40 protein-coding genes (1 of these 40 cut by a window edge) are annotated in these 43,304 nt (G+C 40.1%); 21 read left to right on the top strand and 19 right to left on the bottom strand.

The genetic code is table 11. The annotated features are described in order from the left end of the window. Positions 1–624: the 5' portion of a Fe-S cluster assembly ATPase SufC gene (sufC, locus tag RM049_RS08150; RefSeq protein WP_322703824.1), read on the bottom strand. 168 nt of this gene lie to the left of the window's left edge; 624 of the gene's 792 nt are visible here — the first part of the coding sequence; its start codon is at positions 622–624; its stop codon lies beyond the left edge, outside the window. Positions 625–716: 92 nt separating this feature from the next. Next, positions 717–2,156 carry a Fe-S cluster assembly protein SufB gene (sufB, locus tag RM049_RS08155; RefSeq protein ID WP_322703825.1) on the bottom strand — a complete coding sequence of 480 codons (1,440 nt, stop codon included), beginning with the start codon at positions 2,154–2,156 and terminating at the stop codon, positions 717–719. Between the two features lie 410 nt (positions 2,157–2,566). On the opposite strand from sufB, the gene sufR reads away from it, so the two are divergent. Together sufR and RM049_RS08165 are read left to right on the top strand one after the other, a co-directional pair. Further along, complete coding sequence (gene sufR / locus RM049_RS08160) at positions 2,567–3,250, top strand: iron-sulfur cluster biosynthesis transcriptional regulator SufR (RefSeq protein WP_322703826.1); 684 nt, start codon at positions 2,567–2,569, stop codon at positions 3,248–3,250. Positions 3,251–3,337: 87 nt separating this feature from the next. Next, the gene (locus RM049_RS08165; protein WP_322672636.1) at positions 3,338–3,598 is read left to right on the top strand and encodes a hypothetical protein; all 261 of its coding nucleotides are present in this window, start codon (positions 3,338–3,340) and stop codon (positions 3,596–3,598) included. Positions 3,599–3,828: 230 nt separating this feature from the next. On the opposite strand, the gene RM049_RS08170 is transcribed toward RM049_RS08165, so the two are convergent. Continuing rightward, entirely contained in the window at positions 3,829–4,461 is a 633-nt protein-coding gene (locus tag RM049_RS08170; RefSeq protein WP_322672637.1) for a hypothetical protein, read from the bottom strand. Between the two features lie 357 nt (positions 4,462–4,818). Further along, positions 4,819–5,145 carry a YbjQ family protein gene (locus RM049_RS08175; protein ID WP_196528493.1) on the bottom strand — a complete coding sequence of 109 codons (327 nt, stop codon included), beginning with the start codon at positions 5,143–5,145 and terminating at the stop codon, positions 4,819–4,821. A 649-nt stretch (positions 5,146–5,794) separates the two neighbouring features. Here RM049_RS08175 and RM049_RS08180 point away from each other — a divergent pair. Further along, positions 5,795–6,475 carry a tetratricopeptide repeat protein gene (locus RM049_RS08180; protein WP_322703827.1) on the top strand — a complete coding sequence of 227 codons (681 nt, stop codon included), beginning with the start codon at positions 5,795–5,797 and terminating at the stop codon, positions 6,473–6,475. A gap of 2 nt (positions 6,476–6,477) precedes the next feature. On the opposite strand, the gene RM049_RS08185 is transcribed toward RM049_RS08180, so the two are convergent. Then, positions 6,478–7,380, bottom strand: coding sequence for an ABC transporter ATP-binding protein (locus RM049_RS08185; RefSeq protein WP_322691665.1), 903 nt, complete (start codon positions 7,378–7,380; stop codon positions 6,478–6,480). Between the two features lie 265 nt (positions 7,381–7,645). On the opposite strand from RM049_RS08185, the gene RM049_RS08190 reads away from it, so the two are divergent. From RM049_RS08190 to RM049_RS08200, 3 genes are all read left to right on the top strand, one after another. Beyond that, positions 7,646–9,247, top strand: a complete 1,602-nt coding sequence (locus tag RM049_RS08190) for an alkaline phosphatase (RefSeq protein WP_322703828.1) — start codon at positions 7,646–7,648, stop codon at positions 9,245–9,247. Between the two features lie 190 nt (positions 9,248–9,437). Further along, positions 9,438–10,679 (top strand): AAA family ATPase, encoded by a 1,242-nt coding sequence (locus RM049_RS08195; RefSeq protein WP_322703829.1) that lies wholly within the window; start codon positions 9,438–9,440, stop codon positions 10,677–10,679. 8 nt (positions 10,680–10,687) lie between these two features. Beyond that, on the top strand, positions 10,688–11,212 hold the full coding sequence (locus tag RM049_RS08200; RefSeq protein WP_322703830.1) for a hypothetical protein: 525 nt from the start codon (positions 10,688–10,690) through the stop codon (positions 11,210–11,212). A 147-nt stretch (positions 11,213–11,359) separates the two neighbouring features. On the opposite strand, the gene RM049_RS08205 is transcribed toward RM049_RS08200, so the two are convergent. Beyond that, positions 11,360–11,959: a hypothetical protein gene (locus tag RM049_RS08205; protein WP_322703852.1), complete on the bottom strand. Its 600-nt coding sequence runs from the start codon at positions 11,957–11,959 to the stop codon at positions 11,360–11,362. A 234-nt stretch (positions 11,960–12,193) separates the two neighbouring features. Here RM049_RS08205 and dacB point away from each other — a divergent pair, with 234 nt between their 5' ends. Next, complete coding sequence (gene dacB / locus RM049_RS08210; protein WP_322703831.1) at positions 12,194–13,663, top strand: D-alanyl-D-alanine carboxypeptidase/D-alanyl-D-alanine-endopeptidase; 1,470 nt, start codon at positions 12,194–12,196, stop codon at positions 13,661–13,663. Between the two features lie 29 nt (positions 13,664–13,692). Further along, positions 13,693–14,592, top strand: coding sequence for an LD-carboxypeptidase (locus tag RM049_RS08215; protein WP_322703832.1), 900 nt, complete (start codon positions 13,693–13,695; stop codon positions 14,590–14,592). Between the two features lie 7 nt (positions 14,593–14,599). Here RM049_RS08215 and RM049_RS08220 read toward each other — a convergent pair whose 3' ends face one another. Beyond that, on the bottom strand, positions 14,600–14,827 hold the full coding sequence (locus RM049_RS08220; RefSeq protein ID WP_322703833.1) for a hypothetical protein: 228 nt from the start codon (positions 14,825–14,827) through the stop codon (positions 14,600–14,602). 566 nt (positions 14,828–15,393) lie between these two features. On the opposite strand from RM049_RS08220, the gene RM049_RS08225 reads away from it, so the two are divergent. From RM049_RS08225 to RM049_RS08235, 3 genes are all read left to right on the top strand, one after another. Continuing rightward, the gene (locus tag RM049_RS08225; protein WP_322703834.1) at positions 15,394–16,053 is read left to right on the top strand and encodes a glycosyltransferase family A protein; all 660 of its coding nucleotides are present in this window, start codon (positions 15,394–15,396) and stop codon (positions 16,051–16,053) included. A 73-nt stretch (positions 16,054–16,126) separates the two neighbouring features. Beyond that, positions 16,127–17,272: a glycosyltransferase gene (locus RM049_RS08230; protein ID WP_322703835.1), complete on the top strand. Its 1,146-nt coding sequence runs from the start codon at positions 16,127–16,129 to the stop codon at positions 17,270–17,272. Between the two features lie 52 nt (positions 17,273–17,324). Further along, on the top strand, positions 17,325–18,644 hold the full coding sequence (locus tag RM049_RS08235) for an ABC transporter substrate-binding protein (protein WP_322703836.1): 1,320 nt from the start codon (positions 17,325–17,327) through the stop codon (positions 18,642–18,644). A gap of 106 nt (positions 18,645–18,750) precedes the next feature. Here the strand turns inward: RM049_RS08235 and RM049_RS08240 are convergent, their stop codons facing one another. Together RM049_RS08240 and RM049_RS08245 are read right to left on the bottom strand one after the other, a co-directional pair. After that, positions 18,751–19,374, bottom strand: a complete 624-nt coding sequence (locus RM049_RS08240) for a hypothetical protein (protein ID WP_322703837.1) — start codon at positions 19,372–19,374, stop codon at positions 18,751–18,753. A 33-nt stretch (positions 19,375–19,407) separates the two neighbouring features. Next, entirely contained in the window at positions 19,408–20,145 is a 738-nt protein-coding gene (locus RM049_RS08245; protein ID WP_322672652.1) for a hypothetical protein, read from the bottom strand. A gap of 807 nt (positions 20,146–20,952) precedes the next feature. Between RM049_RS08245 and RM049_RS08250 the strand changes: the two genes are divergently transcribed. The 3 genes from RM049_RS08250 to RM049_RS08260 all read left to right on the top strand — a co-directional run bounded on the left by RM049_RS08250 (position 20,953) and on the right by RM049_RS08260 (position 24,185). Continuing rightward, positions 20,953–21,636 carry a PEP-CTERM sorting domain-containing protein gene (locus RM049_RS08250; protein ID WP_322699307.1) on the top strand — a complete coding sequence of 228 codons (684 nt, stop codon included), beginning with the start codon at positions 20,953–20,955 and terminating at the stop codon, positions 21,634–21,636. Positions 21,637–21,967: 331 nt separating this feature from the next. Next, a complete protein-coding gene (gene hemE / locus RM049_RS08255; RefSeq protein WP_322703838.1) occupies positions 21,968–23,029 on the top strand; it encodes a uroporphyrinogen decarboxylase in 1,062 nt (353 codons plus the stop codon). Positions 23,030–23,231: 202 nt separating this feature from the next. Further along, positions 23,232–24,185, top strand: coding sequence for an NAD(P)-dependent oxidoreductase (locus RM049_RS08260; RefSeq protein WP_322685231.1), 954 nt, complete (start codon positions 23,232–23,234; stop codon positions 24,183–24,185). A gap of 8 nt (positions 24,186–24,193) precedes the next feature. Here the strand turns inward: RM049_RS08260 and RM049_RS08265 are convergent, their stop codons facing one another. Then, positions 24,194–24,907 carry a hypothetical protein gene (locus RM049_RS08265; RefSeq protein WP_322672656.1) on the bottom strand — a complete coding sequence of 238 codons (714 nt, stop codon included), beginning with the start codon at positions 24,905–24,907 and terminating at the stop codon, positions 24,194–24,196. Positions 24,908–25,235: 328 nt separating this feature from the next. Between RM049_RS08265 and RM049_RS08270 the strand changes: the two genes are divergently transcribed. The 3 genes from RM049_RS08270 (at position 25,236) to RM049_RS08280 (ending at position 27,698) form a co-directional block, all read left to right on the top strand. Beyond that, entirely contained in the window at positions 25,236–26,834 is a 1,599-nt protein-coding gene (locus RM049_RS08270; protein ID WP_322703839.1) for a B12-binding domain-containing radical SAM protein, read from the top strand. Between the two features lie 104 nt (positions 26,835–26,938). Next, entirely contained in the window at positions 26,939–27,283 is a 345-nt protein-coding gene (locus RM049_RS08275) for a hypothetical protein (protein ID WP_322703840.1), read from the top strand. 82 nt (positions 27,284–27,365) lie between these two features. Continuing rightward, positions 27,366–27,698 (top strand): hypothetical protein, encoded by a 333-nt coding sequence (locus RM049_RS08280; RefSeq protein ID WP_322703841.1) that lies wholly within the window; start codon positions 27,366–27,368, stop codon positions 27,696–27,698. A gap of 74 nt (positions 27,699–27,772) precedes the next feature. Here RM049_RS08280 and RM049_RS08285 read toward each other — a convergent pair whose 3' ends face one another. From RM049_RS08285 to RM049_RS08310, 6 genes are all read right to left on the bottom strand, one after another. Continuing rightward, on the bottom strand, positions 27,773–28,615 hold the full coding sequence (locus RM049_RS08285; RefSeq protein ID WP_322703842.1) for a 2-isopropylmalate synthase: 843 nt from the start codon (positions 28,613–28,615) through the stop codon (positions 27,773–27,775). Positions 28,616–28,654: 39 nt separating this feature from the next. Beyond that, on the bottom strand, positions 28,655–28,894 hold the full coding sequence (locus tag RM049_RS08290; RefSeq protein WP_322703843.1) for a type II toxin-antitoxin system RelE/ParE family toxin: 240 nt from the start codon (positions 28,892–28,894) through the stop codon (positions 28,655–28,657). Positions 28,895–28,899: 5 nt separating this feature from the next. Further along, entirely contained in the window at positions 28,900–30,960 is a 2,061-nt protein-coding gene (locus RM049_RS08295) for a ribonuclease R family protein (protein WP_322703844.1), read from the bottom strand. Positions 30,961–31,105: 145 nt separating this feature from the next. Next, a complete protein-coding gene (gene rpsR / locus RM049_RS08300; protein WP_012411240.1) occupies positions 31,106–31,321 on the bottom strand; it encodes a 30S ribosomal protein S18 in 216 nt (71 codons plus the stop codon). Between the two features lie 2 nt (positions 31,322–31,323). Beyond that, positions 31,324–31,518, bottom strand: a complete 195-nt coding sequence (gene rpmG, locus RM049_RS08305; RefSeq protein WP_094351774.1) for a 50S ribosomal protein L33 — start codon at positions 31,516–31,518, stop codon at positions 31,324–31,326. A gap of 43 nt (positions 31,519–31,561) precedes the next feature. Continuing rightward, complete coding sequence (locus RM049_RS08310) at positions 31,562–32,119, bottom strand: RDD family protein (RefSeq protein WP_322703845.1); 558 nt, start codon at positions 32,117–32,119, stop codon at positions 31,562–31,564. 308 nt (positions 32,120–32,427) lie between these two features. Between RM049_RS08310 and RM049_RS08315 the strand changes: the two genes are divergently transcribed. Next, positions 32,428–33,069 (top strand): PEP-CTERM sorting domain-containing protein, encoded by a 642-nt coding sequence (locus RM049_RS08315; protein WP_322703846.1) that lies wholly within the window; start codon positions 32,428–32,430, stop codon positions 33,067–33,069. A gap of 37 nt (positions 33,070–33,106) precedes the next feature. Next, the gene (gene glp, locus RM049_RS08320) at positions 33,107–34,372 is read left to right on the top strand and encodes a gephyrin-like molybdotransferase Glp (protein ID WP_322703847.1); all 1,266 of its coding nucleotides are present in this window, start codon (positions 33,107–33,109) and stop codon (positions 34,370–34,372) included. A gap of 234 nt (positions 34,373–34,606) precedes the next feature. On the opposite strand, the gene RM049_RS08325 is transcribed toward glp, so the two are convergent. Both RM049_RS08325 and RM049_RS08330 read right to left on the bottom strand, forming a co-directional pair. Then, complete coding sequence (locus RM049_RS08325; protein ID WP_322703848.1) at positions 34,607–35,839, bottom strand: cysteine desulfurase-like protein; 1,233 nt, start codon at positions 35,837–35,839, stop codon at positions 34,607–34,609. A 261-nt stretch (positions 35,840–36,100) separates the two neighbouring features. Further along, entirely contained in the window at positions 36,101–36,241 is a 141-nt protein-coding gene (locus RM049_RS08330) for a hypothetical protein (RefSeq protein WP_322703849.1), read from the bottom strand. A gap of 95 nt (positions 36,242–36,336) precedes the next feature. Between RM049_RS08330 and RM049_RS08335 the strand changes: the two genes are divergently transcribed. Next, complete coding sequence (locus RM049_RS08335) at positions 36,337–36,558, top strand: DUF4327 family protein (RefSeq protein WP_322691507.1); 222 nt, start codon at positions 36,337–36,339, stop codon at positions 36,556–36,558. 711 nt (positions 36,559–37,269) lie between these two features. Here the strand turns inward: RM049_RS08335 and RM049_RS08340 are convergent. After that, on the bottom strand, positions 37,270–37,530 hold the full coding sequence (locus tag RM049_RS08340; RefSeq protein ID WP_322691508.1) for a hypothetical protein: 261 nt from the start codon (positions 37,528–37,530) through the stop codon (positions 37,270–37,272). Between the two features lie 1,137 nt (positions 37,531–38,667). On the opposite strand from RM049_RS08340, the gene RM049_RS08345 reads away from it, so the two are divergent. After that, complete coding sequence (locus tag RM049_RS08345) at positions 38,668–42,567, top strand: PAS domain S-box protein (RefSeq protein WP_322703850.1); 3,900 nt, start codon at positions 38,668–38,670, stop codon at positions 42,565–42,567. Positions 42,568–43,304: the final 737 nt, after the last annotated feature.

The raw sequence follows: 43,304 nt of genomic DNA on the forward strand, positions 1-43,304 counted from the left end.
CAAAATTGTCGAATTTTCTGGACTTGCCAGTTGATTTACCCCATTCGCCACAATTCTGAGCGCGTCAATATCCAAACCCGAATCAGTTTCATCCAAAATTCCCAACTTTGGTTCTAGTAGCGCCATTTGCAGAATTTCATTCCGCTTTTTCTCACCACCAGAAAACCCTTCATTCAAACTCCGACTGAGAAAACTGGAATTCATCTTCACTACATCCAGCTTTTCCTCAATCAAATCGTCAAAATCAAAAGCGTCTATTTCCTCTAAACCTTGCGCCTTGCGACGAGAATTATACGCCACCCGCAAGAAATCCAAATTGCTCACACCCGGAATTTCTAACGGATACTGAAACGCCAAAAACACACCACTTCTAGCGCGTTCCTCCGGTTCCAACTCCAGTAAATTTTGTCCCTGAAAAATCACCTCACCGCCAGTCACCTCATACGCCGGATGCCCAGCCAACACCTTAGAAAAAGTACTCTTACCAGAACCATTCGGCCCCATGATCGCATGAATTTCACCCGATCGCACCTCCAGATTCACACCCTTCAAAATTGGTGTCCCATCAACATTAGCCGTCAGATTCCGTACCGACAGCACAACTTCACTATTTTCAATAATCATCTTCTCTCCCTTCTCTGCGCCTCTGCGGTTCGTTACTCTTCCAAAAGATAAACACAGAACGCCGATGTCCCTGTGTTTATCCTTGCTTCCATTTATCCAACACTGCCTTCCAACTTCAAACTCAACAACTTATCAGCTTCCACAGCAAACTCCATCGGTAGCTGATTAAAAACATCCTTACAGAAGCCGCTAACCATCATCGAAATGGCATCTTCTGAAGAAATACCCCGTTGAGCAAAGTAAAATAACTGATCTTCCCCAATCTTGGAAGTAGAAGCTTCATGCTCCACCTTCGCAGTATTATTTTGCACCTGGATATAAGGGAAAGTGTTGGCATGGGCATTATCCCCAATCAGCATTGAGTCGCACTGGGAATAATTTCTCGCTCCTTTAGCAGTCGGATTGACTTTCACTAAACCCCGGTAGCTATTACTAGAATTACCTGCGGAGATTCCTTTAGAAATAATTGTACTGCGGGTATTCTTACCTACGTGAATCATCTTTGTACCCGTATCGGCTTGCTGCATATTATTTGTCAGCGCCACGGAGTAAAACTCACCCACAGAGTTATCACCCACCAAAACACAGCTAGGATATTTCCAAGTAATTGCCGAACCTGTTTCTACTTGAGTCCAGGAAATCTTGGAATTTACGCCCTGACACAAACCGCGCTTGGTGACAAAGTTGTAAATACCGCCTTTACCGTTAGCATCGCCAGCGTACCAGTTTTGCACAGTGGAGTATTTAATTTCGGCGTTGTCGAGGGCGACGAGTTCCACAACTGCGGCGTGCAACTGGTTGCTGTCATACATCGGTGCGGTGCAACCTTCGAGGTAAGAAACATAACTACCTTCTTCGGCGACAATCAAAGTCCGCTCAAATTGTCCCGTGTCACCAGAGTTGATGCGGAAGTAGGTAGACAGTTCCATTGGGCATTTTACGCCTTTAGGAATATAGACAAAAGAACCATCGCTAAATACGGCGGCGTTCAAGGCGGCAAAATAATTGTCAGCTATAGGAACAACGCTACCCAAATATTTTTTGATCAGTTCTGGGTGTTCTTGCAAAGCTTCCGAAAACGAACAGAAAATAACGCCATCTTCCGCTAGCTTTTCTTTAAATGTAGTAGCGACAGAGACACTATCGAAAATTGCATCAACGGCGACATTTGCCAGCCGCTTCTGTTCAGATAGGGAAATGCCTAACTTCTCAAAGGTTTCTAAAAGGGTTGGATCGACTTCATCCAAACTGTTGAGCTTTTCTTTCTTGCGTTTTGGCGCTGAGTAATAAATGATATCCTGATAATTTATTGGCGGGTACTTGACATTCGGCCAAGTTGGTTCCGTCATTTTTTGCCACTGGCGATAAGCTCTGAGGCGAAAGTCCAGCATGAACTGCGGCTCGTTCTTCTTAGAGGAGATCAAGCGGATAACGTCCTCGTCTAGTCCACGCGGAATAGTGTCGGCCTCAATGTCCGTGACAAAGCCGTACTTGTAGGGTTGGTTGACTAAGGTTTTGACAGTGGCACTCATCAGTAATAATCTCTCGTGTTCGGAACTTGAATCTCTCTATAAGGATGGGAGACGGTTTTCTTTAGCCGATTCCCATCTACCGTTACGGAATGGTTACACGGCTGCTAGAATAGTGGTGGAGAGTAAAACAACAGCTATGTTGTTTAATCTATCTTCATTTTACGCTAAATTAACAACAACAATGTTGTCAAAGTCAAACAATTTTGGATTTTAGATTTGCAATTTGGGATTGAAAGAGACCACAAAGGTGCTTGGCTCAAGGATTTTAGATTGACGATCGCGTAGCGGGCTATATACCAGAAAACTTTTTTAATCCAAAATCCAAAATCCAAAATCCAAAATCGGCACGGTCAAATTTTCAAAGAAATTAATTTTTGGGGCGTTCGCTGAACGTCTCGCACCACATGAAGATGGCGACTACCCACCAGTCCTCAACCAAGCAAGATATCCTAGAGTATCTGCACAAACACGAAAAAGCAACGGCTTTGGAGCTAGCTGAAGTTTTAGACGTTACCCCTCAAGCTATTCGTCGCCATCTCAAAGATTTGGAGACGGAGGAGCTAGTTTTGTATTCGACATCAGTGCAGACGGCGGGGATGGGGCGTCCGCAGCATCTTTATGAGCTGAGTCGTCAAGGACGCGATCGCTTGCATCGAACAATGAGCGATCGCTTTGGTGATGCAAGCGGAAATTTTGCGGTTTCGTTGCTAGACACCTTAGCCGAAACGGTAGGACACGACCAATTTAAATCGATTTTAGAGAAACAGTGGCAGCGCAAAGCTAAAGAATACCGCGATCGCGTCGGTAACGGTTCACTGCGAGAACGTGTAGCCAACTTAGTAGAGTTGAGAAAAGCAGAAGGCTTCATGGCGGAGTATCACCCTGTTGATGTGAATGACTCCTTTGAGAGCGATCGCTTTATCTTAATGGAGCATAACTGCGCCATTTCTAACGTTGCCGAGTCTTTTCCTAGCATCTGTGGTCACGAATTAGAAATGTTTGCAGCCGTCTTACCAGATTGTAACGTAGAGCGCACCCACTGGATTATTGATGGCGAACATCGTTGTGGTTATTTAGTACAAATTCGTCATTAGTCATTAGTCCTTTGTCATTTGTCATTTGTCATTTTTTTAATAACTAATACCTAACTAACTTTGAGATAGCATTTCATTTTTTCATTTATGGATGTATCACCACAGCAACCATCAACACAATTTTTAACCCTGGAAGAGTCAGCAAAAGTAGATGCAGCGTTGTTGTCTTCCCCAGAAAAGTTTTTAACAAGATTGACAATTTCATCACTAAAGCTTTTGAAGCATATTGCCCAAGAGTACGGTGTTGCTATTGAAGATTTGACAGCGCAGCAAGTAATTGCCTGGTTTGAAAAAGATGGAAAAATTCGTCGCGAGCAGGGAATTGAAGGTTCATATCTAAAATGGTGAACTGTGGTAGTAAAGTTTGCATTTTATGTTCAGTGAAGAAAATTGTAGGTTGGGTAGAACGAAGTAAAACTCAACAAAGTTGAGGAAATGTTGGGTTTCGTTCCTCAATCCAACCTACGTATAAGTTGAGTTTTAGGTTTAACAACTGTATTGTGCTATAAAAAAAAGCACCTTTTTAAAGGTGCTTTTTTTTATAAATAACATTTGATTTTTCAAACAATTATTTAAGTTTAAGTATTGTAAGTGTTAGTCCGAGGACTACGAGCGCCAGTTACGGCTCCAATCATTGAGGCTATTAAACCCAACAAAGAACCAAACACAAACCACCACAATCCCGAACGTAAATTAGCTGCCGTTTCACGAGCTTGTTGGGCACTTATGTTTGCTTGTGGTACATTAACACCACCTTGCTGTTGTACCTGGTTTATGACTTCTCCTGCGTTAGAAGCAGCAACACCAAAAGCACCAGATACTCCACTTGCTAAAAGCCATGAGCTAACTGCCAAAGTCGTTGCCCAAAGAATTGCACCGTTCAGAAGCGCTGTATTGCGGTTCATGGGCCCACAAGCACGGGCTGTAACCCAACCACCAGTAAATAGGGAAATTAGTAAAGCGATAGTTGACCAAAGCCCCGCATTACCCGCAGCGTTAGGGGCAATTGTTCTGGGCGCACCTGAACCTTCAACTGTGCCTGCTGCAAACGCACCAATGATAGCGCTCAAAATTAATTGGGTAGCTAAGGAAACCAACAAACCAGAGATAATCGGCCCCCAGCGAACAAGATCGTGATATTCGGCTACTCGGCCCGCTACCGCAGGCTCAGTATGAATAGCGTCATTACCTGTCCGATTTACGTATGACATAGCTTATGTTCTCCAGTGCTGTTTCAGCAAAGTTGCTGCTTAGGTATATTCATGTTTATGCTTAAAATTAAATAACTAAACTAGCTGTTTTAATCTCTATCGATAGAAAGATTTAATAGGTGTATCTTTAGTGAGAAAAATAGATTTGCTTTCACAATTTTTAATATAATTTAGTAATTATTTATGCATTAAGAATTTTTTCTAAATTTTCAAATAAAAATTATTAACTTAAAATGCAAATATTAGCTAGCTATCATCTATTAGATAGCTATCATAGAGCAGCTTTAGCTATGTATGAACTAGACTTAATCTAATTAAAACTTTGTAATGATTGTCAAAAATAAAAATCATCAAAAACTAACGCATCCTCACAGCAGTGCCTGTGGCAGTAATCAGCAAAAGCACTCCTGACTGGTCAATATTTATTGTGCCGGTATCAATTTCAATCCCGATTACAGCATTTGCTCCTAAACGTTGTGCGCGTTGTTCTAATTCTTCTAGTGCCTTGCGTTGACCCTGCTCAAATAAACGCTCGTAGCTACCAGTGCGTCCACCGATAATATCTCGAATACCAGCCAAAAAATCCCGCAAGAAATTGCTACCGTAGACGACTTCTGCTGTCACAATGCCTAAATATGATTCAATCACGGCTCCTTGAATGACATCAGTGGTAGTTATAATCATAAATTAACCTCCTATATGGGATCTATCTTAATATTTATTATTAAAGTATTTTGAGAAATACTTTAATAATTGTAACTATTCTTACAGAAGACAAGTGTGATAAACATCCTCTCATACAATTTTAGATTGCACTTTGGGGTTAGTGTTGTCCTAAACAGGTTAATCCTACATTTGACAGTTTAAATTTATCTTATCTTTGAATGACCAAAAAAGGATGTAAATGCCTAAATTAAAACTTCTCAAAGGGTAGTATCAAGGATTAAAAATGCCAGAAAATTGGATACAGAGTCAGCAAGCTTTTAAATGAAATAAAAATAGGAATAAATGTCAAAGCCTATAAGCTTGCTGTATCAGAATTTAGGATTAAGTCAAATTCCTGGTGAGTTGTTCTGGGTAACACGTATAACTACTGATTAAAAAATGTGTAGTTTTGCTATAGTACTGGTTTATATGTAGGGTATCTTCACCTGCTTTCGATCGCTTACACTTCATCCTTCAGTAAAAACTCTGTTATGTAGTGCTAAATGTAAACGAAAAGAAAATGAACTATTAACATCTGAATCACTACGAATAAATACAGTTTTCAAAAACCCATATTTTTGTTTTAATGTACAAGAAAAAAGTCCTCTAAAATTTCAGGAAATTTACTGTGTACAAACCAACATCATTCGTGTTTAGTGTGGTGTTACTAGGATGTTTTGCTTTCACCATACCTTCAGTAGCTCAAGCTCAGGTATTAGTGGCGCAAGCCAAAAACCCAGAATTAAAGCAATTACTGGAGGAAGGACGGAGGTTAGTCAATGCTGGGGATTATGGTGGTGCGATCGCTGTTTATCAGCAAGCAGCTAGTTTAGATCCTAAGAATGCTAAAATCCATTCAGGTATTGGGTATTTATACGCTCAACAGGGAAATTACCAGGCAGCATTAGCAGCTTATCGTAAAGCGATTGGTATCAACCCTAATAATAGTGATTTTTACTACGCTGTGGGTTACATCAAAGCCAATTTGGGCGACACGCGTGGGGCAAAGGAAGGTTATCGTCGTGCCATACAACTGAACCGTAACAACGTCAACGCCTATTTAGGATTGGCTGTAACCCAATCGCGTATGGGAGACTATAATGCTGCTACCTGGGCATACCAACAAGCAATCGACTTGGATAAAAACAACGCCCAGACTTATGAGTTGATGGGTTCGATGTATAAACAGCGACGACAAGCCAAACAAGCAAACAGCTTGCTTCAGAAAGCCCGTGACTTGTACAAACGACGCAATGACTCAGATGGCGTAGAAAGGGTAGAAGCCATGCTGCGGCAGTTAGGAGGATGAGGTTAATCTAACTGGCGTCCCGTTAATTCCACAAAAATATCTTCTAGATTAGAGGGACGCACCATCATTCCAGTTTTATCTGGCTGTTCATTCAAATAGATATTTGCTGCTTCCAAGGATGGGAAAAACAGATATTCCCAATTACGAACGCTATCACTTCCGACATTAGATACACCTAATTGTTTCATCACCAAACCTTCACCGTGAGCAAAACGCAGTTGTTGTAAAGTTCCCAAAGAAATCAGCTTACCGCTATCCATAATACCGATGCGTCCTGGCTTGGTAGAACCAAAGGCATCGCATAAAAATTCGACCTCATCCATATAATGGGTCGTCAGTAGCATCGTCATTCCTTGTTTATTTAAATCCCGAATGATTTCCCAGAGGCGTCGCCTAGTCTGGGGGTCTAGTCCTACCGTTGGTTCATCTAAAAACAAAATTTGCGGTTGATGCAATAAAGCTCTCGCAATCTGCAACCGTCGTTTCATACCCCCAGACAGGGTTTTTACCAAATCATTACGTTTTTCTGCTAGCTCAACATACTCTAGCCATTGATTAATCAATTTTTGTCGCTGCGGGTTACTAATGTGATGTAGTCTCCCGTGCAGTTCCATATTTTCCCAGACGGTTAAATCGTTATCCACACTGACTTGTTGCAAGACAACGCCAATACTCTGTTTTGCCAACGTTGCTTGGCGTGTCACATCATATCCACCTACTTCTATCCGTCCTTGGGACGGTTTCGTGAGTGTAGTCAGCATCCGAATTGTGGTTGATTTACCCGCACCGTTCGGGCCAAGTAAAGCAAATATCTCCCCCGCTTCAATTTGGAATGATAGGTCATTGACTACAGGTACATTGTTGTAAAACTTGTAGACATTTTCTAAAAAGACAGCAGCAGTCACGTCGCTTCGCTCCGAATTAAAAATTAAAAATTAAAAATTAAAAATTAACCAACTCATAAATAAATTTAGTTGCTCTGTATCCTTTTCTGTTCGGTCATGGATAAACTTGCTCGCACCAGTTCATAATCAAGACTACCATTCTGATTACATCAAACTAAATATATTTTATTAACCCTTAGATAACTCAATCTTTACTTGTTGACATAACAAGGTGTGATAAACACTTATCCTGTAATACTTTAGTTTAAGGTTGCTGTTATTTAGTATGGAATGTCATCACCCATTGAAGCTAAATCGGCGTCAGTTTTTGCTACATTCAGCTATCACTGCTGGTGGAATTATTTCCACAAACTTTGTCGCTAAATCACCAGTTTTTGGCGAAGCACCTGCAATTATCACCTCTGATAGAATGCGTCCTGGCATACCTTATGGTGTAGCTAGCGGAGATATATCTAACGATAGCATCGTGATTTGGAGTCGGAGCGATCGCCCCGCCAAAATGATTGTAGAATATTCTACCAGCGAATCTTTTCGCAACGTGCAGCGAGTTGTGGGGCCCAATGCTTTAAAAAATAGCGACTTTACAGCACGACTTTATCTGAAGAATCTACCACCAGACCAAAAATTATTTTATCGGGTGATTTTCCAAGATTTAGATTATCAACGGACTTGCAGCGCTCCTTTTTATGGTACTTTCCGAACACCCCCCAAATCTGGACGAGATATATTCTTTGTTTGGGGTGGCGACACCGCCGGTCAAGGATGGGGAATTAATCCTGAGTTTGGTGGAATGAAAATTTACGAAACTATGCGCCAACTTCATCCCGACTTTTTCATTCATTCTGGCGATAATATTTATGCTGATGGCCCCATCCAATCAGAAGTAACTTTAGACGACGGCACTATTTGGAAAAACATCACGACACCAGAAAAATCAAAAGTAGCAGAAACTCTCACAGAATATCGTGGTAACTATATCTACAATTTGCTAGATAAAAATATCAAGCGTTTCAATGCTGAAGTTCCCATATTGGCACAGTGGGACGACCACGAAACAAGAAACAATTGGTATCCTGGGCAAATTATCCTCAACGATGACCGTTATACAGTTAAGGATGTTAACTTACTAGCTCAAAGGGCAAGACAAGCATTTTTAGAATATCTGCCTATTGGATATGAAAGCAATAATCCAGATAAAGCGAAAATTTATCGCTCTTTCAACTATGGCCCATTATTAGACATTTTCATGCTGGATGAGCGCACCTACCGGGGGCCAAATTCCCCCAATAATCAGCCAGTACCAAGTAAAAAAACAGACTTTTTGAGCAAAACCCAAGTGGAATGGTTGAAAAGGCAACTGCTGTCATCAAAAGCAACATGGAAAGTGATTGCTAGTGATATGCCTTTGGGACTGATAGTTAAAGACGGTAGCACTGATTTTGAAGCTTGGGCTAATGGAGATGGCCCAGCTTTAGGAAGAGAATTAGAACTTGCCGATTTACTACGATTTATCAAAAACAAGAATATCCAGAATGTTGTTTGGTTAACTGCTGATGTACATTACGCAGCAGCTCACTATTACAACCCCGCCAAAGCAAAGTTTAGTGACTTTAAGCCTTTTTGGGAGTTTGTCGCCGGGCCACTTAACTCTGGCACATTTGGGCCAAACGAATTAGAAAATACTTTTGGCCCACAATTGATATTTCAAAGCCTCCCTCCAGGTACAAAAGCAAATCGACCACCAAGTGAAGGTTTGCAATTCTTTGGAGGAGTCAAAATTAATGGAAATACGAAGGTGATGACGGTAACATTGCGTAACTTGGCTGGGAAGACTGTTTACAGTGTAGATTTACCGCCAGAAAAATAAATCGCCAAAATCATAGTGAGATGTAGCCAGTTAGATAGAGTAATTACACAATTTTTTACTTTGTCTGCTGGCTTTGCTGTTTTTTGGGTGGGATGTTGAAGGATAAAAAAATTGTGCAATGCCTGCGGCGGGCTTTGCCTACGCTACTGTTAAGAGCTAAATTTAAGTAGGTAGAGTTTTGGAGTTGATCATGCTTAAGCAACTCATCTTAGAGAACTGGAAAAGTTTCCGTTATGCCGAGCTTCCACTTGACCCGTTGACTGTTGTGATTGGGACAAATGCAAGTGGTAAGTCTAATGTAGTTGAAGCTTTGGAATTTTTACAAAGAATAGCTAGAGGTGAAAATATTGAAGTAGCTTTAGCAGGAGATAAAACACTTCCATCTATTCGCGGTGGTGTAGAATGGGCTGCAAGAAATGGTGAAAATGAGTTTACATTAAAGATACTAGTTGCAGATAATGATGGTAAAGTAGATTATCTTTACAGAATCACATTAAAAACAAGACCAACTCTTAATAATTTAACAGAAAAAATAACTATTCTTCAAGAAGATCATGAATATTTTCCCATAGAGTTTGGATTATCAGGTGATAAATTTTCTGCAAGAAGTTCCTTGCTTAATCGTAGTGATTTCTATGGACTACCATTACATTTTATTGAATCTAATTTTATTTCTGAACAATCAAAAAAAGAATTATATCAGTCAAATTATTTCAAAAAAAATAGCGTTAACATAATTAATAATATAATTTTGCCAACAATTGAAAATATTTTAGTTCTTAATCCAGTTCCTTATAAAATGCGGAATTATTCACGTCTCTCTGATAATTTAGAAAGCGATGGTTCTAATATTGCTGGTGTACTAGCAGCATTGGATGGTGAACAAAAAGCCGAAGTTGAATCAACTCTATCAGCCTACATTAAAGATTTACCAGAAGGTGATATTAAAAGAGTATTTGCAGAGCCAGTCGGTAGACTTAAAACTGATGCAATGCTCTACTGTGAAGAAGAATGGAAACCTGGAGAGATGACACTAATAGATGCTAAAACTATGTCAGATGGAACTCTCCGTTTTATCGCAATTCTTACAGCATTGCTTACTCGACCCGAAGGTAGTCAACTGGTAATTGAAGAAATAGATAATGGGCTTCATCCATCACGTGCAGGATTACTTGTAAGAATACTGCGAGAAATTGGCAGTAAAAGAAAAATTGATATTTTACTTACTACCCATAACCCAGCTTTACTTGATGCTTTAGGCCCAGAGATAGTTCCTTTTGTGCTTGTCGCACACCGCGATTCTGAAACTGGAGAAAGCAAGCTTACACTTTTAGAAGATATTGATAATTTTTCTAAGTTATTTGCATCATATTCTTTGGGTGATATGACAACTAAGGGTGCAATTGAAAGAAGCCTTTCTCGTAATGAATAGTTACTAATATGAGAAAGGTACTACTCATCGATACATCGCTTTTATGCGTTTGGTTAGAAGTTCCCGGTAGAGAAACTGCTGGTAATAATGAATGGGATTATCAGCGTGTAAATCAAAAAATTCAGGCAGAAATCGACAAATCAACAACGCTGGTACTTCCTTTAGCTGCTGTTATAGAAACGGGTAATCACATTGCACAGGCTAAAACAGCAAATTCAGAAAGTAAACGTATAGCAGCTCATAAATTTGCTGAAATCATAACTTATGCGGCTGATGAAACCACACCTTGGGCTAAGTTCCGTGAGCAAATTGTCCTTTGGGAGGAGGAAGAATTGAAAAACTTAGCCGCTAAATTCCCCAATCAAGCTGTAGAAAAGACTTCTATGGGTGATGCTAGTATTGTCATCTTGGGTTGGCACTATCACCAAAAGGGTTTCTATGTAGAATTTTTGACTGATGATGACAAACTAAAATCTCAAGAACCACCGCCACCGCAGCCACCTACGCGTCGTAGCAGTCGAACAAAAAGGTAAAATATCCTTGAGTTTTGGAAATTTGATTATGTCTCAGACTCCTGCTTACAGTTGCAGGCTACTGTTTAGAGAAGTAAAGCATTATCTTGTATAATCAACAATTAATGACTCCCCTTGATGGGGAGTGATTTAATATCAGTTCGCTAGCTAAGATGAAATTGGTACATTTTTAAATGCGGCTGTATCTGGCACAAAAATGTCCAAGTTATTAACACCATCGGGAACTCTTAGCCAGATATAAGCATCTGCGGAGGCTTGTGGACGTACTGGAAACAAAGAAACGCTTCCTGTTGAGCGATTAAGAGCAACTCCTTTGTAGGTTACGCTAGTCTCAGGATTGCGGGCTGTTGTACTAGCTACCGAGATAATATCGCTACCAACAACTCCGTCTGTGGCAAGGCGACGAATCCGCATTTGCAGATTTACCACATCACGGTTTCCAGTTTCTGGATCTTTAATTCGTTTTGCTGAAAGTAACTCAACTTCTGCCTTTTTGCCAAAAGCAGGCTGCACAAATTGGCCAGGACTAATTGCTGAAGTTGTAGCACTAGCTGGGGATGGTGAGACAGTTGCTTCTGGAGAAGTTGTAGCTATAGGACTTGGGACTTGAGTGGGAATGGTGTTACTGGCTGTACTAGTAGTATTTAGTGTTTGCCGTAACATAAAAACTTCATAAGCTACATAGCCGCTACATCCCAAAGCCAAAGTAGAGAGTAATACAGCTACACCAGATAAAAATGTACTCACACCATTGCCTCGATTTCGTATTTCTGTATATGCAGGTTGACTTGGGTTTCGATTTTGTAGTCCCATAAATTATGTTAGTGCGTAGGCGCAGCCCGTCGTAGACATCGCCTATGTATGAAACATGTGAACATCTTCCCTATACTAATTAAGTAACTTTACTGAGCTAATTCTTCTCTCTCCGGAAAGAAATTGTTTGCAAAGTAAAAATATCTGTCTTTGGGATAAGGAAAATTGGTGAGACTTAAGACTTTAAATCAACCACTGGGTGTTTTATTAATATTTTTGACTAGCCAGATAGGATTGAGTTCTATTGCGAAAGCACAAACCCCAGTTGCACCAACAACTACCACAAAATCAATTTGCTCTAGCCAACTGGGAACAGCGATAGATGCTGTAATCAATCGTCCCTTATTTAGTCGGGGACGCTGGGGAATTTTGATACAACCTCTGTCAACGGGGCCAACTCTTTACAGTCGAGATGCTCAAAAATATTTTACTCCTGCGTCTAACCTCAAATTGCTGACAACAGCAGCCGCGTTGCAGGAATTGGGTGCTAATTTTCGGATTCGCACCTCTATTTATCAGAATGGCAATGGTGTTTTACGTGTTGTCGGCAGGGGAGATCCTAGTTTAAGTGATACTGAACTGCAAAAATTGGCACAGCAGTTAAAACAGAAAGGTATTACTCAAATTCAGCAGTTGAGTGCTGATGATAGTTATATTCAAGGTGATATTGTTAACCCCACCTGGCAATGGGAAGATGTGCAGTCAAGTGATGGTGTACCAGTCAGCAGCTTTATTCTGAATCAAAATATTTTTAGCTTTAAACTTGTACCACAGGCTGTAGGTAAATCTTTGCAAGTGCTGTGGATCGATCCTGGGGAAGCAAAACAGTGGCGGATAATTAATCAGTCAATAACCGTCCCTCAAAATCAACCGAGCTACGTCAATGTCACCCGCGAATTATCAGGAACAGTATTACGAATTCAAGGACAACTGACAACGAATTCTGAAGAATCTTTAATAGATTTGCCTGTAGTTGACCCTAATTATTACTTCTTACGACGTTTTCGTACTGCCTTAGCAACAGAAAAAATTACTTTGGCACAGACATTAGTAGTAAATGGTGGTGTGAATCAAAGGGAAATAGCATTTGTAGAGTCGCCACCTTTAGCTGAATTATTAGCAGAAACTAATTTAAATAGTAATAATCTTTATGCTGAAGCATTGCTGAGAGCATTAGCTGTGAAAAAGACTAGACTGAAAAATCAGACTAGTGCTGATGTCGGTTTAGAAGTTGTCAAAGCAAGTTTAACTAAATTGGGAGTCGATCCAGCTAATTACATTTTGGTCGATGGTTCAGGTTTATCACGTCGTGACTTAGTGACACCAGAAGCTTTTGTACAAACTCTGCGGGGAATGGCAAAAACCCCAACAGCATATATATATCGCGCATCTTTACCCGTGGCTGGTAAAAGTGGAACTCTGAAAGGCCGCTTTCAAAGTACATCTGCTGAGGGTATTGTGCAAGCAAAAACAGGTACGTTAACGGGTGTAGTTTCTCTATCTGGATATATGAATGCGCCGAAATATGAGCCGCTAGTTTTTAGTATTATCGTCAATCAGTCGAATCAGTCTGCAACAGTTATACGGCAGGCAATTGATGAAGTTGTTGTCTTGTTAACACAATTGCAGCATTGTTAATATTATACTTTTCACTCCTAACTTGTTTCATGCCAGCCAAAATCTTACCACCGCCCTTAAAACCTGGAGACTTACTACGAGTAATTGCCCCTAGTGGTGCTTTGCGAGAGTTCGAGGAATTTAAACAGAGTCTAGAAATTTGGCGATCGCGTGGCTACAAATTAGAAATCAGTCCCCAGATAGATGACAAATGGGGTTATCTAGCTGGAACAGACGAAACCCGTCGTCAACAGCTAGCAGCAGCATGGCAAGATCCTGATTGTCGTGGTATTCTCTGTGCCAGAGGTGGTTTTGGCAGCACCCGCATCTTAGAAAATTGGAATTGGCCATCAGGGCTTCCCAAGTGGCTTATAGGCTTTTCTGATATCACAGCTTTATTATGGAGCCTTTATACAGCAGGAATTTCCGGCGTTCACGGCCCTGTAATGACAACTTTGGTAGATGAGCCAGATTGGTCAATTAAGCGATTATTTGATTGGATAGAAGGTGGTTCTTTTACCCCTCTTAAAGGTTGCGGTTGGGGTGGTGGTGTAGTGAATGGTACTTTATTACCAGGGAATCTGACGGTGGCTACTCACCTTTTAGGTACACCAATCTTGCCACATCTGGATGGTGTAATTCTGGCGTTGGAGGATGTTACCGAAGCACCTTATCGCATCGATAGGATGCTGACACAGTGGCGTTTGAGTGGTGCTTTGTCTCAAGTCTGCGGTATTGCTTTAGGCGGTTTTACTCGTTGTGAAGCGCCACCAACTATATCTAGTTTTAGTGTAGAAGAAGTATTGCGCGATCGCTTAGGTGATTTAGGGATTCCCATTGTCTCCGATTTGCCTTTTGGCCACGATAGTCCCAATGCAGCATTACCAGTGGGTGTAGAGGTAACTTTAGATGGAGATGCGGGAATATTAGCGATCGCGCATCCACATTAAGTTAAAATCAGAACTCAAATAAATATATCTCTCCCACTTGTTCGCGATCAAAATCTGTTGCTTTTTCCCAATCAAAATCTTTATGGCCTAACTCGGCCATTTGTTCTTGTCCTGCTGCTAACTTTTTTTCTAGTGTTTCTGAATCTAAATGTAAAAATTCCTGTAAATGTTTTTTTAAGTTAAATGAATTTTGCCAATAATCGCTTAAGAAAACTGGAGCGGGATACTTAACCATGAATTTTAACTATTATCATTAATTCAATAATTTATATCTTAAACTGAATCAATCTTTTCTACTTACTTTTTTTCAAAAAACTAAATTTTAATAATTCTGTAGACATACCCACTAATCTGGGTTATAGTCCTAAAAGTAAAAATAGGGTAAATGCCATTTTCAGGGCAATAATGTTTAAGTAGTGTTTTATAAAGTCTGCAAAATTGCCTGAGGGGATCAACCAGTCTAGTGTAAATCACGGTAAAATTTACTTACCTTTACTGTACAGCAAGTATTGCGCAATGCCATTGGTGGGTGTAGCCATCGCTTGCTTGATGCCGATTATGGCATATTGAATATCAGTGAATAAATTACAAATAGTATCATTATTTGATTGTAATGCTATGTTGTTAGTAAGTAGGTAGACATAATTGAATATAAAATAAACTTCTAGTTTGCAATGAGCGATTTCTCGCTCAGAGCAAGGATTATCAAGACTAAAGTCCTTACTACAAACTTTAAATTTATTTATGCCTAGATACTTACGAAAAATTTTCAACTAGTTACAAATTAAACATCTAACTCTTATGAGTCCTATTGTCTTTGACTTTAGTCCCGAAATTTCAGTTATACTTTGTACCTACAACCGAGAAAAATATTTGAATATTTGCATCAATAGTGTTATTGCTCAAACTTTTAAAGATTGGGAACTGTTGGTAGTTGATGATGGTAGCCAAGATAATACTTTTGAAATTGTTAATCCATATTTGCAAAAATTTAATAATATACGTTATTTAAAACACCAAAATAAAAAATTGGGGTACTCTAAAAACGCTGGAGTTCAAGCATCCTTTGGCAAATACATTACATTTATTGACAGCGATGATACATATAAATCCAATCATCTAGAGTCGAGACTTAAATACATGCAAGCTAATCCAGAAATTGACTTGATTGAAGGAGGATTTTTCTCTGAAGAAGAGATTTTTGTAGCCGATTATTTTCAACCAGGTCAAATAATTAATTTACGCGAATGTGTTTTAGGCCCGACATTTTTTGGTAAGAGGCGAGTATTTTTTGAATTGCAGGGATTTAATAATATTCCCTATGGAGAAGATACAGACTTTTGGAAACGGGCAGACAAAATTTTTAAAACTCAAAAAGTTACAGAACCACAAACCTACGTTTATACGAGAGCAGAAACAAGCATTACCAAGGATGTTTTAGAACAGCGTTCATTAACCTAAAAACTTTAATTCAGTTTGTCTCGATCCACTCAGTATAACGTTACCTGCAACTATGCATATTTGTCATATAGTTTTGAATAACATTGGTGGAGCGCCAAAAGTTGCTGATTCGCTAATTTCTTCTCAATCCAAAGCTGGCTACCAAGTCTCTACTATGGTGCTTACTGTTTTAGAGCCACAATGGATAGTATCTTTTAAAGCGGCTAAAACTGTGATTGTTATGAAAGTTGCAGGTACTCTATTTATTATTGGGGGGATAATACACCAAATATGGGTAGCGATAAAATTAAGCAGGGTTATTGCTGAACAAAAACCGGATATTATTGTTTGTCATACTGCATTTATTACTAAACTATTTTATCTATCTAAATTCATCCCTGGCAGTTTCTCTGTTCCATACATTAGCTATATTCACGGTGATTATATTTCTGAATCACGGCTTGAACTTAAAATAAACCCTATCAGCGCCTTGATTCAAAAATTATTTATAAGTCTTGCTAGTAGAATTGATATGCTTGCGCTTCAGCAAGCTAATGGATTAATATTTGTTTGCAAGTCTCTCTATCAAAGATTCGCAAACATTGGGTTTAACCATCATCGAATAGTGATATCCTACAATCCAACAATAGATGATATTAGTAACCAACCTCTCCATCCTACAGCCACATCTTGGTTTAACAACTCGCAGTTGATTACATTTGTATGTGCTTCTAGGTTTCACCATCAAAAAGACCATAAAATCTTACTCAAAGCATTTGCTAAAGTTAGTCAAAATCACTTAAATATCCGGTTAATTTTGTTAGGAGAAGGTGATTTAGAGACAGAGATACAAGCTCTAGCAAAGTTTTTAGCTATTGATGAAATTGTGCTGTTTGCTGGTTCTGTTCTCAATCTTAGAGCTTATTTTTCACTATCTAGAGCAGTTATACTTGCTTCCCATTTTGAAGGCTTACCACTGGTTCTTGTAGAAGCTGTAGCTAGTGGTGTAACGTTTATTGCCACTGATTGCCCAGTTGGCCCACGTGAGATTTCTGAAGTACTTAAATGTGGGAAAATAATATCACCAAGTAATGTAGATACGTTAGCAGAAGCTATTATTGACCATATAAAAACTCCTCAAGAGAAGATTGAATGCTCTGAAAAAATTGCACAATTATTTAGTGCGGCTAGCTGTGCTGAAAGATTAGAAGTTTTGAGAAAGCAAATCATTTCAAAATGAGTATAATTGAATAATATACTATTTTACTAATGTTTATATCTAAAAAATTTGTATGAATACTAACTTTTTAGCTACCAGAATTAGAGATTTATGGTGTTACTTGATAAATTCGGCTCGGCAGTTTTTTATTTTAGGAATCATTCTAAGTTTGTGTCTGATATTCTTATCTAGTTGTCAGGGGATAAGACAAAAGGAAGATGGGGTAATTCATCTGACACTATGGCAAGCTATTAATCCCCCTGCAAATCGAGATATATTTCAAAAACTAGTAGATAAATTTAATCAAACTCATCCTGATATTCAGGTACAATCTATCTTTGAGAGTGAACCTCAATTACCAAAAATATTGACATCAGTGGTTGCCAATGTACCACCAGACCTGCTGTCATTCCATCCTGAATATACAGGTCAATTTGTGGAATTAGGGGCACTTCGACCTTTAGAAGATTGGTTGGATAAATCGCCCCTCAAGTCAGACATTAGACCTAACTTATTGCCAGAAATGCAGTTAGATGGTCACATTTGGTCAGTGCCAATGCACACCAGTAATATTGGTATTTTTTACCGTCCTAAACTTTTTGAAGCTGCGGGAATTACAGAATTACCCAAGACTTGGGATGAATTGAGACAAGTTGCCAAAAAATTAACTATAGACCGCAATGGGGATGGGCGCCCCGAACAGTATGGTATGTTACTGCCTTTAGGAAAAGGAGGATGGACTGTATTTAGTTGGTTCCCGTTTTTATTTGGTGCAGAGGGAGAGGTTGTAACTAATAATCGCCCCAATTTAACGAATGCGGGTGCGATCGCGGCCTTACAATTCTGGCAAGACCTGATAAAAGATGGTTCAGTAATGCTTTCTGCCCCAGAACGAGGTTATGAAGAGGAAGCTTTTCTTACAGGTCGTGTTGCGATGCAGATAACAGGCCCTTGGACGTTAATTATGAAATCTGAGGTCGATCATCAGGTATTACCCATACCAGCAGGTGTCAAAGCTGCTACAGTCACAGGTACTGGAAATTTTTTTGTGATGAAGACCACACCAGTAAGAGAGCAAGCAGCATTCAAATTTTTAGAGTATGTTTTGAGTGAGGAATTCCAAACCGAATGGAGTATAGGGACGGGTTTTTTGCCAGTTACCCTTACATCGGCTCAAAGCAAAGCTTATCAGCAATTCATTAATGAAAAACCAGTATTAAAAGTGTTTTTTGACCAGTTACCTGTGGCACATTCTCAACCAATAATTGCTGGATATAGCCGTCTTTCTGAGAGTCTTGGTCGAGCTATAGAAGCGACGGTACTAGGAGAGTCTGCTGAAAAAGCCCTCAAGAAAGCACAAGAGCGTTTAGATTTGATTTGGGATGACAAATAAATAGAACTAGTGGTGAGTGCTGTTTTTTAACTAGAAGTCCTATAGGGGCTGCCTTCTGCCTCCAAACCTGTAGCTTTGTACTTCATAGAAAAGAAAACTATTGTAATTAACTACCAGCATTGGTAAGAATTCCTACAAGCACTCGCACTAATTCTTCCAAACCTTCTGGAACGCGATAAAGTTTGATATCTTGCATGACCCGTTTATCTTGCCGATAAAATATTCCAAATCGCCAATCTTCTCCATTTGTTACAGCACCGTACAAAGTTGGTGTTTGCGAATCTGTCCATTGGTCGAGTGCTATCAATTCAATTGCAAGTTGAGTAAATCCCCAGCTTAAATCGGATTGCTTGGCTTCGACTACTAACAGGGAATTGGAAGATGAAATATAGTAATCAAAACTCCCTTTGAGTTGTTCGCTAATATTAATGGGGTACTCAATGTTTAGTTGAGTTTGCGTTTGGTCGCAAATTTCCAACAAAATAGGAGCAATTAAAACTTCACGTTTTGCAGCTTCACTGATAAAATTTACGCGCATGATATTGCGCCGTAAGTAACGCTGCAAAAATTCTAAATAGTCAATTACGCCTGAATATTGTGGTAGTTGTAGCGATGCGCGTTCGTAACTACATCCCAGTTCCGCCAAGATATCTGCTGGAGTATATGGTAATTCAAAATACTTACTAAATGTATAACTTTGATCGGGTTGGAGAATGCGCGGGCGAGTCATAAATATTAAGGTTATAGAATATATCGATAAAAGTCAGGAAGAAACTCCAGTTTTGGGATGTAAATTTCTTTTTAATGTACACAAACCAATTGCTGGTATGGCTCCTAAAATCGCTGCTGTCAGTCCTTGTCCACTCCAATATAGTATGGGAGTACGGTAGGTTTCTGGAATCAAATTTTGCATAATAAAAAGCAACCAAACCAAAATAGTAATCCAGAAAAAAGAGATTGAGGGTAAAAAATTCCACCACCAAATGCCTGCTGTATATCGCCTCAACACCAGCCATTGGCAAATTCCTAGCCAAATTCCAGAAATTATATATGCGATCGCAGACAAAAATCCAAAAATCAAGGTATCTTCAGAAGATGATGAGGCAATGGTTGAAATGTAGTTAATCCAGGCTGTAGAAACGCCGTTGGCAATTAGCCAACCGACACTAGTAGCAAATAGCCACTGCCAACCCGGTAAATATCGGTAAAGCACAAGAGCTTGGTCAGCAGCGAAAATCACGGCAAATACAACGTTACTAAGACTTCTAACCAAAATACTCCATGTTTGTGGTTGATTAGCAACGTTAGATGAGAGACTTTGGAGAATAATTTTCTCTAAAGCGATACTGGCAACGCCACCGACAACCCATCCAATGAGGGTCATTACGGTAAACTGAATAAAGAACCTCTGTCGCTGCGATCGCGGAATCAAATACTTTCCTGGATTAGGCTCATTATTAGCAGATGCAACACGATCGGAACTGTTAGAGTCAGTTTGCATAAGAAGTTAGGGGAGTGAGGGAAAAGGGAGATCGCAAAGATAGGGGAGCAGGGGGAGAATTAACTAATGCCCTGTTTGGCCAATCCTCAATTAAATATTGATTCTTGTTTTACTCTATTTCTCAATCACAGTCTTTATTTTCCATTCCCCACTCGCCACTCCCCACTTCCCCAAGGCGAGAATCTTATGTCAATAATAATGGTCTATTCTCAATAGAATCTCATTAACCTATTCTTACTGCTAAAGATTTAGGGGTAGCTCACAATACGGTTCGGATAAGCTCTTGAGACCGGGGAGGCTGGCGTTGCAGAGGAGGAAAAAAGTTAATTCTTCCTCCCTTGCCTCTCTTCTCCCCCTGCCTCAAAAGCTTACCTCAACAGATAAATTTGTTAACCGAACCGTATTGGGGTAGCCCATCGTAGACATCGCTTTGAGCCTGAGAAACTAAACCAAATGGTAAATAGTGATTTTTTGTTGGTTTTTAACCTTGGTTGCGATCGAGAGTAATTTAGATGTGTTTGTACTGCCTACTACAATTGCACAATAACCTTCACTTAATCTTTAAAAATATTTTAGTATATACACCGTATCTTTTGCGAGTTATAAAAATCAAAATAGGATTACAAAGTATCAAGCTCAACTTATATATTCGAGCTTGTTTTACCCAACAAAAGTCATATATAAAGGGCTAATAATCTTTGTGATTTTTTCTAATTTGTTGGAGTAATGAAACCAGTTTTTCATAGCTAGGTTTCAAGAAAAGTTCAATCTTAATTATCTTTGTCTTTTTCAAGGTTTATTACTAGAATGTTGAAAAAAATTTCCTTGGCTTTACTCGGAATGACTGCTGTAGTCATGAGTGCGAATCCAGCTAGTGCGGTAACTCTGCAAGTCAATAGTGGCCCGTTCTCTAGCTACGCTGATGCCAAAACTGTCACCTTTGACGATGGCACAGCAAACGATCCTAATGGATTTGTTACTTACTCTAATATTACTAGTAACATTGTTCAAGGTAGCGTATCTAGTCAATACGCCTCACCTTATGGAGATAACACCAAATTTCTAACAATTGCTCCAGTAGGTAGTAATGTTGCAGGCGACAGTGGTTTGGTCAATATTAAGTTCAAAGAAGCTGTTAATTACTTCGGTTTTTATGCAGGTTCATTAGATGATTATAACTTTGTTGACATTTACAAAGGCGATCAGTTATTAAAGACTTTTAGTGGTGCAGATGTGCCAACTGCTATAGCTAATGGTAGTTGGACTAGCTCTCAAGCTAATATGTTTATCAATCTTGTAGGTGATACAGGAGAATCATTTGACCGAGTTGTGATGCGCTCAAATGGTGTTGCCTTTGAAACAGATAACCACGCCTATAGACTAGCCAGCGTTCCTGAACCTAGTGCGATGTTAGGTGTGTTAGCAATAGGTGCTTGTGGTATGATGTCAGTCTTCAAACGCTCACAACATAAAGCGATAGTGAAAGCATAAATTTATCCAGATCCCTGGTGAAAATCCTTAAGGATGTGTCTCTATGCATGACATAGAGACACATTTTTTTATGCAGTTTTCCTCACACATTCCCCTGATGCAGAAGTGAGAGGTGTATTGCTACGTGGGACTAGCCAAAAAAACAATAAATTGTAGCGCTTGCTGGCATTAATACTGTAGTCAAGCCAACCGAGCGCTCATATCCAATAATCAAAATATTATAAAATATTACTATTATGCCCTGCTATTCACCTTTTCCTGAAAACCTGCTGGAAAAGCGTAATCCCAGAATGATAAGCTAAACAGTGGCATAAATAGGATGAAGTAATAAATGGGTGTTTATTCAACGACTCCTCATCTCTTACGGGCTGCTCGTGGTGAAGTAGTAGATCGTCCCCCTGTATGGATGATGCGACAAGCGGGACGATATATGAAAGCATATCGAGACTTAAGAGAAAAGTATCCTTCGTTTCGCGATCGCTCCGAAATTCCAGATGTAGCAATTGAAGTTTCTTTGCAACCCTGGAGAGCTTTCCAACCAGACGGAGTAATTTTATTTTCTGATATTGTCACCCCATTACCTGGTTTGGGGATTGACATGGATATTGCCGAAGGTAAAGGGCCAATCATTCACTCGCCCCTCCGCACTCAAGAACAAATTGAACGTCTGCATCCTTTAGAACCAGAAGCAGCTCTACCATTTATCAAGACAATTTTGCAAGCGTTGCGTTCGGAAGTAGGCGATAAATCAACGGTGTTGGGTTTTGTGGGTGCGCCGTGGACATTAGCAGCTTATGCAGTTGAAGGAAAAGGTTCTAAAACCTACTCCATCATCAAAAACATGGCATTCTCAGATCCGGCGATACTGCATCAATTATTAGCTAAATTAGCAGATGCGATCGCCATCTATGCCCGCTACCAAATTGACTCTGGCGCTCAAGTTGTGCAAATGTTCGATTCTTGGGCGGGTCAATTGAGTCCTCAAGATTATGACACCTTTGCTCTCCCCTATCAGCAGCGAGTTTTCCAGCAAGTCAAGCAAACCCATCCCGATACACCTTTGATTTTGCTAGTTAGCGGTAGTGCGGGTGTGTTGGAAAGAATGGGACAATCTGGCGCTGATATTGTCAGTGTAGACTGGGCAGTGGATATGGCAGATGCAAGAGCCAGATTGGGTAAGCAAATGAAAGTTCAAGGAAATCTTGACCCAGGCGTGTTATTCGGCTCTAAACAGTTTATTCGCGATCGCATCCTCGATACGGTTCGCAAAGCTGGGAATTGGGGTCATATTCTCAATCTCGGTCACGGTGTTTTACCAGAAACTCCAGAAGAAAATGTCGCTTTCTTTTTTGAAACTGCGAAGGAATTGAATCTTGCAGGAGTTAAGGGTTAGGAGTTATGAGTTATGAGTTATGAGTTATGAGTTATGAGTTATGAGTTATGAGTTGCAAGTTATGAGTTGCGAGGTACAAAGTTATCTTTTATTCTTAACTCCTTACTTCTTACTCCTAACTTTATAAATAACTCCTGATAGGGAACTTTTAACTTAATTCTTAACTCTTAACTCCTAACTTCTAACTTATTAAAATCTTATTATGAGCCAGAAACGGATTTTAGTGACTGGTGCAAGTGGTTGTGTAGGTCATTATTTAACAGAAGCCTTAATTAAAGAAACAAATCACGAACTGTATCTATTAGTTAGGAACCCAAGCAAACTGCAAGTTGATACCAAGGCACGTTCAGGTATCAACGTTTTACAAGGTGATATGCAAAATATTCGCCAGTTTGCCGATTTGCTATCCACAATTGATACAGCCGTACTCACAGCCACAGCTTGGGGTGGCGAGCAAACATTTGATATTAATGTCGTCAAGACTATAGAGTTACTCGAACTCCTAGATCCAGAACGTTGTCAACAGGTAATTTATTTTTCGACAGCTAGCGTTTTGGATCGCTACAATCAACCATTAAAAGAAGCCGGGGAAATTGGGACAGATTATATCCGTTCTAAATATGAGTGCTTAGAGAAAAAAGAAAAATTAGCGATCGCACCCAAAATTACCACAGTTTTTCCCACTGTAGTATTTGGCGGTGATGCGAATAAACCTGATTCTGCTGTCACATCTGGTATTGCAGAAGTGACAAAATATATCAATTTGATTCGCTTTTTAGAAGCAGATGGCAGTTTTCACTTTATCCACGGACGAGACATTGCCACTGTTGTGCGATATCTGATCGATCGTCCTGCTAAAGATAATCAACCACGTAGGCTTGTTTTAGGTCAAGCACCATTAACTGCTAATCAAGCAGTGGAAGAAGTTTGTGCTTATCTGGGCAAAAAGATTTACTTTCGTATTCCCATATCTATAGCATTGGCTAATTTGATTATTGTTCTATTCCGCATTCGCATGGCCGCTTGGGATCGGTTTTGTATGAACTATCGACATTTTACATACGAAAAATTCATCAATCCCGATAGTTTCGGCTTACCAAATTATTGTGCAACCATGAGTGATGTTTTGAAAATTAGCGGTGTTAAACGTGTATGAAATATCTATTATTTGCTAATGATAGCGGTCATTTCTTGCGAAGATAAGCCGACACAAGCTGCCAATTCTTCCAATGTCAATCGTTCGCGTGTGTTTGCTTCTAACAAAGACGTTGCAGCTGCAACGTAATCAGGATTAGCAAGATGATTGACATTCTTAGGAAAACTTGTTTGGGAATAAAGATTGGCAATGTCAGAACTTCCAGTAATTTTTTGTATTTGATAAGTGGCAATTAAAGCTGCTTGACGGGCTTGGAGATAGGCAACATAATATTGCACGATAGCTAATCTTTTTTGCTGTCTAGCTTCCTTCCAACGAGCTTGCAAAACAGGAAGCTGCCCAAAAGTACTAATGAATTTAATCGGGTCAACTGTAACGGTTAAGGAAAAACTGTTTGAGCGCTCAGATGGGGAATCTGGTGATGTTGAGATCGTACTTAGAGCCGGAGATAATTCGATAGCTAAGACATCTCTAAAAGCATTCAATCCCATTGCAGCTTTTGTTTCCAGCACTTGGGCTGAGTTGCGTTCAGCAATAGCTACTAATCGATCGATGATTTTGAGATCCTGCTGTGTAATCTCAGTTTGAAGGAGATTACGTTGATTACTAGAACTAGATTTATCTTCGGATGCAACCACAGGAAATGTAGTACTGACAAATGTAACGGCAAGGAGAATCCTGAAACTTTGTGCAAAAGCTTTTGAGAGCCATTGTGCGATCATCTGATTGATTTATTCGGAAGCCTACACTTGTTTTCTAATTTGCTTCTCTTTTCACGATACAGCTAAATGACAATAATTCTTATATATGTGGGAGTCTTTTTAAGGAAATCCTAGTAAACTGTGGCGAAAGTTTACCTACCTTTAACCAGTTGCTCAGAGCAACTTGTCTGGTTAATTGAGATGGTGGTTGGATTTACGCTGTGCTGTACTAGTCGTCCATTTAAGTTAAAAATATGAATGGTAAAATAAAACAACTTTAATAAAAAGTCAATAACTCTTTATTTTCGTTAGAGTGGGATAACAATCAAAGTGTGAGGATTGATACTACATGCGAATCCTGTTAGTGTATCCAATATTTCCCAAAACCTTTTGGTCTTATGAAAAAATCCTAGAGTTAGTCGATCGCAAGGTTTTATTACCACCTCTGGGTTTAGTAACAGTAGCCGCGATTTTGCCCCAAGAATGGGAATTCAAGTTGGTCGATCGCAACATCCGTGCAGCAACAGAAGCAGAATGGGCATGGGCAGATATAGTAATCCTCTCTGCGATGATTGTCCAGAAGCAAGATTTACTTGAACAAATCCAGGAAGCAAAAAAACGTGGCAAGTTAGTCGCAGTTGGCGGCCCCTACCCCACCTCTGTACCTCACGAAGTTGAAAATGTTGGCGCAGATTTTCTGATTCTGGATGAAGGGGAAATCACGCTGCCCATGTTTATTGAGGCAATAAAAAGGGGAGACACATCTGGCACTTTCCGCGCCACAGAAAAGCCTGATGTCACCAGCACACCAATACCCCGCTTTGACTTATTAGAATTGAATGCTTACGACATGATGTCGGTGCAATTTTCGCGTGGATGTCCTTTCCAATGCGAATTTTGCGACATTATTGTTCTCTACGGGCGCAAACCACGCACCAAAACCCCAGCGCAATTGTTAGCAGAGTTAGATTACCTCTATGAATTGGGTTGGCGGCGGGGTGTGTTCATGGTGGATGACAACTTTATTGGCAACAAGCGAAATGTAAAGTTGTTGCTGAAAGAGTTAAAAGTCTGGATGGCAGAACACAAATATCCCTTCCGATTTGATACGGAAGCTTCAGTTGACTTAGCACAAGATCCAGAAATGTTGGAGTTGATGGTTGAGTGCGGTTTCTCGGCGGTGTTTTTGGGAATCGAAACACCGGATGAGGATAGTTTGCAAATGACTAAGAAGTTTCAAAATACTCGTAGTTCTCTAACTGAGGCAGTGCAAACTATTACTAAAGCGGGATTGCGCCCAATGGCTGGGTTTATTATTGGGTTTGATGGCGAAAAAGCAGGCGCAGGCGATCGCATCGTCCGTTTTGCGGAACAAGCAGCAATTCCCTCAACTACCTTTGCCATGTTGCAAGCGTTACCTAACACTGCACTTTGGCATCGCCTGAAAAAAGAAGGAAGATTACGGGAAAATCAAGATGGCAACATCAACCAAACAACATTGATGAACTTCCTTCCCACCCGTCCCCTGGAAGAACTAGCCAGAGAATATATTGAGGCATTCTGTACATTATACGACCCAGTACAATATTTGGATCGTACCTATCGCTGCTTCTTGATGATGGGCTTGCCGAGTTGGAAAGCGCCAGCGAAAATGCCAGAGTGGGTAGTTATAAAAGCGTTGCTGATTGTGATTTGGCGACAAGGAATCAAACGGGAAACCCGTTGGAAATTCTGGCATCATTTATTTAGCATTCTCAAACGTAACCCTGGAGTTATTGAACATTACATCGCTGTTTGCGCCCACAACGAGCATTTTCTGGAATACCGCCAAATTGTGCGCGATCAAATTGAAAGTCAGTTAGCTGAGTATTTGGCACAAGGTGCAGAAAAACCTTATGTGCTAGTTAAGGAAAAAGCTGAGGAAAAAGCTGAAGCAGTAGTTAGTTAAATGTAGTAACGGTTAATAGGTAAAAGTGAAAAAATTACTTATTAGCCGTTATTAAAACCAGTATGCTATTCAAAGTATGATAGTCATAAATTGACACTTACTGAATGGCAAAAACACCAATCGCACTCTATCGGCAAGGTAATGCTAATTCTCCTAGAATGGAGAATGTTAGACCTAATAAAGATATTGCCACCTATAATAAAGATGGTCAAGTCTGGGTCATGACTACTTTACCAGACGGGACATCGCCCGGAGGAGTATCAACATTTACCACTCAAGGATATGGCAAAAACTGGTGGAAATTAGAATCCAATACTGAAATTCCAGAGCAAATATTGGTAAATGACCACGATAACCACTGGTTATGGAAACCTTCTAGAGCGATGTTGATAGATGAATACAAAGCAGCCTTGAAATTGGTAGATGAATTATTTTATAAAATAAGTTAATGCTAACAAAATTATAAATTTTTTATTTTGAATTTAGTTGAATTTTTTGTGACATAAAGCTATTTTATGTAGGTAAATTACAATGAATCTGTCGTTTAAGGACATAAAGTTTATCATTGAAGCCATCGATGGCCTGATTGAGAAATATCAAGAACGACTCAATCAAATCGAAGATATCGATGAGGACGAAGCTTCCGATCTTGGTAATGATACTATGTTTTTAGAGTCACTTCGTAGAAAACTAGTGAATAGTTTGAATAACAGTACTAATACCAATATCTTGGTAGGTAATGAAGTTGTCCAACCATCATCTCATGCTATAAGACAAGCTTCAAGAGGAGCAGAGGCAGTAGACCCAGGTAATGAAGTTGTCCAACCATCATCTCATCCTATGCCAGAAAAGCCGCGAGCATAGCAAAGATAAACATCAATAATTCTTAATTCAGTCAAGTGGTGCATTAGCCTTTGGCGTAACACACCCTATAAAAACTATTTTGCTTTTGCAATCCCAGTTATTTCAAAAATTAGCTCTGCTGCTTTACTGATTAACGAAGTGTTAATTTCAAGTTGATACTTGTCTTGTTTTAAAACCTCTGTTACAACTTTCGCCAAATCTGCATTACCTTTCCTCGCACCCAAACCATTAATTGCACATTCAATTTGCCTCGCGCCGCAACTTAAAGCAATGAGTGAATTATCTATCGACATGCCCAAATCATCATGACAGTGTACTGAAACTACAACTTCGTTAATATTGGGCACTCGATTAAAAATCATTTGCAGAAGTTGCAAAAACTCTTCTGGCGATGCCAAACCTAAGCTATCAGGAATACTAACAGTAGTAGCACCACTATTGATTGCAGTTTCAATAGATTTACACAAAAAATCTGGCTCACTTCTGGGGGCATCAAAAGCGCTCCATTCTACATCATCACAGTAATTGCGTGCGAGAGAAACACTCTCTTTGATTGTTGCTAATACTTCTTCTTTGGTTAATTTATACTGGTTTTTAATATTTACTGGAGTATAAGTGTGAATTCTGCCTCTGATTGCTGGTTTAATTGCTTCAGCAAGAGTGATTATTTCATTTGAATTTGAACTAGCTAGCCCACAAATAGTAGAATTTTTAATTATTTTAGAAATATTAAAGACTTCATCAAAATCTTTTTGAGAACTTCCTGGATAACCAACTTCAATAATATCTACTCCCATTTCTTCGAGTAATTGGGAGATAATAATTTTTTGTTGCAAATTCATCTTTACACCAGGCGTCAATTCTCCATCACGCATGGTGGTATCAAAAATAATTACTTTGTGATTATTTTCTGACATATTGGCTAGAGATAGCGATCGCTTACATCAAATACAATCTTAAGGAATATCCTCACTTAAGAAAACTGTCTCTAAATCCCGATAACCGCTGACAATACGTACAACTTCCACACCGCCATCAATAGGGCGATAAAATATTAAATAATCTTCTACTGGAAAACTCCGTAACCCGCGGGCAAAATTATCGAAACTTTGCCCGATATTAGGAAAATCAGCCGATGATAATACTAGGCGATTATTACTAATGACAAATGACAAATGACAAATGACAAATGACAAATTAGTTAATTCGCCGCTGTCTGAGCTTCTTGATAAATTATTTCTTGAAACTGGATTATATCTTTTTGTGGATCGGCGTGGCTAACTTTCACCACTATCTGTTCGCCCAACTTCACAGAACGTTTGAAAGCCATTGGCAACTGCAAGCCCAAATCTTCTAACAAAATTAGAGCTAAGTTGCTGTCTTCTCGCAACCACATCAACACTGTTACATCCCAAGTTTCCTCTGGATGACGGCGTAAATACTCTAGAGCATAATATCTATTAGTTTGTCGTTCCACCATCGTCACTTCTTGGGTGATGCTGGTGACAGTCATCATCACTTCTTTAAGTTGGTCTGCGGAAAATGGCAGAACTTCACCCCGCAAATGAGCTTTAATTTGAAAGTGGGTGAGTAAATCACTGTAGCGGCGGATGGGAGAGGTTGCTTGAGTGTAAGTATCCAAGCCCAAACCAGCATGGCGCAAAGGCGTAATGCTCATTTCACTCTTGGGCATACAACGACGCATGGCGCAAGCGCGAACGAATCCGGCTGGAAGTTGAAGCAATTCCTCATCTGGAGGTAGTTCTGGTTGCGGTTGACCGCGAAAAGGCAAAGGTATGTTATGAGTTTTACCATAACGAGCCGCAACTTCACCGGCAACAATCATCATTTCTGCTACCAGTTGCCGCGATGGAGAATCGTCCAAAATATCAATGTGGATTTCCTCGCCTTTGACTTTGATCGTCGCTTCGGGCATAGTGATGCTAATTGCTCCTTGAGCGTAACGCCAAGCTTTGCGTTTTTGTGCCCAAGTTGCGATCGCAGCAATTTCTGGTTCTGCTTGTACCCGTAATTGCAGCATTTCATCTACATCTTCGTAGGTGAGGCGATAAGTCGGCTTAATTAAGCTGGTATGAATGCTGTAATCTTCTACTCCCCCAGTTGTACCTAAAATAATCCCAAAACTCAGGGCGCAACAAACCTTTCCCTGGATCAGACTCATTGGCCCAGTTGCCAATACCTCTGGGAACATGGGAATCATTCCCGTCGGTAAATAGACTGTACTACCGCGCTTTCTGGCTTCCAAATCTAATTCATCTTCCGGTACTAACCATCTAGTGGGATCGGCGATATGCACCCACAGGCGTTCCCGTCCATCGGGGAGTACTTCCCAACTTAGACCATCGTCGATCTCTGTGGTAGTTTCATCATCAATGGTGTAAACCTTCAGGTGAGTCAGATCAAGGCGGTTTGTATCTGAGTCAATCGGCGGGAAATCCAAACGCTGTTGCGCCACTTCTAATACCTTATGAGGAAATTGAATCGGAATTGAAGAACGCCGCAGGAACAAGTTTTCATTAGGACTCCAGCAACCCAAATCAACTAATAGTTGAAAGGCTCCTTGGGGTGTCGTGGGCCGTCCCAGCATGGTCATAGTTTCTAATACTGGAGCGCTGGGCGGATAAGCGCGAGCCAACGAGTCATAATTAACCCCCGTCCGCACGGTGTCAGCTATTAGCGCTGCGTATTTTTCTAGTCCTTCTAAACGCTGGCGATCGTGGCGCTGCCATTCTACTGCTTCACCTTTGAGCGCCTGCTCTACACGAGTTAAAAATTCCTGCTGTCCTTTAGCTTTTAGTGCCTCTACTTCTAGTTGGTGCTTGCGTTCTGCCACTTGAGCAGCAGTTCTCGGCTCGTAAGCGTCTCCTTTTTGCTTGAAATAAAGTTTGTCGTCTGATAACAAGCAATAGGCGGCGTAACAAGCAGGCGCGGCTGATTCTGAAAATAGCAGATTCGCCATTTGGTCTGGGGTAACTGTTTCCCCATCTTCAACCAGTAATTCCCAAGCCACTTCTAAACTAGATGGGTCTAAATAAGGCTCGATCTGCTCCAAAAAGCTGGCAATTTCAGAAGCCTTATAAGTCTCTTTGGTAACTGTATAGGTTATTTGTCTAGGCGCGAGGCTGTGGGATTGACCGCGTTCGTCTACCACAAACCAGCGGGTTTTACCGTCTGGACGTTCTACGATGCCCAGACGGCGATCGCCTTGAACCCTAAATTCAACTAGCGTCCCCTTCTCCACAACTCTCGCACTCTAATTTGGTGAACAGTTTAAATAGTTAGGAGTGAGTAGTTAAGAGTGAGCAGTGAGGAGTGAAAAGTTAATTGATAACTCATAACTCATAACTCATAACTCATAACTCATAACTTCTGACTCATCACTCTTTTTAGCCTTCCGCATTGATAAATGGCAACAAAGCCACAATCCGCGAACGTTTAATTGCTAATGTCAACTCTCGCTGTTGCTGAGACGTAAGCCCGGTAATCCGACGTGGCAGTATCTTTCCCCGCTCGGTGACAAACTTACGCAATAAATCAACATCTTTATAATCAATTGGTTCTCCTGGCTTGATCGGAGAAAGGCGACGACGGAAATAACTCATCTCTACTTAATTTCCTTGTGAACGGTATGTTTGTTGCAGTGGGTGCAGAACTTTTTCAGTTCTAGCCTGTTGGTGGTGTTGCGGCGATTCTTGGTACTGGTATAACGGTTAACACCAGCAGAACGCTTATCTGAATTTGTCCGGCACTCAGTACACTCTAGTGTGATAATAATGCGGGCACCTTTACTCTTAGCCATAATCTTACAAACAGTGAAGCCTGAAGAGAATTAACACAAATGACTATCTTCTCACATTCCGCCGTATATTTTCAACTAATCTTTTAATTTTTATATCGAGCGAGTAGCCACGACGCGACGAAACAATGAAAGTTCCACAATAGCGATCGTGTAAAGCCTGCCGCATCTGGGTATCAGAGAAAGCAGTCCCACAATCAATTGCTAGGGGAATTACTAGCAGTATAGCAGTGGGATTGGCTCTAATATTGCTCAGGGCAATTGACACTAACAAAGCACCCAAGCCGATAATCGCCTCTCGCTTCATTAGTGAGAGCAAATCGGGAATTCTGCCCACTACTTCCCCATCTTCGACTTCCAATACCTTTAAATCGAACGCCCAACGCCCTAAACTTTGCCCTTGATTGTTGTATACCACCACTACTCGCAAAACCAGCCAAAGTATTACAAAAACTAAGATTTCAAGAAATTGAATCCCGATATCGCCGCCTCCCAGTAGGGAACTGACTAACCAGACACCAAGGAAATCAAGTCCCAATGCCATACCTCGCCGCCCAATCTCAGCTTTGGGATAGTGTTTTTGGGGAAGTCGTTCGATAGTCATACAAAATAAGTATTTTATTTAGGGGTTGGGAAATAGCGATCGCTCCTGTTTTTAATATTAAGATGATGACTTGGCTAGTTGCTGCGCTGTCAAAGAACAAAAACCAGCTAACAAAAATTTGTACAACTACCAACTGCACGACTCAAAAATAAGAGCGGGTATATAAGTAAGTTTTGATACCTTTGAATACTTGGTTAACATCTCATAGAGTAGCCGCTACACGTCATGGATGCAACATACAGTAGGGTTGTACATCTATATTGTATTGTTGTAGAAACTTCATTTTAATTAATTTGGAAGTTGTATCTATGACACATCTGTTTACTAAAACAGCTATTAGTCTGGTGACGACTACTACTTTAGCGTTAGCGATCGCCATAACCACCAACAACCTGGCTCATGCTGCTGAGTTTAACTTTAACTGGAAAGGAGACACAGGTTATTCAGCGAAAGGTTCATTTAACTACGATACAACAACTGCTCCCAGCATCATTTCTGAAGCTGGTTTGGGAGCTACGAAGAACTTGCAATCTCTCTCAATTTCCTTTTTTGATCCCTTGAGTAATCTGATAAATAGTTTCACTCCAGTGCTTGGTGGGGTGTCTAACTACGGCTTTTTAAGATTCAACTTTGATAGCACTACCGAGCAAATCTTTGGTCCTTTTGATGTTGGCAAAGATGATGAGTTTCCTGGCGACACATGGCTTAATAATAATCTCGCGCTTATAGATGAAGGTTTTAGTGATGAGGTTCTAACAAAAGAATTTGGTTTTAATAATAGAGATGCAGCAGGCACAAAGCAAATCCTAGATTTAAGCAACAATTCGGTTCAGGTATCCAAAGTCCCCGAAGGAAGCATAATTATCGGTTTACTAGCAGTGTGTAGTTTAGGATTTACCCTCAAGCAGAAATCAATCCAAAATCTAAAATCTAAAATTGGTCAGTGTTAGTTTACAGGGATAAAGAAAAAAGTCGGAGGCGATCGCTATGTTATCAGTCAGCGATGCACAAGCAATTATTTTAAATTTAGTACAACCGTTGGATCGTCAACGGGATACAGAAGTTGTAGATTTATTGACAGCAGATAGTCGCATTTTGGCAACACCTGTCACCAGTCCGCTAGATTTTCCCCATTGGGATAATTCGGCAATGGATGGCTACGCAGTTCGCTACGAAGATGTACAGCACTGTAGCGCCGAACAACCAACCGTTTTAGAAATTGTTGAAGAGATTCCGGCTGGGTATCAGCCCAAGTCTACGATTCAACCAGGGCAAACCGCACGAATTTTTACAGGTGCGGTAATCCCAGCAGGTGCGGATACTGTAGTCATGCAAGAGAAAACACGCCGCGAGGAAAACCGCGTATTTATACTGGATGCACCAAAACCGCAAGAATTTGTTAGACACAAAGCATCTTTTTATCAAGCTGGAACAGAACTACTACCAGCAGGAATTAAGTTAAATGCCTCAGAAATTGCCGTATTGGCAGCAGCACAGTGTCCGCAATTAACTGTTTACCGCCGTCCGCGTGTGGCAATTTTTTCCACTGGTGATGAGCTGGTGACAGCTGATAAACCGTTGCAATCGGGGCAAATTGTGGATTCTAATCAATATGCACTGGCAGCGTTGGTGAGACAAAGTGGCGCAGAACCGTTAATTTTAGGCATTGTGAAAGACGATCCAGTTGCTTTGGAGAAAGTTATTACTCACGCTGTTGCGATCGCTGATATAGTTCTTTCTTCTGGTGGCGTCTCAGTGGGAGATTATGACTATGTTGACAAAATTCTAGAGTCACTAAAAGCAAAAATCCACATTCGGGCTGTGCAAATTAGTCCAGGAAAACCCCTGACTGTCTCCACTTTCCCCAGTACAGACGCGATTAATCGCGTCTCTCCACACTCAGCACTATACTTTGGTTTACCAGGAAACCCTGCTGCTGTGTTGGTGACATTTTGGCGATTTGTGCTACCAGCAATCAAGAAACTTTCGGGAATAACTGAAAGTTGGGAACCAGTATTTTTGAAAGTGCGATCGCATGATGAATTGCGATCGAACGGCAAACGTGAAACTTACCTTTGGGGTAAATTGCATTTAATTGATGGAGTTTATGAATTTCACAAAGCTGGTGGAAGTCACAGTTCCGGCAATTTAATTAATTTAGCTCAAAGCAATGCCTTAGCCGTTCTACCCGTGGGTAAAACATTAATTTTGCCACAAGAAGAAGTGCAAGTTTTGCAGCTTAGTAATTCGTAATTCGTAATTCGTAATTCGTAATTAAAAACAGTTGCATAAAGGGATTTAAACACTATGTGAAAGAAAACCACGTATAGACAAGCGCGTAGCATCTTTGTAGGAGAGGCAGAATTCAACTTTAATTGCTTGGCTTTAAGACAAGTAGGGAGAGCAGGAGATGAAAAAAAGGTTTAACCCAAGCATCTTGAATTAAACCCAATAATTACGAATTACGAATTACGAATTACGAATTAGTTAAAATATCTGCTCAAAAGCCTCAATCAAGCTGTTAACTTCCTCAAGGGTGTTGTAATGCACCATACTTACCCGGACTATTCCACCTTGAGACGCTAAACCCAGGTATTCAATCAGCCGTTTAGCATAAAAGTCTCCGTAGCGAATCCCAATATAATGTTGGTCAATTTTTGCCGGAATGGTTGAGCTATTTATTCCATCGACGACAAAAGATATAGTTGGTACACGGGTTTGGCGGTCAGCCTTTGATTGACCAATCACTCGCACATTCGGCTTACTGTTGAGGTAATTTAAGAGGCGATCGCTAATATGTTCTTCATGTATGCTAATTAAATCAAATGCTTGCACCATTTGATTTCTCAAATCAGGTGCAGTTTCATTCCCATAGTGCAGTTGTGCTAATTCACTTAAATAATCACATAAACCTAACATTCCATAACTTAATTCAAAATTGACATTCCCTAATTGAAATTTATAAGGTATATCTGTCTGGTCAATAAAATAATGGTTCAGACCAGGCAATCTTAATAAATGTTCTTCTTTGCCATAAAGTAAGGCATGGTGCGGCCCATAGACTTTATAAAAACTCAAAGTATAGAAATCAACATCTAAATCTTGGACATCAACTAATCTATGAGGTGCATAAGCTACACCATCTACACAAATCATAGCGTTGCGATCGTGTACAAATGCAGCAATTTCTTTGATCGGGTTGATGGTTCCCAGAACATTAGAAGCATGAGTCAAGGCTACCAGTTTTGTGCGCTGACTCATCAATGGTTCTAAATCTGCTAAATGAAGTTCTAAAGTATCTGGGCGAACTTTCCACACTTTAACCTTTATTCCTTGTTTTTCAAGAGCGACCCAAGCACCAATATTAGCTTCATGGTCACAATTAGTAACAATAACTTCATCACCAGATGTGAAGGTTTTACCCAGACAAATTGAAAGAACTTTCAACATCATTGTAGTCGATGGCCCCATGACTACTTCTTTATAAGAATTGGCATTAATGAAAGTAGCCATTTCCCTAGTTGCTAAAGCCAATCGTTCTCCAGCCAGTTGAGAGATTCCATAAGAAGCTCCCAACTGGACATCAGAACTTAAGAGAAATTCGCTAATTCTATCTACTACTTTTTTCAAGGTTTGTGACCCACCAGCATTATCAAAAAAAGTCCACTCTCCAGCTAGAGCCGGAAAATATTGACGAACTTTATCAAGATTCAGGAGCATAATATAAGTTTTCTAGAGAATGTTCTTTACCCTAGCCTACCTTCTGACAAGTCGCCCAGAGAACATCTACATTAGACTTCTTGCATAAATCAAAAATAAAGAACCCCACCCCGCATTTGAATAAAGCAAACGTTCCCCTATGCTTTGGGGAGAAGTTGGGGGTGAGGTGTTAGAGACTTTTGCAAGAGACTCCACCTGCTTTCATAACGGGAAGGTTAAGAGCGAACAAGTCAGTCGGGACGACCAACGTAGTGACAACCCTTATAAATGGGAAAGTGGTTGGGTGTTTGTGTATCTCATGTTAGCGTAGCCTCTGCCTCCAACACACTGTTCGCGATCGCACGAGAAGTTGAAATCTCCTGTATTTAACTTCCAGCAACTATTAATGTCTTGATTCTTCACAATTCTCGCCAATTTTATTTGATAAGTTTAAGGGAGAGTCAAAGCAACTATTGTTTTGAGCCTTAATTCCTTGATTGAAAATAAAGGAACGACTTATGAATACTACGGTAAAATATGACATCCAAGTTATCAAAGAAGAAGCACTTAAACTTGTTAAAAAGAGACTTGTTAACCGTCAACAGCCAATTTATACCCTTTGTAAATATATTCCTCATCGTGACTGGATTAATTTTGAACTTGAGTTAGAAAAAAATGAATTTTTACTCAGAGATAGAATTATCGATTTACTGAATCACGAATCTTGGGAAGATGATTGAGGCTACATAAGGATAAACCCTATTAGCTGCATCCCATAAAATCAAAATTACAAATTCATTTTTCAACATTAAAAACTCTCGAATTAATCGGGGGCTATAAGCAAGAGATTATTAAAGTAAGCAATAAATCTTGATGGATAGCTTTGGTTTGAAAAGATCAGAGAACCATTGCTAGCGTCATAATTCTCTGTTAAATAAGTTGGCACAATAAAAACAACCTGTGTGAAGAAAAGTAAACAAGATTCAAACCCTTTTTCTACCTTCTTTATCTCAACAATAATTATTTACACCGAGCTACGGTGTACACGCAAGTTTTTGAGAGTTGTCCTACAAACTTATACCAATTTGAAAAATGATTGCGACAGATAGAAAACTGAAACACTTATCTAATGGATGTTTCACAATCTAAAGTCTAAAATCGTTCGACTGAGCGTAGCCGAAGTCTAAAATCCAAAATGGTATTACTATTGTCCTCTCGTTTGCCTACTCTGCATAGGAATGGTTAATTAGGGGTTGCTACCTCCAGTCAGACATAGCTTAACCTCAGAAGCAACCTCACCTCTTTGGCTGTGGGTTTGAGAAATTTTTCTGTTTTCTTTCTCTAAATGTGTCAATTAATACCTAAAACCTAGGCTATAGTCTCACATTCTTGAGCAATTAATTACTGAGATCAAGAAAAGCAATTAGACTAATCGGTTTCAGTAAATTGGATTAGGTAGATAACTCTTCTAGCCCAATCCATTCGGTAATCGATTGCCATTGGCTTGCGTAAACAATAGTACTTCTACGTTTTTCTTTCTGAGGCTTTCTAGGTAGTTTTCCCATGACAACATCAGCGAACGAACTGGATTCGTTCCGATTATGCCTATTATAAATAGGCATTTCCTGCCAGCAGTGACGACAAAACCAGTAAGTCTCTGCACCGCGTACATGTTCTAAAAGTAAACTTGAGCAGCAAGGACAGTAATTCATATTTTTCTCAAATCCTGTTCATAAAAGTGTTATTGCGATTCAGGGCAGCTATTTAAGAAGCCCGTAGATATTAAAAAGAAACTGTCTATATTTTGACTATAGTCTTTAAATATGAGGAAGTTGTGAGGATGGTCAAAATACTTAATATTTTAGAAAAAGTTATACACAATTATTAAGTAATACTTTCAGGCTAATTTAGCGGTTTTTTCACAAGTTCCTCAAATTATCTTCGTATAAATTCTTATAACTATAAATGTGGGGCTTCAGAGCGGCGTTACTGCTAGCGTGCCACCTACTTATGAATAGAATAAAGAATAAACCAGTCAAATTCTTTTTCCTTCTGATTTATTGGCAGTTGATGCTGAGTTCGCAAAGTTCCAGTAGGGAAGATTACAAGTTGGGTATTGCTCGCTCAATGCAGTGGCTCTTGAAGTTGCGAAACTTTCCCACATGACTGTCTCCTCTATGTTAAAGTGTTCCAAAAAATAAACGATCCAAAACCTGTCATTGTGAGCGTAACGTAGTGAAGCGAAGCAATCTCAAGTACTTTGCGATTGCTTCATTCTGCTTTGCTCCCGCAATGACAATTGGGCATTTTTTTAATTGGAGTACTTTTAGGGAAACCGTCTCCGGCAATGGCTCATTTTTTGTATTGTCTATTGAAAGTCTTGATAAAGTTTATTAAAAAAGCCGAAATTATGAACCTCTGTCAATGTTTGAGACCAAGGGTTTAATATTTGCACTCATCAATTAATTTCAAATATTTCACAGTAAGAAGACTATCAAAACTATCAATTAAGGTAATATCTTGAGATAGGAAATCATCTATCTATAAATTTGACAATAGAATGAGTTTGACGACTCTAAAATTTTATTTACTTTCTAATTTAGTTACTAACTTGTATTGTATTGTATGTATCAGGCATTCTAATAGTTAAAGCCTGTATTTATCAATACAATTAATTTATAGTTGCTTTATAGTTAATTTATGATTACATTTAGCCGCCTGCTAGTTGCTTGATAATTATTACGCCACAATAATTTCTGATGTTCAACAGCTGACTTCTTTTGCTTGTTGTTGACTTCTGCTAATTTGTCCTGAATATCAAAAAGCTTATTAGGATTGATAAATTAACTATGCAATTTAACGATCGACTGATTAACTTACCTAGTTTAAATCATGTTATAAATTATTCCCCATTAAAGATTACCCCTGATAGTTTTGTAATCGAAGCTATTTTATTGATGAGTCAACAAGGATGTATTAATTATGCATCTAGCAACTTAAATTATTCGCTGAACTTAACTCTTGGGAATCAACCAATATCAGGTTGTGTCTTGGTTATGGATGGAGGAAAATTATTAAGCATTTTTACTGAAAAAGATGTAGTTAGACTTATAGCTTCGAGAATAGATTTATCTGGGGTGACAATGGCTGAAGTGATGACCCAGCCAGTAATTACCCTTAGACAATCAGATTCTCAGGATATTTTCATCGCTTTATCGTTATTGCGTGAGTATCAGACTGGCTATTTGCCCGTTTTAGACGATCGCGGGCAATTGGTAGGAGTGATTAACGAGACTAGCTTGCTACAAGCCTTTGACTTGGTAAAAATGGTAGGGGTCGTTGAAGGCTTGCAGCAATATTTACAAAAACCCAGAGATGAATTTAGCCAGGTTAATCAGTACACAGAGATACAGCAAGTGTGCTGCCAGACTCAAAATAACTTAAAGCTATGGGTTGAGGCACAATCGGCTGAAATTATGCAAGTTAATCAGGAGCTTCAGCAAGCCCTCGAAGAACTCCAGGTTATGGAAGAAGAACTGCGCGAACAAAATGAAGAGTTGGCCGTTGCCCGCGAGCTAGTAGAATTGGAGCGTCAACGTTACCAGAATTTGTTTGAGTTCGCTCCAGATGCTTATTTGGTAACTGATACAGCAGGTATTATCCAAGAGGCTAACCGAGCGGCAGCAATCTTGCTGGCTGTACGCCAAAAATATTTGGTAAACAAACCATTAATTTTATTTATTCCTTACCAAGACCGCCAAACTTTTAACACTCGACTAATTAATAAACAGCAGGAACAGAAGTGGGAAGCTTACTTAAAACCACGGGGAGGTAGAGCTTTTCCGGCTAGTATTAAAGCCGCCGCCATGTACGATTCAAAGGGTAAGCAAGTTGGCTGGCGCTGGTTATTCAGCGATATTAGCGAACGCCACCAGGCAAAGGAATCACTGCGCCAAGCTTACGAGGAATTAGAACAACGAGTGGCAAAACGGACAGCAGAACTTGTGATGTCCAATGTGCTGTTGCAACAAGAAATTGCCGTTAGCGAAGCTGCCCGAAGGGATCGCCAACGCGCAGAAGTTGCATTACACCAGAGTGAAAATCTCTATCGCCAACTCGTGGAAAGCCAAACTGACATAATTATCCGCATTGATTTGCAAGGGCAGATTACCTTTGCCAATGCAGCTGCTTGTCAAACCTTCGGTTGGAAACAAGATGAGTTTCGCGATCGGTCAATTTTCCAATTTCTTCATCCAGATGACTTACCTGAAGCGATGGAAGATATGGCAGCTTTAGGATCTTCATTGCATCCCTTGATTAATCGTGAGCGACGTGCATTGACAGTCAATGGTATCCGTTGGTTTCAATGGAATGCGATCGCAATTCGTAACGACAAAGGAGAGGTTCTTGAAATCCAAGAGGTAGGCAGAGATATGACTGAACAGCAAGCTACGCTACACGAATGCCAAGTTGCCGAAGCAGCACTGCGCCAAAGTGAAGAGAAATTTCGCAAATTTGCTGAAAACACCCACGCAGTTATCTGGATTGCCAGCACAGATTCATTCCGAACCTTGTATGTTAGTCCTGCCTATGAAAAAATTTGGGGTCGCTCTTGCCAAAGTTTATTGGAGCGGCCTGAGTCTTGGATAGACTTTGCTCATCCAGACGATCGCGATCGCTTAACCATTGCAGCAAAGCAACAGCTTATTAATGAGTCGGTTTCAATAGAATATCGAATTTTGCGACCTGATGGATCGATGCGCTGGATATGGGATCGAGGCTTTGCTATCTATGATGACCAAGGAAAAGTTCAATACTATGGTGGCATCGCCGAAGATATCACCGAACGCAAACTAGTCGAAGAGTCACTGCAAGAAAGTGAAGCGCGATTGAGTTTAGCTACCGAAGCAGCCCAAATTGGCATCTGGGAGCGGAACCCGATCGCTAATACTGGTATTTGGTCTGCCAATATGGGGCCACTTTATGGTCTACCGAGCAACACCTTGTGTCCAACCTATGAAGATTATCTTAATTTAATCTATCCAGAAGACCGCGAATCAGTGGCTGCGAGTATAGCGCGGATGATTGAGCAAGGAAAGGGATCTATAGAGTATCGAATTGTCTGGCCCGACGGCAGCTTACACTGGTTAAACTGCAAAGGTCAGGTTTACTATAACGAAATCGGTCAGCCGATCCGGATCGTCGGCACAAATAGGGATGTCACTGAGCGCAAGTTGGCAGAACAAAAAATCTCTGAACAAGCCGCTTTACTTGATATTGCCACCGATGCCATATTAGTTCGAGATTTCCAGTCTCAAATCTTATTCTGGAATCAAGGTGCAGAGCGGATGTACGGTTGGCTTTCTACAGAGGCGATCGGAAAAAACCTCCAGGAGATTTGTTACACAGCAGGAACTCAGCAGCAATTGGAAGTACCCCTGAAAAGGGTAATTGAGAGTGGTTCGTGGCAAGGTGAGTTAAATAAAGTTACAAAATCTGGTCAGAAAATTATTGTGGAAAGCCGCTGGACATTGATGCGCGATTCTGCGGGAAAACCCAAATCCATCCTGACTGTTGACACTGACATCACCGAAAAGAAACAACTCGAAGAACAGTTTTTTCGCACCCAGCGATTGGAAAGCCTTGGCACTCTTGCAGGTGGAATTGCCCACGACTTGAACAATATATTGACACCAATTTTGGCAGCGGCTCAATTGTTACAGAGAGCATTGTTACAAGATGAGGAGCGTTCTGGGCAACTGTTGGCACTTGTAGAAACCAACGCCAAACGCGGAGCAGCTTTAGTAAAGCAAATCTTGTCCTTTGCACGAGGATATAAAGGAGAGCGGACAATTATCCAAATCCAATATCTGATTTCAGAAATTGTCCAAATTGCCAAACAGACATTTCCCAAATCTATTGAACTTTCCACGTTTATCCCAAAAGAAATTTGGGCTGTAAATGGAGACATCACGCAACTGCATCAAGTATTGATCAATTTGGTAGTAAATGCCCGCGATGCTTTACCGGATGGCGGTAATATCAATATTTCTGTAGAAAATAAGTTTATTGATGAAGCTTATACGCGAATGAATCTTGATGCCAAGGTTGGGCATTATATTGTGATTACCGTTGCCGATAACGGAATTGGCATACCGCCAGACATAATAGATAGAATTTTTGAGCCATTTTTTACTACAAAAGAGGTCAATGCAGGTACCGGACTTGGACTTTCAACAGTGCTGGGAATCATCAGAAACCACGACGGTTTTATCAAAGTGTCTAGCAATGTTGGTAGAGGCAGCAAATTTGACCTGTTTTTACCAGCAGTGGAAGCAACCCAAGCGTTCAACATAGAAGACCTGGATTTGCTTTCAGGAGAGGGAGAATTGATTTTGGTTGTGGATGATGAACCCCAAATTCGGGAGATTGTCACAATCATCTTGGAAAACCATAACTATAAGATACTAACTGCCAGTAATGGCATTGAGGCGATCGCGCTTTACGCCCAATACGAGCATCAAATCAATGCCGTATTGATGGATTTAATAATGCCAGAAATGGATGGAATCATCGCTATTCGCACCTTGCGAAGAATGAATATGCAGGTTCAAATTATTGCCTGTAGCGGACTCAACTCAATGGAAATCTTTGCTCAATCTGCTGAGGCTAATGTACAAGCAGTTTTATTAAAACCCTATACGGCCAGAGAATTATTAAAAACCTTACATAATTTATTCAGAGACTAGTACCGCAAGGCGGAATTAACAATTAAAAATTAACAATTAAAAATTAAAAATGTATACAGCATAAGGGTTTCGTTGATTTGGAATGATTGGTTTATTTCCGCCTTGTATAGCAGTTGCCAAGTAGATTAGGACATAATGACAAGCGTAAATATCATGAATAGCAAGGTTTTTACCTCCTGCCTGGTTGTTGAGCGTAGTCGAAACACTGCCTCCTGCCTCCTGCTATATTAGGAGCGCAAGGCGGAAGTCAAAGGTCGCGTATGCTTTAATTTTGGGCTTTCTAGCTGTAATGAAATAGCGCGATCGCTTTTTCCAAACTATTGAGAACGAAATCAAACGTTTATCACAACTGATTCATGACCTGCTCGATCTCGGAGGCTTAGAGGATATTTGAAAAGTGGTATGTTGTGATTTTAATCGAATTATTACCCCCCTTAATCCCCCCGATGTATTGGGGGAAACAAGAAAATCCGGTTCCCTCCCAATATATCGGGGAGGGTTAGGGTGGGGTAAAAAATATTTGATACATTAATCACTAGGACTTACGCACTATACAAATCAACCAAAACGTGTATTACGGTATTTAGTCTTTTCAGAGGCTTCAGATAACCCTGATTTATTCCGACATTTGCGATCGCTGGATGCCAAAACATGGCTAAAATACCCAAATTGTGTTTAGTACTTAAACCTCATCCACCTTGAGAACTGGAGTTTTTCAAGAAGATATATTAGTTTAA

The organism is Nostoc sp. DedQUE04 (assembly GCF_034530995.1).
GTDB lineage: Bacteria > Cyanobacteriota > Cyanobacteriia > Cyanobacteriales > Nostocaceae > Nostoc.

Coding starts and splice junctions, on each gene's coding strand:
- RM049_RS08280 (WP_322703841.1), top strand. CDS start 27,366: ATGAATCTGTCGTTTAAGGACATAAAGTTTATCATTGAAGCCATCGAT.
- RM049_RS08325 (WP_322703848.1), bottom strand. CDS start 35,839: ATGCTCCTGAATCTTGATAAAGTTCGTCAATATTTTCCGGCTCTAGCT.
- RM049_RS08215 (WP_322703832.1), top strand. CDS start 13,693: ATGCCAGCCAAAATCTTACCACCGCCCTTAAAACCTGGAGACTTACTA.
- RM049_RS08225 (WP_322703834.1), top strand. CDS start 15,394: ATGAGTCCTATTGTCTTTGACTTTAGTCCCGAAATTTCAGTTATACTT.
- RM049_RS08265 (WP_322672656.1), bottom strand. CDS start 24,907: ATGATCGCACAATGGCTCTCAAAAGCTTTTGCACAAAGTTTCAGGATT.
- glp (WP_322703847.1), top strand. CDS start 33,107: ATGTTATCAGTCAGCGATGCACAAGCAATTATTTTAAATTTAGTACAA.
- RM049_RS08170 (WP_322672637.1), bottom strand. CDS start 4,461: ATGTCATACGTAAATCGGACAGGTAATGACGCTATTCATACTGAGCCT.
- sufR (WP_322703826.1), top strand. CDS start 2,567: ATGGCGACTACCCACCAGTCCTCAACCAAGCAAGATATCCTAGAGTAT.
- RM049_RS08195 (WP_322703829.1), top strand. CDS start 9,438: ATGCTTAAGCAACTCATCTTAGAGAACTGGAAAAGTTTCCGTTATGCC.
- RM049_RS08245 (WP_322672652.1), bottom strand. CDS start 20,145: ATGCAAACTGACTCTAACAGTTCCGATCGTGTTGCATCTGCTAATAAT.
- RM049_RS08345 (WP_322703850.1), top strand. CDS start 38,668: ATGCAATTTAACGATCGACTGATTAACTTACCTAGTTTAAATCATGTT.
- RM049_RS08260 (WP_322685231.1), top strand. CDS start 23,232: ATGAGCCAGAAACGGATTTTAGTGACTGGTGCAAGTGGTTGTGTAGGT.
- RM049_RS08275 (WP_322703840.1), top strand. CDS start 26,939: ATGGCAAAAACACCAATCGCACTCTATCGGCAAGGTAATGCTAATTCT.
- rpsR (WP_012411240.1), bottom strand. CDS start 31,321: ATGAGTTATTTCCGTCGTCGCCTTTCTCCGATCAAGCCAGGAGAACCA.
- RM049_RS08250 (WP_322699307.1), top strand. CDS start 20,953: ATGTTGAAAAAAATTTCCTTGGCTTTACTCGGAATGACTGCTGTAGTC.
- RM049_RS08165 (WP_322672636.1), top strand. CDS start 3,338: ATGGATGTATCACCACAGCAACCATCAACACAATTTTTAACCCTGGAA.
- hemE (WP_322703838.1), top strand. CDS start 21,968: ATGGGTGTTTATTCAACGACTCCTCATCTCTTACGGGCTGCTCGTGGT.
- rpmG (WP_094351774.1), bottom strand. CDS start 31,518: ATGGCTAAGAGTAAAGGTGCCCGCATTATTATCACACTAGAGTGTACT.
- RM049_RS08190 (WP_322703828.1), top strand. CDS start 7,646: ATGGAATGTCATCACCCATTGAAGCTAAATCGGCGTCAGTTTTTGCTA.
- RM049_RS08235 (WP_322703836.1), top strand. CDS start 17,325: ATGAATACTAACTTTTTAGCTACCAGAATTAGAGATTTATGGTGTTAC.
- RM049_RS08240 (WP_322703837.1), bottom strand. CDS start 19,374: ATGACTCGCCCGCGCATTCTCCAACCCGATCAAAGTTATACATTTAGT.
- RM049_RS08220 (WP_322703833.1), bottom strand. CDS start 14,827: ATGGTTAAGTATCCCGCTCCAGTTTTCTTAAGCGATTATTGGCAAAAT.
- RM049_RS08335 (WP_322691507.1), top strand. CDS start 36,337: ATGAATACTACGGTAAAATATGACATCCAAGTTATCAAAGAAGAAGCA.
- RM049_RS08285 (WP_322703842.1), bottom strand. CDS start 28,615: ATGTCAGAAAATAATCACAAAGTAATTATTTTTGATACCACCATGCGT.
- RM049_RS08315 (WP_322703846.1), top strand. CDS start 32,428: ATGACACATCTGTTTACTAAAACAGCTATTAGTCTGGTGACGACTACT.
- RM049_RS08270 (WP_322703839.1), top strand. CDS start 25,236: ATGCGAATCCTGTTAGTGTATCCAATATTTCCCAAAACCTTTTGGTCT.
- RM049_RS08310 (WP_322703845.1), bottom strand. CDS start 32,119: ATGACTATCGAACGACTTCCCCAAAAACACTATCCCAAAGCTGAGATT.
- RM049_RS08200 (WP_322703830.1), top strand. CDS start 10,688: ATGAGAAAGGTACTACTCATCGATACATCGCTTTTATGCGTTTGGTTA.
- RM049_RS08340 (WP_322691508.1), bottom strand. CDS start 37,530: ATGAATTACTGTCCTTGCTGCTCAAGTTTACTTTTAGAACATGTACGC.
- sufB (WP_322703825.1), bottom strand. CDS start 2,156: ATGAGTGCCACTGTCAAAACCTTAGTCAACCAACCCTACAAGTACGGC.
- RM049_RS08175 (WP_196528493.1), bottom strand. CDS start 5,145: ATGATTATAACTACCACTGATGTCATTCAAGGAGCCGTGATTGAATCA.